Genomic DNA, 55286 nt, shown 5'->3' on the forward strand with positions numbered 1-55286 from the left:
TCCATATAGACCCGCAGCATGTCATCGTCTTCGGCCGAGGAAACGCCCGAAATACCGAAAACGGCGATCATGCCGGCAAAGAAAATGATTTTGCCGCTCGATGACATCTGGTCCTCTTTCACGATCACAGCGCAATAGGCGTATAGAATGGAAAAAAATGGTGAACGAAGCCTTAAGCCCGATAGCCTATGTTCTGGAATGAAGCGAAGCGGTTCGGTTTGAGACGGTCACAATCGGTAGCTGTCACAAGAAGGTACGGCGATCGCTCCATTCCAGGACGATGGCACGGGCGTCGGTGCGGCATGGTCTGGGATATTCGTAGACATTTAGGGAATCGGGTAAGAAAATGCTTACCTTACAAGGGCCTGTTGTCTCATTCGCATATTGTTAACTCTTTTCTTTAAGCGGATGGAAACGCCCATTCGCTAGGTTGCAGTCATCCGATCAACGGCAACAGTTGGCGGACGTGCTGAACATCAACTGGAGTTAGGAGTAACCATGACCAAGCTTTTTAGCCGTTTTCTGAAGGACGAATCCGGCGCGACCGCAATCGAATACGGCCTGATCGCTGCCCTCATTTCCGTAGCGCTCATTGCTGGCGCAACGACCCTCGGCGGCAAGATCGGTAACACGTTCAACGGCCTGAGCAACAAGATGACGACTGCTCAGACGGCAAGCGGCGGCTGAGCTAGATACCGCCAGACGGCGTCGGGATAGTGTCGGCCGGATTTGTTTCGGCCGAACATTCGAGTGGGCTCACAGGCTGAACGGCCGTGAGCCTTTTCGTGTCTTAACTATGATCGGGTATACGCATGATCGCAGCCGCAGTCTTCCTGATCCTGCCACTCTGCCTCGCCATGGCGGCGTTTTCGGATCTGTTCACCATGACGATTCCGAATCGCGTTTCCTTGATTCTCATCGCCTCCTTCTTCATTCTCGCACCGCTCTCCGGCCTTGGCCTGCAAGCGATCGGCATGCATCTTGCCGCGGGCACCATCGTCTTTACCGCCTGTTTTGCCCTTTTCGCCTTCAATGTGATGGGCGGCGGAGACGCCAAGTTGCTGAGTGCCACAGCGCTCTGGTTCGGTCTGAACGAATCTCTTCTTTTCCTCATGACCGATGTCGCCCTCATCGGCGGTCTCGTCACCTTGTTCATCCTGCTGGTGAGAGCGCAATCGGACACCATCCTCGCGATCGGCCTGCCGGTGCCGGACTCGGTCCTGCTCGCCAAGAAGATCCCCTATGGCATCGCCATCGCTATCGGTGGCTTCATGGCCTTCCCATACTCGCCACTCTTCCTCACTGCGCTGGAAAGCCTGAAATGACGGCATTTTAAATGCCCGTTAACTTAAAATGTAAGCGTTCCATTAACCATAATTATACCAATTCCTGAGCATTCTGCGGGGCGAACATATCGTGCCCTGAGGAATGATCGATGAAACCGGCCCGCGTTATAATCCTAGGTGTCGCCGTGGTGGCAGCCGGCCTCGCCGGCTTGCTGGCGATGCACATGGCGGGCAATCCCGATGTCGTCACCCAGGTCCAGTCGGTCGTCGAGAAGGAACCGACCGTCAACATCCTCGTATCGAGCGGCAACCTGCCGGTCGGCGCAAGGCTGGACGAGAAGTCGGTTCACTGGATGGCTTGGCCGCAGGACGGTGTCGTCCAGGGCTTGATCACCGAAGCCGACAAGCCGGATGCGATCAAGGATCTGCAGGGCGCCGTCGTTCGTCTTCCGATCTTCGAAGGCGAGCCGATCCGGCCAGAAAAGGTCGCCGATTCCAACAGCCGCATCCTGTCTTCGCTGTTGCCGGCCGGCAAGCGCGCGGTGGCGACCGAGATCTCGGTGGCAACGGGCGCCGGCGGTTTCATTCTGCCGAACGACCGCGTCGACGTCATCATGGTCCGCAAGGGCACGGAAGCCAACAAGCTCATTACCGAAACCGTGCTGAGCAATGTCCGTGTTCTCGCCATCGACCAGCAGATCCAGGAAAACGAGGACGGCTCGAAGGCGGTGGTCGGCACGACCGCGACGCTCGAGCTGACCCCGGACCAGACCAAGGTTCTCGCCGTCGCCCAGCAGATGGCGGACCGGTTGTCCCTGGCGCTGCGCTCCGTCGCCGATGCGCAGGAGCAGGATACCAGCGCGGCGGACTATCTCCTGAGCGGCGATAACGGCAGTGCGATCATTCAGGTCATCAAATCAGGCGCCATCGTCACGGATGCCAGCGGCGCGGCGAAGGCGGAGTAAAAGGACGTGCAAATGGGCAATTCAACGCGGCGCGCCAGGCTTCTGCTGACAGGCGGTCTCTCGCTGGCAATCGGCGCCTCCGGCATGGCGCCGGCCCCCCTCGCGCCGCTTTTCGGTGCAGGCGAGGCGCGTGCCGATTCCGACAGCTTGGTGCGTATCTCGCAGACCGGCCCCAATGCCCACCGCCGGCTGAAGCTCGGGCTCAACAAGGCCGTCGTCGTCGACCTGCCGGAGGATGCGCATGATATCCTCGTCTCCGATCCGACCATGGCCGATGCCGTGACCCGCACCTCGCGGCGCATCTACCTGTTCGGCAAGAAGGTCGGCCAGACGAATATCTTCGTCTTCGGCGGCGATGGGCAGGAGATCGTCAATCTCGATATCGAGATCGAGCGCGATGTTTCCGGTCTCGAAGTCAATCTCCGCCGCTTCATTCCCGATTCCAACATCAACGTCGAAATCGTCTCAGACAATATCGTGCTGACCGGCACCGTGCGCACCCCGCAGGATGCCACGCAGGCTGCCGATCTGGCGCAGGTCTTCCTGAAGGGCGGCGAGGCGACGACGAGAACCGAGACGGCATCCGGCACCGGCGGCGACAGCTCGGTGGCGCTGTTTGCCGAAGGCCGTCAGGCCTCGCAGGTCGTCAACCTGCTGCAGATCCAGGGCGAGGACCAGGTCACTCTCAAGGTGACCATCGCCGAGGTCCGTCGCGAGGTCCTGAAGCAGCTCGGCTTCGACAATCTCGTCTCCAATTCCTCCGGCATGACGGTCGCTCAACTCGGCACTCCCAACGCTGACGGTGCGACGGCGACGGTCGGCGGCGGCCTGGCGGCGCTCTTCAAGAGCTCGATCGGCAAATACGACATCTCCACCTATCTGAACGCGCTGGAGCAGGCAAAGGTCGTCAAGACGCTCGCCGAACCGACGCTGACGGCGATATCGGGCCAGGCCGCGACCTTTAATTCCGGTGGTCAGCAGCTATATTCGACGACCGATAGCGACGGTAACGTCACCGTCGTACCGTTCAACTACGGTATCAACCTCGCTTTCAAGCCGGTCGTGCTGTCATCGGGCCGCATCAGCCTGCAGATCAAGACGAACGTCTCCGAACCGGTATCCGGCAGCGGCAACGCCACTTATCAGCGCCGTTCGGCGGAAACCTCGGTGGAGCTGCCCTCGGGCGGTTCGATCGCGCTGGCCGGTCTCATCCGCGACAACGTTTCCCAGACGATGGGCGGCACGCCCGGCGTCTCGAAAATCCCGCTGCTCGGCACGCTCTTCCGCCAGAAGGGTTTCGAGCGTCAGGAAACCGAACTCGTCATCATCGCGACACCCTATCTGGTGCGCCCGGTGGCGCGTAACCAGCTCAACCGGCCGGACGACAATTTCAGCCCTGAGAATGACGGTGCAACCTTCTTCCTCAACCGTGTGAACAAGGTCTATGGCCGCCGCGAGGCGCCCGTCGCCGATGCGCAGTTCCACGGCTCGATCGGGTTCATCTACAAATGAGCGGGGCGCGATCGGCAGCAATGGACGAGAACAGAGATCAGGCGATGGCCCATATGAATGCGACGACACCCCGCCTCGGAATCTCCAGGGCGCTTTTTGCCACCGCCGTCATTTCGGTGGCGGTCCTTTCCGGATGCGCCGGTCCGCACGACCAGCTGACGACGGGCGGCATTCCCGACGATTACCGCGCCCGCCATCCGATCATCGTGACGGAGGCGGAGCAGACGGTGGATATACCCGTCGCCTCGACCGACCGCCGCCTGACCATCGCCCAACGCGATCTCATCCGGGGCTTTGCCGCAAACTACATCTCACGCGCGTCGGGCCCCGTTTACGTCCTGTCGCCGGAAGGCTCGCCCAATTCGGCGGCGGCTCATCAGCTGCGCAACCAGGTCCGCGCCGAACTGGCGGCGAGGGGGATCGCAAGCTCGAAGATCGTCAACACCTCCTATGCCGCCGCCGGTGCCGGCGATGCGGCGCCGATCCGGCTGAGCTTTACCGGAACGACCGCGGTCACTACGCAGTGCGGCCAATGGCCGAAGGATATCTCGAACGATTTCACCAACCAGAATTATTATAATTTCGGCTGCGCCTCTCAGAACAACCTTGCCGCCCAGATTGCCAATCCGGAGGACCTGGTTGCACCTCGCGGCATGACGCCGATCGATGCGCAGCGACGCAACAATGCCATCCAGGAGTACCGGACGACGACGTCGACGATCGAAGAGATCGGCGACAGCAGCAGCGGATTCTGAGGCGGAACGGAACGATGAGCGCGATCGAATACGAAATCAGGAACCCCAGCGAGCTTCGCCACGCCGAAGAGGCGGTGCGCATGGCGGATCTGGAAAACATGCGGCCGCTGCCGCGCATCTCCGTTCACGCCTTCTGCGAGAGCGAGGCCCTGCAGCATGTCATGGAGCGCTGCGCCAACGATCGGCGCATGGCGAAGGTCAGCATGCGCATCACCAGCGGCGGCATAGCTGCCGCGGCCAATATGTTTTCCGGCGCTCCGACGCCGAACCTCATCATCCTGGAGACCAAAGCCAATTCCGGCAGCCTGCTTGGAGAACTCGCTCCGCTCGCCGCCGTCTGCGACCCGACGACGAAGGTCGTGATCGTCGGCTACTACAATGATATCGGTCTCTATCGCGAACTCATCCGCAACGGCATTTCCGAATATATGGTCCAGCCGGTCGCCATGCCCGATATCCTGACGGCGATGGCTTCGATCTTCGTCGATCCGGAGGCCGAGCCGCTCGGCCGCAGCATCGCCTTCATCGGCTCGAAAGGCGGCACCGGCGCCTCGACCGTTGCGCATAATTGCGCCTTCGGCATTTCCAATCTCTTCTCCACAGAGACGATCCTCGCTGATCTCGACCTGCCCTACGGCACGGCGAATATCGACTTCGACCAGGATCCGGCTCAGGGGATCGCCGAGGCGGTCTTCGCGCCGGATCGTCTCGACGAAGTCTTCCTCGACCGCCTGCTGACGAAATGCTCCGAGCATCTTTCCCTGCTTGCAGCACCCTCGCTGCTCGACCGCGCTTATGATTTCGACGGCCAGGCCTTCCAGCCGGTACTCGACGTCCTGCAGCGCAGCGCGCCGGTCACGGTGCTCGATGTTCCGCATGCCTGGTCGGAATGGACGCGCTCGGTGCTGTCGAGCGTCGACGAGGTGGTTTTGTGCGCGGTTCCCGATCTCGCCAATCTGCGCAATGCGAAGAACATGCTGGACGCGCTGCGCAAGATGCGGCCGAACGACAAGCCGCCGCATCTCGTCCTCAATCAGGTCGGCATGCCGAAGCGTCCGGAGATCTCGCCCTCGGACTTCTGCGAACCGCTGGAAATCGATCCGATCGCCATCATTCCCTTTGACATCAATCTTTTCGGCAACGCCGCCAACAGCGGCCGGATGATCTCGGAAGTCGATCCGAAATCGCCGACGGCGGAAACCTTTTCGCAGATATCGCACATCGTTACCGGCCGTGTCGCGATCAAGAAGGCGAAGAAGGGCGGCCTGATGGGCCTCCTGAAGCGTAAGTAGACGATGAGCAATTCCAGCAAAACTGCGCAGCGGAATTGCGTGAAAACAAAAAGATAGAGCAGATTGGATTAAGCGGCATGTTTGGAAAACGCGGAAACGAAGGTTTCGGAAAGGCCGGAGGCGCGATTGCTCCCCCGCCGCCGGCTCCGGCCGCCGCCCCCGCGGCCTCCTCTCCTGCCGTCCTGGTCGAACCTTCGCGCGAATCCGCGCGCCAGCAGGTGACGCCCCCGCCGATGCACGCGCCGCAGCGCAAGCGTCCTGTCCGCACCGACGAATATTACGACACCAAGGCGCAGGTCTTTTCCGCGCTGATCGATACGATCGATCTCTCGCAGCTTTCCAAGCTCGACGGCGAAAGCGCGCGCGAGGAAATCCGCGACATCGTCAACGACATCATCACCATCAAGAATTTCGCGATGTCGATCTCCGAGCAGGAAGAGCTGCTTGAGGATATCTGTAACGACGTCCTGGGCTATGGCCCGCTGGAGCCGTTGCTGGCGCGCGACGATATCGCCGATATCATGGTCAACGGCGCTGGGCAGACCTTCATCGAAGTCGGCGGCAAGACGATCGAATCGGAGATCCGCTTCCGTGACAATGCGCAGCTTCTTTCCATCTGCCAGCGCATCGTCAGCCAGGTCGGCCGCCGTGTCGACGAGTCGAGCCCGATCTGCGACGCCCGCCTTCCGGACGGTTCGCGCGTCAACGTCATCGCGCCGCCGCTGTCGATCGACGGGCCGGCGCTCACCATCCGCAAATTCAAGAAGGACAAGCTGACGCTCGATCAGCTCGTCCGTTTCGGCGCGATCACGCCGGAAGGCGCCACCGTCCTGCAGGTCATCGGGCGCGTGCGCTGCAATGTCGTCATCTCCGGCGGCACGGGCTCGGGCAAGACGACGCTCCTGAACTGCCTCACCAATTACATCGACAGGGACGAACGCGTCATCACCTGCGAGGATACGGCCGAACTGCAGCTGCAGCAGCCGCATGTCGTGCGTTTGGAAACGCGCCCGCCGAATATCGAAGGCGAGGGCGAAATCACCATGCGCGACCTCGTCAAGAACTGTCTGCGTATGCGTCCCGAGCGCATCATCGTCGGCGAAGTGCGCGGACCTGAGGTCTTCGACCTCCTGCAGGCGATGAACACCGGTCACGACGGCTCGATGGGCACGATCCACGCCAACACGCCGCGCGAATGCCTGAGCCGTATCGAATCGATGATCGCCATGGGCGGCTTCACGCTGCCGGCAAAGACGGTACGCGAGATCATCTCCAGCTCCGTCGACGTCATCATCCAGGCCGCGCGCCTCCGCGACGGTTCACGCCGCATCACCCAGATCACCGAGGTGATCGGCATGGAAGGCGACGTCATCATCACCCAGGACCTGATGCGCTACGAGATCGAAGGCGAGGATGCGGGCGGCCGTCTGATCGGCCGGCACATGTCGACCGGTGTGGGCAAGCCGCATTTCTGGGATCGGGCCCGTTATTTCAACGAGGAAAAGCGTCTTGCCGCCGCCCTCGATGCGATGGAAGCGAAATCGAAGGAATAGGGTGATGTTCGGGTTCGATCCGGTAGTCCTGGCAATCGTCGTGCTCGCCGCCGTCTCGGCGGCGGCGGTCGCCTATGCCCTGATGTTTTCCCGGATCGAGGCCGATAAGAAATCGGCAAGCCGCATCAACCGCGTCAAATCGGCCGAAGTCGACAGGGCCAAGGTCAAGGCTGCCCGCGACCGGGTGCAGGAATTGTCGAAGCGCCGCAAGTCGGTGCAGGACAATCTGAAGGATCTGGAAAAGCGCCAGAACGAAAAGACCAAGAAGAACCTGTCGATGAAGTCTAGGCTGGTACAGGCCGGCCTGACGGTCACGGTGACGCAGTTCTATCTCTTCAGCGCCATCTTCGCCTCCGTGCTGCTGCTCATGGCTTTCGTCATCGGTGCGTCGTGGATGGTCATGGTCGGCATCGCCGTCGTGGCCGGGCTCGGCCTGCCGCGTTGGATCCTCGGCTTCCTCATCAAGCGCCGCCAGAACAAGTTCCTCAACGAGCTTCCGAATGCGCTCGACGTCATCACACGCTCGATCAAATCGGGCCTGCCGCTAAACGATGCGATCCGTCTCATCGCAACCGAAGGCACCGAGCCCGTTAAAAGCGAATTCCGGCGCGTGATCGAGGCGCAGCAGGTGGGGCTCAGCATTCCCGATGCCTGCGCCCGCATGACGATCCACATGCCGCTCCAGGAGGTCAACTTCTTCGCCATCGTCATCGCCATCCAGTCGCAGGCCGGCGGCAACCTGTCGGAGGCGATCGGCAACCTCTCCAAGGTTCTGCGCGACCGCAGGAAGATGAAGGCCAAAGTTTCGGCGCTTTCGATGGAAGCCAAGGCCTCCGCCGTCATCATCGGCGCTCTGCCCTTCATCGTCGCGACCCTCGTCTACCTCACGTCGCCGAATTACATGATGGTCCTTTTCACCGATCCGCGCGGCCATGTCATCATGGGTTTCTCGGCGATCTGGATGTCGATCGGTATCTTCGTCATGCGCAACATGGTCAATTTCGACATTTAGCGGGAGAAAAGCACCATGTCGCAGGATCTTGCCGCAACGCTGACCAATCCGAGCATGCTCATCGCCGTCTTCGTCGCGATCGCCGTCTTCGCCACTTTCTATACGATCGCCATCCCCTTCTTCGAGCGCGGCGATCTCAGCAAGCGCATGAAAGCCGTTTCGACCGAGCGCGAGCAGATCCGCGCCCGCGAACGTGCCCGCATGAACACGGAGCCCGGTGCCGGCAAGGCCTCGCTGAGGAGCCAGAACAACCGCCCGGTTCGCCAGATCGTCGAGCGCTTCAACCTGCGCAAGGCGCTCGTTGACGAAAATACGGTCAACAAGCTGCGGGCCGCCGGTTTTCGCTCGGAGAATGCGCTGAATACCTTCCTCGCGGCGCGTTTCCTGTTGCCATTCCTTTTCCTTGCCCTTGCCGCCTTCTGGGTCTTCGGCCTCGGCGGTCTTGCCGAACGCGGCATGCCCATGCGCATGCTCGCCGTCATCGGCATCGGATATCTCGGCTTTTACGCGCCGAACATCTACATCTCGAATCGCATGACCAAGCGTCAGCACTCGATCAAGCGCGCCTGGCCGGATGCGCTGGACCTGATGCTGATCTGCGTCGAATCAGGCATTTCGATCGAGGCCGCGATGCGTCGCGTGTCCGAAGAGCTCGGCGAGCAGTCGCCGCCGTTGGCCGAGGAAATGGTGCTGACCACCGCCGAACTCTCCTTTCTGCCGGATCGCCGTGTGGCGCTCGAAAATCTCGCCACACGCACGCAGATCGAGCTGGTGCGCTCTGTGACCCAGGCGCTGATCCAGGCGGATCGTTACGGCACGCCGGTTGCGCAGGCCCTGCGCGTCCTCGCCCAGGAAGGACGCGACGAGCGGATGAACGAAGCGGAAAAGAAGGCGGCCGCCCTGCCGCCGAAATTGACGGTGCCGATGATCCTTTTCTTCCTGCCGGTGCTGATCGCCGTCATTCTCGGTCCGGCCGGTATCCAGGTAGCCGACAAGTTCTGAGGGTTGCTCCGGCGCCGGAAAGCGGATGCCTTTCATCGCAGCCTCAACCGGTGTGACTGGCGCCGGAATAGCTGGTAAACGGAATGGAAGGCCATCGGGAAGCGCGGAAGCGGCCGCCGCTTTCCCCAGCGCTATCGATCCCGAAAGAGAGGTTCCGATGTCTTCCGTGGGCGTTTTCATCAGCATCATGGCAGCCTTGATGGTCGGCGCGATGAGCCCCGGCCCGAGCTTCGTCGTCGTCTCCAGGATCGCCATTTCGCGTTCGCGGCTGGATGGACTCGCGGCCGCACTCGGCATGGGCGCCGGCGGCATCGTTTTTGCTGCGCTGGCGCTTGCCGGTCTGACGGCGCTGCTGTCGCAGTTCGAATGGCTCTATGTGCTGCTGAAGGTCGCGGGCGGCGCCTATCTTCTCTATATCGCCGTCAATATCTGGAAAGGCGCCGGAGAGCCGCTCGAGGTTTCCGATGCCGCCAATGACCATCGCGCGCCTCGGCGCAGCTTCATGACCGCATTGCTGACGCAGCTCAGCAACCCCAAGACCATCATCGTCTATGCCAGCCTCTTTGCGGCGCTGCTGCCGAGGACGGTGCCGCTCGATCTCATCGTGGCGCTGCCGGTCGGTGTCTTCGCGGTGGAGGCGGGGTGGTATTCGATCGTGGCGCTCGCCTTTTCGGCCCGCCACCCCAGACGGCTCTATCTCCATGCCAAAGGCTGGATCGATCGGGCCGCCGGCGCCGTGATGGGCGGCCTTGGTCTGCGTCTCATTCTTTCGGGCTTGAGCGTCCGTTAAAGCGCGTCGCGATCTTTCAGATTCGCTCCTCGCGCTTTAGATCTTTGTTTTACGCATGTCGTTATCGCAAAGCCGCTGCACACTTTTGCGCGACATGCTCTAGAGGGCCCAGTCATTCGGCAAGTGATCCGCTCAGTTGGTATTGCCGCCATCCGCCGCACCCGGCGTCTTGTCCTTCGCCGCGAGCTTCTGCCAGGAATTCTGCTGCGAGAGCATGCCTCTGAGATAGGCGACGTTGGCATCGGCCTGTTGCGGCGAGAGTTCGCGTCGCGCGATCTGCTCGGCTTCCGGGAAACGTCCCTGCAGCCCGACGACGAGGGCAAGGTTCTGCCTGACGCGGCTGTCGGCGGTCGGCTGGCTGGCGGCGGAGCGCAGATAGGTTTCGGCCGTGCGCAGGTCGCCGGTCAGCACATAGGACATGCCGAGATTGGAAAGGATGGAAGGCTCGTTCGGCTGGATGTCGAGCGCGTCGCGGTAGCGCTTTCTGGCGTCTGTCGCCCTGCCCATCTGGTCGAGGATCGCGCCTTGGGCCGAGATCAGCTTCCAGTCCGGACGGTCCGGCGTCTGGGCGCGGCCGATCGTGTCGAGCGCCTGCTCGAACTGGCCGGCCGCCGCCTGCGCCTTGCCGTAGGCGGCCAGCACGTTGCGGTCGCCGGGATTGGCAATCGCCACCTGCTGCATGACGGCGAGCGCCTGGGCATCGCGTCCGTTCATGCGCAGCAGATTGGCATAATTGACGCCGTTGACGGGATCGCGCGGGTTTTTTGCATAGGCCTGGCCGAGCCGGTCGGTCGCTAAGCGCAACTCGGTCGCGTCCATCTCCTCGACAGGCTTGGTGATCTTCGGCACCGATCCCGTCGTCATCCGGTCCTTGGTCGTCGAGCAACCGGCAAGCGCCAGGACGATCAGCGATGCCGCGGCGCCCTGCAGGATACGATTGGTGAATATGGTGGTGAGCGAGGCAGGCATGACGCGTTCCTGGATTCCGAAATCGGCGCCTGACCTCGAACGCGGAACAGGAAAGGTTTGACGCAATCTTCGCTCCAGCAATAGTCTGTTAACCCTAACAGACCGTTAAGGAACGATTCCTGACGACCGCCGAAGGACGATCATGGCCCCCTATCAGTTTATCGAGAGACCGACCCCTTTCAACACGAAGGGCGGTTCGACGCTGCCGATCTTTGCCGTCACCCCTGCCCATATCGAGACCGGTACGATCGACCCGATCGCGCTCGATTGGGCGCAGAAGGCGGGCTACAAGGCTGAAAGCGGATCGCTGCTGCTGATCCCGACGGCCGATGGCCATCTCGGCGGCGCGCTTTACGGCCTCGGCACCAATCCGTCCGAACAGCCCTACATCACCGGCAGGCTCGCCCGCGCATTGCCGGCCGGCGACTGGCACATCGAGACCGCGCCGCTGACGGCGAATCGCCTGGCCCTCGGCTTCGGGCTCGGCAGCTATCGTTTCGACCGCTACAAATCCGAAAAATCGCCGGCCGCGACGCTGATGATTCCGAGGGATGCCGATGCTGCCGATATCAAGCGCCAGCTCGCCGGCGTCTTTCTCGCCCGCGACCTCATCAACACGCCGACCAACGATATGGGACCGGAACAGCTCGAAGCCGCTTTCCGCGGCCTGGCTCAGCATTACAAGGCAGAACTATCGGTTATTACGGGCGACGAGCTGCTCGAGCAAAACTTCCCTCTCGTCCATACCGTCGGCCGCGCCAGCGCCGATGCGCCGCGCCTGCTCGAATTGCGCTGGGGCAAGAAGGGCCATCGCAAGGTGACGCTCGTCGGCAAGGGCGTCTGCTTCGATACCGGCGGCCTCGACATCAAGCCCGCCGCCTCGATGCTGCTGATGAAGAAGGACATGGGTGGTGCTGCGAATGTCATGGGCCTTGCCCTGATGATCATGGACGCCAAGCTGAAGGTCGACCTGCGCGTCATCATCCCCGTCGTCGAAAACGCGATCTCGTCCAATGCTTTCCGTCCCGGCGACATCTATCGGAGCCGTAAAGGACTGACCGTCCAGATCGATAATACCGATGCCGAAGGCCGCCTGATCCTTGCCGATGCGCTCGCCTATGCCGACGAGGAGGAGCCCGACCTGCTGATCGACATGGCGACGCTGACGGGCGCTGCCCGCGTCGCGCTCGGCCCCGATCTTCCGCCCTTCTTCACCGACGACGCCAATCTGGCGCACGATCTCACCGAAGCGAGCCTCGAAACGGACGATCCGATCTGGCGCCTGCCGCTCTATGCCGGCTATGAAAAGGATGTCCGCACCAAATTCGCCGACCTCACCAATGCCCCGGCCGGCGGCATGGCCGGGGCGATCACCGCCGCGCTCTTCCTCAAGCGTTTCGTCAGCAAGACGAAGAGCTGGGCGCATTTCGACATTTACGGCTGGGCCCAGTCCGAACGGCCGCATTCGCCGGGTGGTGGTGAGGCGCAGGCGATCCGCGCGCTCTTTCACCATATTCGCGAGAGCGTTCGCTAAAGCCGATCGTTAAAATTTTATTCACCCTTCCGGGCGGCAGTTCCTGCCGCCCCTTGCGTATGTGCAGCAACTGCCGGAAAATGAAACGCTAGCGTAACGATTTTCCGGAGGAGCCGTGCCGATCGAACTGACCGCCTCGCAGGCGCTGGGGCTCTGGCATGGCGTGGCGCTCGATCAGGTTCGCCATGACGACCGCGATTTGACGTTGCGCCAGATGGCGATCCTGCTGCATATTTATCTGGTGCCGCCGCCCCATACGGTACGCGGGCTTGCCGCCACGCTTGGCGTCACCAAGCCGGTCATCACGCGCGCCCTGGATACGATGGGTGAGATGGGTCTGGTCGACCGCGTGCGCGACGATGCCGACCGCCGCAACGTGATCATCAAGCGCACCGTCGGCGGAGCGCTTTACCTGGAAAAGCTCGGCGATCTCGTACGCGATCAGGGCCGCCGGCTGCCGATCTGAAAGGATGCCAATGACGATGCTCGACCGCCGCCTGCATGCCTACCGGCCTGATCTCGCGGAAGCGGGGCTCGAAGGCAGGGTGGAGGCATCGCGCTTCGTGAAAGGCGCTCCGGCGCGTGTTGCCGTCCCCGTCGTGGCCTTGCGGCCGGAACCGGATCTTGCGCGCGGCATCGACACCGAGTTGCTGCTGGGCGAAGATCTGACGGTTTTCGATCGTGCCGACGGCTGGTGCTGGGTGAAGGCCGCCTCCGATGGCTATGTCGGCTATCTCCCGGCGGAGGCGCTCTCGGAGGGCAAGCCGGCGCCGACCCATATCGTCACCGCACAGCGCAGCTTCGTCTATCCAGAACCCGAACTGCGCAAGCCTCACCAGGCCATTCTGTCGATGGGAAGCCGCGTTCATGTCATGGGTGAAGCGGAAGCGCGCGGCAATCACTATGTCGTGCTGGAGGACGGAACGGCGCTCTTTTCCAGGCACGTCCAGCCGATCGGCGCGCTTGATGGCGCTGATTATGTCGAAATCGTCGCCCGTTTCCTCGAAACACCCTATCTCTGGGGCGGCCGCTCCGGTCTCGGCATTGATTGTTCCGGTCTCGTCCAGCTCGCGATGCTGATGACGGGCAGACATGCGCCGCGCGATACCGACATGCAGGCGGCAGGCCTCGGCCAGCCGATCGACCGCTCCGAAATCCGCCGCGGCGATCTGGTGTTCTGGAAGGGGCACGTCGCCGTCTTCGAAGATCCGGAAACGATCCTTCATGCCAACGGCTACAGCATGACCGTCGCCCGCGAGAATTTCGAAGCTGCCGTCAAGCGCATCGGCTCGCTTTATGAGCAGCCGACCGGCTACCGCCGTCCGTTTGCTGATTAGCGGCGTGTTTCGCGTGGATCGAGAAGATCGCGCAATCCGTCGCCGAGCATGTTGAAGCCGAGAACGGCGAGCGCGATAGCGACGCCCGGCAGGATCGCCAGCCAGGGAGCCAGCGCCAAATAGGTTTGCGAATCGGCAAGCATCCGGCCCCATGTCGGCGCTGGCGGCGCCATGCCGAGCCCGAGGAAGCTGAGGCCGGCTTCGGTCAGGATTGCGAGCCCGAGTTGGATCGTCGCATGTACGATGATCTGGCTCAAGATGTTCGGCAGCACGTGACGCAGCGAAATGGTCAGGCGGGTGTTGCCGATCGCGCGGGCCGCCATGACATAGTCGCGGCTCCAGGCCTGCAGCGAGGTCGCAAGCGTGATACGGGCAAAGACCGGAATCATGAAAACGCCGATCGCGGTGATGGCGGTGAACCGTCCGGGGCCGAGGAAGGCGCCGAGCACCATGGCGGAAAGGATCGGCGGCAACGCGAAGATGACGTCGCAGAGGCGCATCAGCAGCGCTTCGAAGGGGCCGCGGACCGCCGCGGCCGAAATGCCGGCGATTGAACCGAAGGTTCCGCCGATCGCAACCGCGGCAACCGCGATCGAAAGCGAGTTCCAGCACCCGGCCATCAGCATCGAAAGAACATCGCGGCCGAATTGATCCGTGCCGAGCACGCCGAAGGCAAGCGGCGGCTGCAGTTTATGGATGATCTGCATCTTCGCCGGCGGCAGCGGCGTCCAGACGAGAGACAACAATGCGATGGCGATCAGCACGCCGATGATCGTCGCTCCTGAAATGAGGTTCATTCGCCGGCTAAATTTGAAGGCCTGGCGGCGATGGATGCTGACGGGGGATGTGATCGGCGCCATGCCTCAGGCCGCCTTTCTCATCCGGGGATCGATCGCGAGATAGGAAAGATCGACGATGAAATTCATGACGATGACCAGGACCGCAAAAAACAGCACGACATCCTGCATCACGATGATATCGCGCTGGGAGAGTGCCTGAAGCGCAAGCCGCCCGAGGCCGGGCAGGTTGAAGACATTTTCCACCAGCACCGCGCCGGCGACGAGAAAGGTGAATTGCAGCCCGACCACGGTAAGGATCGGAATCAGCGCGTTCGGCAGGATATGCCGCCAGAGCACGGCGCTGCGCGAAAGGCCCTTGGCCGCCGCGGTGCGGGCGAAATCCTCATGCATCGTCTCCAGCACCGCCGCGCGTGCCACGCGCGTCAACACGCCCGCCTGCGGCATCGCCAGCGCGACGGCCGGCATGACAAGCGCCTGCAATGCCGGCAGAAGGCCGGCGCTCCAGCCCGGGAAGCCGCCGGCGGGCATTAGCCCGAGCACAGTTGAAAACAGCATGATCAGCAGCAGCGCCACCCAGAAGGCCGGCACGGCGATGCTGACCTGCGAGAAAAGCGTTGCGACGGCGTCGAGGAGACCGCCCCGGCGCGAGGCCGCCAGTGCGCCGAGGGGCAGGGCGACCGCCACCGAAAGCAGGATCGCCATCAGCGCCAGCGGCAACGTCACAGCAAGCCGCTCGAGGATCAGCCCCGCGACCGGCACGCCATAGGTGAGGGAATTGCCGAGATTGCCTGACAATACACCGGTCAGCCATTGCCCGTAACGGAGAATGAGCGGCTGGTCGAGGCCGAGCTCATGCCGCAGCGCCGCCAGCGTCTCCGGGCTTGCGGAAGTGCCGAGCATGATCGAGGCGGGATCTCCCGGCAGAAGGTCCATGACGGCGAAGATCAGCAGCGAGACGACGAGAAGCGTGATGACGAGGCCGGCGAAGCGGTGGGCGAGCAGTGCGATCATGTCGGGCCGAGCAGTGCGGCAATCGAATGGAGCACACCCTCTCCTCCCTCATTCCTGTGCTTGTCACAGGAATCCAGCCACGGCGCGTCCGCGCCGTGAGTGACTCTATGATAGGGGAGGCGGTTTCCCGCGCCCAAGGACTTGGGCGCACTGGATTCCTGTGACATCCCTTGGGCGAAGCCCTGAGGGCACAGGAATGAGGGAAGGAGAGGGCTGCGCACCTTATCGGCCATCTGTATTCGGATCTCCAAAGCCTGCGCCATACCCACCAAGAACCTGCCGCTTATTCCTCCCAGGAAACCCCAGACAACACATTGGAAGGAATCGGCTCGTTCTCCCACAGCCCCTTCAACTTCCTGTCCCAGACGCCGAGTTTCGGCATGACGAAGAGGTAGAGCGCCGGTACGTCCTCGGCGAGGATCTTTTGTGCTTGTCCATAGATCGCATTCTGCGTATCCGGATCGGTCGTCTCCTGGACCTTCTTCATCAGCGCGTCGAAGTCTGCGTTCCTGTAATTGAAGTAGTAGGGATCGCGCGCGTAGATATCGATGTCGAGCGGTTCGGCATGGGCGACGATGGTCATGTCGAAGTTGCGGTCCTTCATGATGTCCTGGACCCATTTCGCCGGAAATTCCGTCGGTTCGATATCCATCGTCACGCCGATTTCGGCAAACATCGCCTGCATCACCTGGGCACTGCGCGGCGCATAGGCCATTTGCGGCGTCTTGATGGTGAAGGTGAAGCCGTTGGGGTAGCCGGCTTCGGCAAGCAGGGCCTTCGCCTTCTCGACGTCATAGGGAAGCACGCTGGTCATATCCCGATAGCCCGGATCGTTCGGCGTGTAGTGGCTGCCGATCGGCGTGCCGAGGCCGGACCATGCGCCGTCGATCACCGTCTTCCGGTCGATCGCCATCATCAGCGCCTGGCGGACGCGTTTGTCGTCAAAAGGTTTTTTGGCATTGTTCATGCCAGCGACGACCTTGAGTTCGGTATTGCCAATCCTGGTGACGAGCCGCGCATCGCCGTCGAATGAGCTCATCAGTTCGGGAGCGGCAAATTCCGGGAAGGCATCGAGATCGCCGGACTTCAGCGCTGCGGCTTGGGCCTGGGGATCGGCGATGAAGCGGAAGGCCACCTTGTCGAGCTTGGCGGCCGCGTCCTTGTTCCAGTAATCGGCATTCCTGGCGAGCTCGACCTTGTCGCCTTTCGCCCAGCCGGCGAATTTGAAGGGGCCGGTGCCGATCGGCGTCACCTTGTCGTCAGCCGCCGTCTTCGGCCCGACCATCACCGAAGCCGGCCAGCCGAGCCAGTAGATCAGGCTGCCGGTCGGCGCCGAGAGATGCAGGACCAGCGTCTCGGCATCGGGCGTGTCGATCGAGGCGATCGAGGTGAAGAAGCGTTTTTGCGGATTGACCGAATCCGGTCCGCGGGCGCGGTCGAGCGAAAACCTGGCGGCGGCGGCATCGAAGACCTCGCCGTCATGGAATTTGACGCCCGCCTGCAGCTTGAACGTATAGGTCAGGCCGTCTGGTGAAATCTGCCAGCTTTTTGCCAATTGCGGCTGAACCTTGCCGGCCTGGTCGATCGTCACGAGGCCCTCGAACACGTTCTGCCAAGTCACCTGGCCGATCGCCACCGGTGCCGCGATCGTCGGGTCGAGGCCGGTCGGCTCGACGCTCATGCCGAGATTGAGGGTGGTCTTCGCCGCTTCGGCCGGGGTCGCCGCAATCATGAGCGCCGCCGAAAGCACGGCACTGAGGGAAAGCTGCCTGATGAAACGCGCCGAAGGCATGAAGGAAAGCTTGATCATCATGTCCCTGTCTGGCCACGCTCACGGCGAAGGCCTTCGATGAATAGACGGCGCACACATTATGGCGATTTTTTACGCTCAGTGTAGCCGAAATAGCTACACCGCAAATCCGCTGCAAATGCAAGCGCCGGCGTTAGCCTTTGGTCTTCGCCTGGCGGCTCGTGCCTTCGCGCATGAAGTTTTCGATGAAGTCGACCAGTGTCGCCGCAGCAAAAGATAATTGCCGGTCCGGCGAGACACAGAGATCGACATGGGTACGGATGCCGGTCTTGCCCGCAAGCGGGATCGCACGCAGCTGCCCAGCTTCGATCTCACGGCGAACGGCAAGCGCCGGGAGTAACGTGGCCGCGGCACCGCTGAGCACGAGCTCCTTCAGCATCTCGAGCGAGCTCGTGACGAAGACGGGATCGAGCTCCAGCCCTTCCTTCTCGATCAGCGCGTCGAAGGCCTGACGGAAGCCGAAGGAATGCTCGGGCAGCGCCAATGCGTAGTCGGCGAGCTTCCTCAAGGAGATATCGGCCTGGGCGGCGGCCGGATGCTGCGGCGTGACGATGAGATCATAGGCGATCTCCGACCGCAGCCGTATCTTCGTGCCCGAGAGCGGCGGTGAAAACAGCGTCACCGCGATATCCGCCGCGGCGCTGCTGACGGCGTCGACCGCCTGCCGTGCGCTGGTGATCGCCACGCTGAAGCGCAGCCGCGGGTACTTCAGGCTGAATTCCGCAAGCGCCGGCGCCAGCAGGCTGGTGACGGTGGCGCCATTGGCATAGATGCTGACATGGCCGCGCTGCAGCCCCTTCAAATCCTCGATCAACTGCTGCACATGATCGAGTTCGCGCAGCGTCCGCCCGGCGCGGGCGGCAAGCAGCTCACCCGCGGCCGTCAGCTTGACGCCGCGGGAGCTGCGCTCGACGAGCGGCGCGCCGAAATGCGTTTCGAGGTTTTCGATCTGCCGGCTGATCGCCGTCGGCGCGACGTTGAGGTTCTCGGCTGCCTGGCGCATGGAATTGGTCCTGACCAATTCGTCGAAATACATCAGCGCCCGGATCTGCATTCACGTCTCTCCGCCATTCGGCATATTCGGGATGCGACCTTATTCAATCAGCTTCCGTTCGGATAGCGGTCGCGCCACGCCTTCTGCGCGCCCTCGACCGGAAGGGCGCTCGCCTCATAGACGCCGCGGGCGATCGCCCGCGCCATGACGATAGTGGCAAGATGGCAAAGCTCCATCAGGCTCGCCATGTCGTCTCTCGGACGCCTCGCCGTCGAGGCGGCGAAGACGGTGTCGCCGTCAAGCGGCAGGTGCGCCGGCAAGAGCGCCCGGGCAAGGCCGTCGTGGCCGGCGAGCGAAAGCCGGTGCGCTTCCGCCTTCGTCAGCTGTGCGTCGGTCACCACCGCGCCGATCGTCGTCGCCGGTGTGCTCATCCCTTTGAGCCGCATCCGATGGTCGGCCAGCGCAGGCATGCCGAGGCCGCCGAATTCATCGTCTTTTTCGAAGGGCGCCGCCCAGAAATGCGGCCCGTCGCCGATCGTTGCCGAGCCGAGCGCATTGACGGCGACGATCGCCGCGATGCGATATCCGGTGCTGCTGACGGCGCTCGCCGAGCCGAGCCCGCCCTTGAAGGTTGCCGTCGTCGCCCCCGTGCCGGCGCCGGCGGTGCCGAGCGCGAAGACGCCCTTGGCCGCGGCCTTCAATGCGGTGTAACCCATCTCACGATAAGGGGAATGCAGGCCCCAATCCTTGTCGCCGCCGTTCAGCAGGTCCATCAGGATCGCTTGCGGCACGATCGGAATCTTGACCGGCCCGACTGCAAAGCCCCGGCCGAGTTCGCGCAGCCCGGCCTGCACGCCGCCGGCGGCATCCAGTCCGAAGGCGGAACCGCCCGAGAGCACGAAGGCATCCACGGCACTGACGGTCATGCACGGGTCGAGCAGGTCCGTGTCGCGCCCGCCCGGCGCGCCGCCGAGCACCGTGCCGGATGCGACGGCCGGTTCATCGAAAACGATGGCGGTGACGCCGGAGCCGAGCGCGAGGTCGGTCGCATGGCCGACGGAAACGCCTTCGATGTCGGTGATGAGGTTGAGAAGATCGGGCAAGGGCTGATCCTGGTGGTGCTAGAGCCTGTCGCGCAAAAGTGTTCAGCGGTTTTGCGACAACGACATGCGTCAAAACAAAGATCTAAAGCGCGCGAAGCGAATCTGAAAGATCGCGATGCGCTTTAGGTCGGCCGATAGGACTGCAATTGCCCTCAAAAGACAAGACCGGCCCCTTTGGCAGGACCGGTCACATCAGGAAAGCCGCGAAAGTCGGCGGCGGCCGCATGCCGTCAGGCATGAAGCGGCTTCGGATGACGGCGGGTCATCAGGTCGTGAATGGCCAGCCGCACCTCATCGGGTGAGCGGAACCGCTGCTCATCGAGGTCGTGAACGTGGAACTTCACGGCGATGAACTTCAACCGGTCTTCATCCGGGATGACGATCCCGACGGGGACGCCTGCATATTCGATAACTTGCTTCTTCATAGATAGAACTCCTGCCGCGCGAAATACGCAGCCATGGCGAATTGACTTGTCTGGTACCGTTGAAAGGAGGACGAACGTCACATTCGACAGTTCGGGCGGGAGAGGGCGCCCGGACGGTCATTGCCAAGCACGGAGCGCCCAAGGACATTGGCGAGAATATCGATGTCTATCATGTCTCGTTCCTTGTTGGCGTTGCGCTTGAATGGTCCCGAAAGAGCCCGGGACCGGTGAAGGCTGTCTTCAATATCTACTAACTTAGTAGAGATTACCCGATAGCCTGTCAGAAACATATTCCGAAACGTGTCAAAATATCGACGATCGGAAAAAATTAATTCCGCATCAGCCGAACTTACGGAAAGAAACGTATCAGCTCTTCGTAAAATTCGCATGACAGAATCGCAATCGATCGATCGTCGCAGCAGAAATAGGAAGCCGGCCTGTTTCTGGCAATGGCCTGCATCATTAAAAATCGAAATGCCGCGAAATGACCGATTTGATGAACGCCGAAAGCCCTGTGTCACCAGCCTTCGTCGAGCACCTTTTCCAGCATGTCGGCGAAGAAATCCGCGCTTTCCATGCTGAGGCAGAGAGGCGGTTTGATCTTCAGCACATTTTGGTGATCGCCCGTCGGCTGCATGATGACGCCGAGTTCGAGAAGCCGGTCGCAGATCGCAGCCGTCTCTTCCGTCGCGGGCTCCAGCGTCGTTCTGTCGCGCACGAATTCGAGGCCGAGATAAAGTCCGATGCCGTGTACGGCCCCGGCGATCGGATGGCGGTCGATCAGCGCGGCAAGCCGCCCCTTCAGATGATCGCCGACCGTTCGGGCGTTTTCCTGCAGCTCCTCCTCGGCCATGATGTCGAGCACCGCCATGCCGGCGGCGCAGCTGACCGGGCTGCCACCGGTCGAGGAAAAGAAACTGCCTTCCTTCTCCAGTGATTCGGCGATTTCGCGCGTGGTGATGACGGCGCCGAGCGGATGGCCGTTGCCCATGCCCTTGGCGATGGTGATGATATCGGGCGCTACCCCTTGCTGCTCGAAGCCCCAGAAATAATGGCCGAGCCTGGCATAACCGACCTGCACTTCGTCGGCGATGCAGAGGCCGCCGCGGGCGCGCACCTCAGCGTAGAGATCCCGGAGATAACCGTCCGGCAGCGGAATGCCGCCCGCATTGCCGTAGACCGATTCGCAGATGAAGCCCGCAAGGCCTTCGCCGCCGGCGTCGATCGCCTCGAGCACGGGCGCGACCGCGCCGAGATACCTTGCTGCCGTATCGGGGCCGCGGAAGGCGCCGCGATAGGTGTTCGGCGACACGACGGCGTGTACCCAGTCCGGCCGGGTGGTCAGCGCTTGCGGATTGTCGGCGATCGAGGTCGAGACGGCATCGCTCGCCGCCGACCAGCCGTGATAGGCCTCGAGCAGGCAGAGCATGTTGCGGGCGCCGCTATGGGCCTGCGCCAGCCGGATTGCCAGATCGTTCGCCTCCGAGCCGCTGTTGACGAGGAAGACCGTGTCGAGCCCGTCCGGGGCGAGCGCCACGAGACGTTCGGAAAACTCGGTGATCGCGGCATAGTGGAAGCGTGAATTGGTGTTGAGCCGCAGCCACTGGGAATTGATCGCCGCCGCGAATTTGGGGTGGCCGTGGCCAAGGATGGTGACGTTGTTGACCATGTCGAGATAGGCACGGCCCTCGATATCGAACAGATGCTCCTTCCAGCCGCGCTCGATCTGCGGCGGCGCCGCATAATAGTTCTTCTGCGGCTTTGCGAGATGAGCCTGCCGCCTGGCCAGCAGCTCCGCGTTTTCCAGACGCGGCGCATCCGCTTCCCGGCCGAGAAGCAGCGAAGGCGAAGGGCAGAGCACCGACCAGGCCGGAGCTTCGCGCGGCGCGGCAAAGAGCGGCGGTTCGAGGCCCGCGACGCTGCAAAGCTGCACGCGGAGCCCGCCGAGCGACGGCGCCTCTCCGAAAACCACGCCGAGCGGATCGCCGGCGGCTACCTCGGCTCCGTCCACGACCGCGGCGTCGAGCCCGTCGAGATGCAAGGTTACGTTTTCGCCGGCGAGCGTCAGATGCTGGTCCTTCCAGCCGATGCGGCCGGCAAAGGGTGCGGCAATCGCGCTTCCCGCGGCAAGGCATATGTCGACATGCAGGGCGCAGGTCGCCTGGCCCTTGGCGCTTCCGAGGCTCGCGCGCGACAGCCGGTATTCGCCGTAGCGTGTCGCCGCCGCGCCGTTTTCTGTCGCCGCGCGGGCGAGCAGCCGCCAGTCCATATCGGTGTTCAGCCAGTTGCCGGCGGAAAAATGCGGGCTTCGCACGCCGAGATCGACATAGGCGATGCCCTCGGGATCGATACCTGGCAGCAGCGGCAGCCATCCCGACGCTTCCGGGGCGGCGATATCCGCGCCGGCCGCCTTGAGGATCGCCGCTTCCATGAGTTCGAAGGGAACCGACATTGCCGTGTCGAAGATCGCCCATTCGCGCTTGAGATTGCCGCGCACATACTCATTCTCGGGATCGATCGAAATCTGCTGTTCGCTGCTGGCGACGAGGATGACCGCGCGTGCGACGATCAACGGCCAGAGCGCTTTCAGCTCTTCGTCAGTCAGCGGATAGATCGCCTGATAGGCGGTGACGGCGGGCAGGATATGAAAAGGATCGCCCTCCGCCTGATGCAGCAGCGAAGCGCAGGTGACGGCGAGATCGCCGACCAGCCAGCCGCGGATGATGTCGCCGAAATCGATCACCCCATCGGGGATCATGTGGCCGCGGACGTCTCGATGGCCGACGACATTGTCGCCGGTGACGTCGTGATGCACGGCCTGCAGCCGAAGCGACGGTGCCAGGGGCTGGAGGCGGCGAACAGCCATCACCATGGTCTTGGCGATCCGGTCGCGCGCGGCGCTGTCGGTGATGACGGAAAGCAGTTGCACGGCGACCGGGCCGGCACGCCTGAGATCCCATTGCAGGCTGCGGTCGAGGCCGGGATGACTGAAATCGGCAAGCGCCTCTGCCAGCCGCGCACAGAGCGCGCCGAGCGCGGCAACGGAGGCCGGCGCCAGATATGTCAGCTCCGTCAGCCCCTGGCCTTCCAGATATTCCAGCAGCCGGACCTGATAGACTTGTTCGCGCAGCGTGACGGTGACGATCTCCTGCCCGTCATTGGCGGCGATCACGTCAGGAACGCGCGGCGCGTCCTGCTTGCCTTTCAGGTGATGGATCGCCGCATTCTGCGCTTCGAGTTCGCGGGCCTCGTAGGCGGCATGGCAGATTTTCAGGACGTAGCGGCCGCCATCGGTATCGACGCGGTAGTTTCGGTCCTGCTGGCTGCCGAGTTCGGCAGCCACGCCGGAAAGGCCGTAATGGGCTAGCAGGATTTCTTCTGCGTCTGCGACGGTGACATCGGGACGCGGCAGCGCCATGCGATCAACAAGCACCTCGTCGGTCATGGCACCCCTCCCGCAGCATGATTCGATTACCTATTGAACGAGATAATCAAATACTTGCCGCTGGGAGGCAACGGGGGATCGCCTTTCGCCGGCAAAAGAGATGCAGGACTTCGCCTTTGCTCAACCCATGCGTTCGGAGGCGTAGCTTCCGGGGCTAGCCGGGAAGACGACCGTACGATTGCCGTTGATGAAGGTGCGGTGGTGGATATGGGCGTGGATGGCCCGCGCCAGCACCTGGCTTTCGACATCGCGGCCGATCGAGACATAGTCGTCGGGCGACTGCGCGTGGGTGATGCGGGCCGTGTCCTGCTCGATGATCGGGCCTTCGTCGAGGTCGGCGGTGACATAGTGGGCGGTCGCCCCGATCAGTTTCACGCCGCGCTGGTAAGCCTGCTTGTAAGGGTTGGCCCCCTTGAAGCTCGGCAGGAAGGAGTGGTGGATGTTGATGATCTTGCCCGACATCTGCTTGCAAAGCTGGTCGGAGAGGACCTGCATGTAGCGGGCGAGCACGATCAGCTCGGTGCCGGTCTGCTCGACGAGGTCGACGAGCTGGGCTTCGGCCTGCGGCTTGTTCTCCTTCGTCACCTTGATGTGGTGGAAGGGAATGTCGTGATTGACCACGACCTTCTGGTAGTCGAAATGGTTGGAGACGACGCCGACGATATCGATCGGCAGGGCGCCGATCTTCCAGCGGTAGAGCAGGTCGTTGAGACAATGGCCGAAACGCGACACCATCAGCAGCACCTTCATGCGGCTCTCGCTGTCGTGGAAATCATACTCCATCTTGAAGGGCGCGGCGACGGCAGCAAAATCGGCGCCGATCTCGGTGCCGGACAGGCCCTCTTCGGAAATGAAGCTGACGCGCATGAAGAACCTGCCGGTGTCGAGATCGTCGAACTGCGAGCTGTCGATGATGTTGCAGCCCTTCTCGGCCAGATAGCTCGAAATCGCCGCGACGATGCCGCGCGTCGACTTGCAGGATACCGTCAATACATAGCTTGTCATGTCTCTCTTCCCTCTTGGAGGCCGCAGCCCGTGCTTAGATCAAAGCCCGAACCGCGAATAGGCCGGCACGCTTTCATTCATGCGACAAATTGCAAGATAAACCATCACGTTCCTGCAAGTTCTCTCATCGCCGGCTCAGCTTAGGAGAAGTTGCTCGAAACGCTGTGCCGGCAGCGCCGCCCGGATGTGTATTCTCGCCTTCTATGACTGAAATTAGAGCATGTCGCTCAAAGCTGATGAGCAATTTGCGACATCGAGAGGCGGGAAACCAAGGATATGAAGCGCGGCAGCTGAATCCGAAGCATCTACGCTGGTGGACGGCTTACCGCCACTTTCCGGCGGGGCGTGGTGATTTCGTGGATGATTGCGCCCCCGATCGACGAGAGCACCAGCGAAAGGATCACGAAGAGCACCGGCTGCTTGAGGATGCCGATCGGCAGGCGGTCGGCGACGACCCTGAGAAAGGCGAGAGTGAAGGCGTGGGTGATGTAGATGCTGTAGGAGCAGTCGCCGAGATAGTTCAGCCAGCCGATGACGGGCAGACGGGAAAAGTCGATGGAAACAGCGCCGTAGATGATGAAGATCGCCGGGATGCCCCAGGCGTAGAACCGGCTCTCCGGCCGCATCAGGGCCTCGTTGACGAAGAGGAACGCAAAGCCGATCGCCAGCGCCGCCCAGGCCCAGCGGTTCGGCAGAAGGAGCTTCTGCCCGTAGAGCCAGCCGAGCACGACGCCGGCGAGAAACTCCAGCATGATCGGCTCGCCGTAGAACCGGGTGGCGGTTGTATCAGGCAGCATGCGGCAGGCGATCAGGATGACGGCAAAGACGGCAAACATCGCCGGGATGCGCCGGACTTCCGAGAGCGGCAGCAGCAGCGCGAAGACGAAGTAGAAGAACATTTCGTAATTCAGCGTCCAGCCCGGAATGACCACCGGCGTGATCGTGCCGGGATCGGCGGGATTGGTCCATGGCAGGAAAAACAGCGAGGCGATGAGATGCGGCAGATCGAACACCGTCGATTTCAGCAGTGAAGGGGCCAGCAGCGCCACGGCAGCCGAAAACAGCGTTGCCAGCCAATAGAGCGGAACGATCCTTTTGATGCGGCGGCGGGCGAAATCGACGGGGCTCATCGCCCGCCCGTTCGTCGTCAGCCACATCACGAAGCCGCTGAGCACGAAGAAGATGTCGACGCCGGTTTCACCGTAAAGAAAAGCCGTGGCGTCGATGGCGGGATTGACCTTGGCAAGCTGCAATATCGCATGGAAATAAACGACCATCAGCGCCGCGACGGCGCGCAGGTATTGAAGCTGGACAAGCATCTGATGTCTTGCTCCTCGGGCTCGCGCGATCGCCGGTTTCCACCGTGCCGCTGCGGTCAACTCAGTACATCTGCCGCACGACCCTGTCGGATGCGTGGGCTGTCGTGGAAGCGCATATATCCGACGACGAACCACAAGAGACCGGCGATCTTCATCGAGAAAACGGCGGTGCCCCCGATCATCATATTCAGAAAAATGAAAAGAGAAAGTGAATGGGCGCAACGCCGCTGCGCTGCGGTGCGCCCGGCGGGGAAGAGGCAGACGAACAGCCAGAGGGCGACGACGCCGAAGATCGTCGCCGCGTAGATCAGGTAGACATAGCCGCTGTCGGCGAACTCGGCGACCCTGTCGACCGAAAGCCCGAGAACTGCGAGCGGATCGAGCTCCATGATCTTCTTCATCGTCAGGTTGATGCGGCCGGTGAAATTGTCACCGGTGGCATTCGGTTTCAGCGTATAGACGACGAACCCGGCGGCGACGATCAGCGGCATCAGCGCCAGATTGAAATTCCGCGGGATCTTCGGAAAGACGAAATAGCCGGCGATGCAGGCAAAGCAGAAGATCAGCATGGTGCGCGTATCGTTCGTCACCAGGATCAGCACCGCCGTGCTGATGAAGAGCAGCCGGTCCCAGCGCCCCAATCTTTCCCACATGGAAATCAGGTAGATCGCGATCACGCCGCAGAAATTGGCAAGCGACACCTGTTCGAGGAAAATCGACGACGAGCGATGGTCGATGATGCCGAAGGAAAAGCGCTCGGGAAAGCCGAGCGCGTTCTGGAACAGGCCCGTCTTGTTGTAGCTCAGCGGCAGCAGCCCGCGCGTATTGGCGAAATAATCGGACGGATGCACGATGCTGACATAGAACGGCACGCTGATGATCTCGAAGATCAGAAAGATCAGCACCGCAAGGCTTGCCCAGCGAAAGGCGAGCTTCATCGTTCTCTCGTTGCTCCAGCCGCCGAGCCCGGTGAAGCAGAAGATGATCAGCACGTTGCGGAAATGGTCGACGAACGGCATGCGGTTGAGCACGCTGACATAGATGGTCACGATAAGCGTGAACAGCAGGAACAGGAAAGCCGGAAGGTCCGTCTCGTAGATACCCTTGTGCAGGATGTAGATGATGGCGCTTGCCAGGATCAGGCCTTCGCTGGCGGCGACATGCGTCATCGAGAGCGGCACGATGTTGTGGTTGATGAAGGCGAGAATGCCGTTGTAGAGCACGGAGAGCAGGCCGAGCCAGAGCACGACATGATCGATGCGCGACGCCTCGCCGGCCGCATCGAGCCGGTTGCCGGCAACAGTGCCGGCTAAAGGGAAACTCGCAGCCCTGTGGTCGCTGACCGCCATGCTCAGTTCCCCACCGGCTTGACAGCCGTGCAGGCGCCGGCACCGGCTTTGGCTTTCGCCGCCTCGGCGAGAAGCCGCATCTGCGGCCGCTCGGCGCCGCCCTGGCGCGGCTGGACGTTGAAAGGTTCGTCCGCCGGCCACCATTCGCCCGCGGCCCAATAGGACCAGCCGAGCCAGACGTCGCCATTCCCGGACATGGTAGCGTAAATCTCAGTCAGCCCGTCCATGCAGTCCTTGTCGGTGGAGGCGCCGAATTCTCCGAGAAAGCCGCGCTTGTGATTGCGTTTCAGCCAGGCCGTGACCCCGGCGATCGCCTCGACCGCGGCGTCCGCACCTTCGCAGGTCGGGTGAGTTCCGGAGGAATCGACGTCGAGATACTGGTGGACCTCATAGGCGTAGAAGTCGAGCGGATCGCGCACGCCGAGCATGACCGTGCCGTTGGCGCCGCCGATCACGTCCTTCTCCCAGCTGTGAGCGCCGCTCCACGCCGTACCCGGCACCAGGATGAGATTGCGGGCGCCGACGGCGCGGATGCTGCGGATCGCCGCATTGGCGGCGGTGAGCCAGTCCGTCGCCTTGATGTCGTGCGGCTCGTTCATCAGGCCGAAGAGAACGCCGTCCTGATTGGCGAATTCGACCGCGAGCCTTGCCCAGAAATCGGCGAAGGCGGCATCCGTCGCCGGCGCGGTGCCGACCTGCACCTTGTCGTAATAGCCGAAATTATGCGGGTCGAGCAGCACGGCCATGCCGTGCTTGCGGATCAGGCCGACAGTATCCTTGATCCGCTTGAACTCATCCTCGTCGAGCCGCCCGCCGAGCGCCGGTTGCAGCCGCTCCCAGCGAAAGGGCAGCCGAACGATCGTCATGCCCTTTTTGGCGAAATAACGGATCGTCTCTTCGCTGGGATAGGTGTAGTTCGTGCCGTAAGTGCCGCCGCGCTCGCCATATTCGCCGCCGGAAAGATTGACGCCGCGATAGCAGGGCGCGTCGGCCGCAAGGGCCGGCGAGGGGACGAGAGCGGCGGCAAGCAGCAGCGCTGTCAGATGTCGTCTCGCCCTCATCGCTACTCCTCGCAATCGCGTCAAATCGCAACATTGCGTCGCTGGAATTATTTTAACGGTCCGTTAGCTAAGAATTTCTAAAGTCTCGGCACCTCGGCTTCAGTCTTTCACGCTGGGCGGGACACGAGTGCGCGTATGAACCAGTATGACAGGAACAGGGTAAGCCGGCTCCCCGGCTGGCGCAGTTTTGAGCCGTCTCAGACTGCGCCTGAAGGCGTGCGCATGCGCAGCCCTGTCGTGCGCCCGGATGATTTCGTCCCTCCGCGGCCTGACCCAGCTCCTCCTGCCCCCCCTCCTGCCTTTGTGCCGCCGCCGGCAAGGGTTGCGCAAATCCGGCAATCCGAGCGTCCGGCGCCGCCATCCTCAAAACAGCCTGTCGCCGACGCGCCGTCGAACGCTGCACCTGCGCCTGACGCGCCACTTCTCGATCTCCGCTCCAGTATCGCCGCGATCTGGAGCCGACGGCTGGTCGTGCTCGGTCTGGCGCTTCTCGGCGCCGTTGCCGGCGGGGCGGTGGCGCCGTTCATCGGGCAGAAATTCACTGCCGTCAGCAGCCTCTATTTCGATCCGCGCCAGATCGGCCTCGCCGATGCGGGCGCCCAGTCTTCGGGCCCCTCGCCGGAAATGATCTCGACGCTGATCGACAGCCAGGTGCAGATCCTGACCTCGGGCAATGTGCTGCGCCGCGTCGTCGACGCCATGAAGCTTGATCAGGATCCGGAATTCACCGGCGGCCGCACCGATGGCGCCGCCGTGATCGGGACCCTGCAGAAGGCGCTTGTTATCACCCGCGAGGCCAGCACCTATGTCGTCTCGCTTGCCGCGACGACGAATGATCCGGAAAAATCCGCAAGGCTTGCCAACCAGGTCGTCACCTCGTTCACCGAGGAAGAAAACAGCGCCTCGAACGGCATCTACGAAAACACCTCCTCGACGCTCGACGGACGCCTCGACGATCTGCGCCGGAAAGTGCTGGAGGCCGAGCAGGCCGTCGAAACCTTCCGCGCCGACAACGACATGGCCGCGACCGAGGGCAATTTGATCTCCGATCAGCGGCTCGTCTCGTTGAATACGCTGCTGGTGACGGCGCAGGAAAAGACCATCCAGGCCAAGGCCCGCGCCGATGCCGTCGCCAATCTCCGCGTCGAGGACATCGTCGCCGGCAACCAGGCGGAAGGCGGCGTCACTTCGCCGCTGGTCAGCCTGCGCCAGCAATATGCCACCCAGGCGGCTGCCGTCGGCAGCCTTGAAAGCCAGATGGGCGCTCGTCATCCGCGCCTGCAGGCGGCCCGCTCCTCGCTCCAGAGCATATCGGGCGAAATCAAGGGCGAATTGCAGCGCCTCGCCACCTCGGCAAGAGGCGAATACGAGCAGGCCAAGGCCGCCGAAGACAGCGTCGCCAAGGAACTCGCCGTGCAGAAGGCGCTGCAGGCGAGTACCTCCGACAAGCAGGTGGAACTGAACGAATTGCAGCGCAAGGCGACGGCGGCACGTGATATCTACGAGACGGTTCTGAAGCGCTCCAGCCAGACGAGCGAAGAGCAGAACCTCAACCAGAGCAACATTCGCGTCATCTCGCCGGCCGAGCCGCCGGTCAAGGCCGATGGTCCGGGCAAGAAGATCCTGCTGGTCGCGGGCATCATCGGCGGTCTTCTTGCCGGTTTCGTCGTCGGTGCGGGTTTTGCGATCCTCGCCGGCCTCTTCGGCCACCCCGTCATCAGAAGTTATTTCAGGAAGCCGCCTGCCGCGGCGGCTTGATGCGGGCCGTCGGCTTTCCTACATCCGGGAGAGGCGATTTGTCGCCGGCAGGAGAGCTCCCATGCGGCTGTTGATGATGGTTCTGATATCGCTCGGCGTCCTGTCCAGCCTCGCCCCGGCGTCCGCCTTCGCCGTCGACTGGACGAAACCCCTCAAATCGGACGTTCAACCCCTCTACCCCTACAAGGGCCTTCCCGGCGTCAAGGCGCAGCCGGACAAGAAGGAAGAGGAATCCTATAATTGCCGCACCGAAACCGTCCAGATCCGCCGCCGCTATGACGAGATCTTCCGCTCGGGCGGCATGCCGACGCTGATGTATGTCTGCGACCGCGACGGTTTCGTCACCATGGGCGAAAAGGTTCCGCTGCGCGGCCATTATCAGCCGGTGCGGTGAAGGCCGGAGCTCCTCAAAAGTGTCTGCGGATGCGATCCTCGAAACGCTCGACGGGAAACTCCATCCTAAGATAGTCGAAGCCTGCATTTGCTTGCGATCGATCGACGACCGAATATTTGACCACGCCGTTTTCCTCGGTCCGCCGTAGCGGCAAGCTTTCGGTCGACGTAAAGCCCAGCCGATTGTAGAGGCCGATCGCTTTTTCATTATGGGAGAAAACATGCAGCTCGGCCGTCTTGGCCCCGAGCCCCGAAAACATCCACTCCAGCAATGCCTCGCCGCAGTGGAACATCAGGTTACGGATATCGCTCATTCGGCCGCGGATGACATTGTCAAATTCGGCCGCGCCGGGCCGGATATTGCAGACGCCGAAATTGCCGAGCCGGTTGCCGTCGGGATCGCAAATGACGAACAGGATTCGGTCGGCGGCGGGCAGCGAAATGCCTTCGAGCCAGCTGCGCGTGCGCTCCTCGGTGGCGGTAAACTGCGTGAGGAAGAACGGCATCGACTGGTTTCGCCACGCAGTCAGGTCACCGATAAGTCCGGGCTCGTCGAGCATCGACCTGTCGATGCATTGCAGATCGCCCAGGTGTATGCCGCTATCGTTCCTGATCGGGAGCCGGAGCCGTCTGGCCGGATCCGCATTGTTCTTCAGGCTGGCGATATCGGCTTGCGACATGATGCTTATTCCCGATTGTCCGCTCAAGGCTCGCGGCAGATGCAGTAGCCGTCCGGCGAGGAAGACGGCACGAGTTTGCCGCTTAGGACCGGATCGACTTCGAAGCCGTGCTGTTGTGATAGATCCGCCCGGCCGCCACATCGAGCAGCGTTGCCGCCACTCGGTCGATATCGGCTTCGCTCATATCGTGGTAGCTCGGCAGGTTGATCGCGCGATCCGGAATGCCCCAGGCGTTCACGTTCTCGGGCCGATCCTCGAACATTGAGAGGCTGGAAAGGGGATAGAAGAAGACGCGCGCGTCGATATTGGCGGCCTCAAAAGCTTGTTGCATCATCTCGCGGGTAATGCCGGTCGACTGATGAAAGACCGCCGTAGGCATCCACGCGCCGTTGATCGTGCCGCTATATTCCGGATTCATCGAGATGCCGGGCAGGGTGGAAAGCCGGACCATGTAGGCAGCTAGTATTTCCCGTTTGCGGGCCACGAGCTCTTCGATGCGCTCGAGTTGTGCGCAGCCGATGGCCGCCTGGATGTTGGACATCTTATATTTGAAGCCGATCTCGTCGGGCCAGAACTGTTTGGTCTGGCCCCGTGCACGGCCGTGATTGCTCAGCGTCAACACGCGCTCATAGAGCGCGGCGTCGTTGGTGACGAACATGCCGCCTTCACCTGTTGTCAGGGTTTTGGTGCCGTGGAAGGAGAAGGTGCCGAAGGCGCCCATCGAGCCGGCGCGGCGGCCGTGGTAAACGGAGCCGATTGCTTCTGCCGCATCCTCGATGACAGGAATGCCGGTGCGCTTGCCGATGTCGAGCAGCGCATCCATGTCGCAGAGATTGCCGTAAATGTGGGTCGCGATGATCGCCTTGGTCTTCGGGGTGATGTGCCGCTCGACCTCGCGGGGATCGATGCACCAGGAATCCGGCAGCACGTCGACGAAGACCGGCTTGGCTCCCAGGTGGAAGATCGGTGAAACGGTGGCGACCCAGTTGGTGTCGGCAAGGATCACTTCGTCGCCGGCGCCGACGCCAAGTGCGGCCAAGCCCATGTGCATCGCGCCCGTGCAACTCGATGTGGCAATGGCAAAGTCGCTACACAGGTGGGTTTTGAAGTCGCGTTCGAAGCGATTGATGTAGTCGTAACAACGTGCGCCCCATCCGGTCGCCGCCGCGTCCGTGGCGTAATCGGTTTCAAGCTGAGTGATGGAAGGCTTAGTGTAGAAGATCCTGTTTGTCATTCCGCTAATTTCTGTTCAATGGAAATCAAGAAGCGGGCGTCCGCTACGACTCTCGTTTTTGAGACTGGCGCGAGGCTCACATGAGAATATGCCGGGCAAGGTCGTGCTCGTGGAACACGAGATTGGGTAGGTAGCCGAGTGCTACGAAATATTCTCGGTCTCTTTCGACGCTGACGAAGACGGCAGTGCATTCCAGCGGGCTGTCGCTGAGTTCCTTTGTCACCTTCACCCTTTCACTGAGCCCGAGTTCCCGCATTAGATTCTCGAGCGCGGTGATCTCGGTGAAACCGGCGAGAAGCAGCGTGTTGATCCCGATTGCCGCATTCACTTCGCTGACCAGCGTCTGGATGGCGACCATCAGGGGCAGCCTTTCACGGAAGGGGCGGATTTCTGGGTGGTCGAGCATCCCGCCCCATACGATGCGGGTATAGAGTTCATAGGCCTTGATGAAGTTCTTGCGCGCCGCCCAGAAGCGGAAAGCGACCGCCATGCGGTTGAGCGTGAAAATCTTGCACATCTCGTCATACTTGAGACGCGCCTCGGGCGTGAGGTTCAGCGCCCCGCGCTTGGCGCCTGTATAGAGGAAATATTCAAGCCCGCCACGATAGCGATCCCAGCTGGTCATGACATCGTTGGTGCCTTCCTGCTGGCGGTCGCGAACGATCGCTGAATTAGCGATGGAGCGGTAGAACGGCCGCTGCAGGAAGGCGATCGCACCCTGATCGAGGAAGTGGGCAAGGAATGGAAACGGGTAAAAGCAGAATTCTCGCGGGGTCCAGGCCGACCGCAGCGGCGACGAGCGATAGATCGCGATTTCCGGAAAAATATGGCGCTCGAACATATACTGGAAGACTTCGCCAAAGCTGCCATGCGCGAACTTCCGATCCTCCTCGACATTATAGAATTTCGCGATGTCGTTTTTGGCGACTTCGTCGTAGAAGAACCAGGGCGCATGGGCGCAGGTTACTTCCGGATTGTTATCGAGATATCTGATGGTGTCAGCCACCGCATCGGCGATCAGGATGTCGTCGTCGGCGAGGTAGATGAGGTATTCGCCCCTACCGAGGCGCAGCGTGCTCGTGACGTTTGCCAGGGCGCCGGCATTACTTTCACGCTTGAAGTATCGGATCGGCAGCCCCCGGCCGATAAATTCCTCGACCACCTGCTGCGTGCCGTCCGTGGAAGCATTGTCGCAGATGACGATTTCGAAGGGGAAGTCGAACTTGTAGTCGTTCTCACAGTAGGTCAGCGAGTTTCTGAGAAAGGCTTCGCGATTATAAGTCGGGATGCAGATGCTGAGTTTGATGCCGCTCAAAGGCTTGTCTCCTGGCTATAGCTTTCAAGCGCGGCGTCGCGCTCGCTGATGACGCTCGGCATGAAGGGCCAGGCGATGGAAAAGGCGGGGTCGTCCCAGCGGACGCCGCGGGCGAGCTCCGGCACATAGACTTCCGACATCTGGTAGAAGAGCTCGCAGTCGTCCTCGAGCGTCAGGAAGCCGTGCGCGCAGCCGGCGGGAATGTAGAAGGCATTGTGTCGGGACGCATCGAGTTCGACGGAGGCCCATTTGAGATAGGTCGGGGAATCCCGCCTCAGATCGAGCGTCACGTCGAAGACCCTGCCGCGCGTGGCGCGCACCAGTTTGATTTCCGGCCTGGGATCGGCCTGATAATGCATGCCGCGCAACGTACCGCGCTTGTGGTTTTGCGAGACGTTGCACTGCGGATAGATTGGAACGAGACCGTGGTCGGCAAAGCTCCTGGCATCGAAAGTCCGCGCGAACAGCCCTCGCTCGTCCGCGCGCGCGTCGACTTCCACGACAAAGGCACCTAAAACCGCGGTCGGTGCGAATCTCATCCGATCACCGTCAGTTCCGGTACGGCGACGGCGAAGCGGCCGCCCCAGGCGCCGACCCTGCCGTTGGCCGCAACGACTTCGTTTTTGATGTTCCACGGCAGGATGAGAATGTAGTCCGGCTTCGTCTCGTCCATCTTTTCCGGAGCGTAGATCGGCAGCTTGCTGCCTGGCAGGTAATGCCCCTGCTTGTGCGGGTTTCGGTCGACCACGTAGTCGATGAGGTCAGTGCCGACGCCGCAGAAGTTCAGGAGCGTATTGCCTTTGGCGGCGGCCCCGTAGGCGGCGACCGTCTTGCCGTCACGCTTGGCTTCCTTAAGGAAGGTCAGCAGTCCATCCTTGATCGGCGCCACGCGGTTTTGGAAGGCCTCGTAAGTTTCGACCTTGTCGAAGCCGGCGGTTGCTTCGTCGGCGCGCACTTTGGCGACGCCGGGGCCGGTCGGATGAGCGGTCGATGTCGTGCGGCATGCGAGCACGCGGAGGCTCCCCCCGTGGGTCGGTAGTTCTTCCACGTCGAATACGGTAAGGCCGTGGGCCGCGAAGGCCTTCTCGACCGCCAGCAGCGACAGATAATAGAAATGCTCGTGGTAGACGGTATCGAACTGGATGTTTTCCATCAGCCGCAGCAAATGCGGGAATTCGACGCTGACGACGCCATCCGGCTTCAGAACGTCGGAGAGCCCACCGACGAAGTCGTTGATGTCAGGCACGTGCGCCAGCACGTTGTTGCCGATGACGATATCGGCGGCAAGGCCGCGGGAGACGAGATCGCCAGCCGTTTCCTTGCCGAAGAACCGCGCCTCCGTGGGAACACCGGTCTGCCGCGCCACTTCCGCGACGTTTTCGGCCGGTTCGATGCCGAGCACCGGCACGCCGGCCTCGACGAAATGCTTCAGCAGGTAGCCGTCATTGCTCGCCACCTCGATGACCTGCGATGTCTCGTCGAGGCCGAAACGCTTGCGCGCCATGATGGTGAACCGGCGGGCATGCTCCACCCAGCTGTCGCTGTAGGAAGAGAAATAAGCATAGTGGCTGAAGATGTCTTCCGGCGGCACGAAGGCGTCGGCTTGCACCAGCCAGCAATCGGAGCAGACGAAGGCGCGCAGCGGGTAGGAAGGTTCCGGCTGCTTCAGCTGTTCTTCCGTCAGATAGGCGTTGGCGAGCGGCGTCGAACCGAGATCGACGAAACGATGTTTCAAGGGAGCGCCGCAAAACCGGCAATTATGCGCTGTCATGATATTGCTTCCTCATAGGCCGCGATCTGGCTGAGCGAGAAGGCGCGCATGTCGGCTCCTTCGCGATTGGCCTTGTACCAGGCGGCTGTCCAGTCGATTGTCTGCTGCAGGCTCAGGCGCGGTCGCCAGCCGATGGCGGAAAGCGCCAAAGCCGAACTCAGTGTCAGAGCGGGCGCTTCCGGCAGATGCGTGCCCGGCGCTTGTCGCCAGACGTCGTTGACACCATGGGCGAGGCCAAGCGCGTCGGCAAGCTCCGCAACGGTCGCGAAACTTTCCGGGTCGGGTCCGAAATTGAGCGCTTCGGGCAGCTTCTTTTCGTCTGCATGTGTCAGCGCCTCGGCAAAGGCGAGATAGCCGCCGAGCGGTTCCAGCACATGCTGCCATGGGCGGATCGCCTCGGGATAACGAAGCTGAATCGGCTGGTTGTTTTCGAAAGCGCGGATGAAATCCGGTATTAGCCGGTCCTTCGACCAGTCGCCGCCACCGATGACATTGCCGGCGCGCACGGTCGCAACCCTGATGTCGCGCCCCTTGAAGAAGCTGTCGCGATAGCTCTGTACGACGAGTTCGGTACAGGCCTTGGAATTGGAGTAGGGATCCTTGCCGCCGAGCGTATCGCTTTCAACGAAGGGAACGCCGGTGCCGTTGTTGGCATAGACCTTGTCAGAGGTAACGACGAGAACCGTCTTGACGCAGGGCGCTTCTCGAACTGCTTCCAGAACGTTTGCAGTGCCCATCACATTGGTTGCGAAAGTCTCGGTCGGGTTTTCGTATGAGCGTCGTACCAGTGCTTGTGCAGCCAGGTGGATGACGATTTCTGGTTCGAAATTGATGAGACCTTGGCTGAACGCTGACGCGTCTCTGATATCGGCGATGTGATGGCTCTGCCCGCTCCAAGGCGAAAGCCGGACATAGAGGGAAGGAGTGGTTTCCGGTTCCAGCGAAACCGCCGCGACGTCCGCGCCGAGCTTTTCCAGCCACAGCGAAAGCCAGGATCCCTTGAACCCGGTATGTCCGGTCAGGAAAACGCGTCTGCCATTCCAGAAGTTCGTCAGGCCCATATTTTCCACGGTGCCTTTCCGGAGCTCCAGAGTTCTTCGAGCTGATGGCGTTCGCGAAGCGTGTCCATAGGCTGCCAGAAGCCGTCATGGCGGAAGGCTGCAAGCTGCTTGTTCGCCGCCAGCCATTCCAGCGGGCCGGCCTCCCAGATCGTGTCGTCTCCGTCGACGAGATCGAGGACGGAAGGATCGAGAACGAAGAAGCCGCCATTGATGCGCTGGCCATCGCCCTTCGGCTTCTCGACAAAGGCGGTGATCACGTCGTTCTCGATATTGGTGGCGCCGAAGCGCCCGGGCGGCGTCACCGCGCACATCGTCGCCTTGAGGCCGTGGCTGCGATGGAAGGCGACTTCGGCGGCAATGTCGATGTCGCCGACGCCGTCTCCATAGGTCATGCAGAAGGGTTCGCCCGGTGTCAGGTGGTCGCGAACGCGCCCGATACGGCCGCCGGTCATCGAGTTCACGCCGGTATCGACTACGGTCACGCGCCAGTTCGGGCGTTTGCCGCCGTGATAGTCGATGCTGTTGGCGCCGAGGTCGACGGTGATATCGCTATGATGCAGAACAAGGTTTACGAAGTATTCCTTGATCATATAGCCCTTGTAGCCGGCGCAGACGATGAAATCGTTGAGCCCGTGATGGGCGTAGATGTTCATGATGTGCCAGAGGATCGGCATGCCGCCGACTTCGACCAGAGGCTTGGGGCGAATACTGGTTTCCTCGGCAAGACGAGAGCCAAGGCCACCGGCGAGAATTACGACTTTCATCCCAAGCGAACTCCAGAGTGTCTAGTCAAGCTTCCGGCAATCCACCCGGGTGAGCCGTCCGGGCTCTCTGCAGGCGGAACGGCCGTATGCTCATCCCTGTCCTCGTATCCGATTTCGTTCTTGTGCGAGGCTTGCGGGGTTGCTGGCGAGGCGGCCTGAGCTTTTCGCCAGTCATGCGTCGAATAATGGGACCGTTTCAGCATCAGTCATCCATCCGTTGCCAGCATCTCTCAAAGAAGCGGCTCTGCCTGGCAACGAAACCGCCCCCACCGGTTGACGGCACGCTTCTTGCGTTGTTACTAATATTCTAACCCTTGGGGAGAAAGTGCCATGCAATGGAACACATCGGCGGATTTTGCGCCTCTTGTTCTCTTTCTCGGCGGCCGGCACAAGCGCAGGATCGTCAGGACGCTCCGCGATGCCGCCGAAGTTCTGATGGTGGACTGGCCATTTGAAGACGGAGAGGAGTACGTCGCGGCCGTCAAGGCCTGCGCCGATGCCGTCACCGGGCAGGGCGGCATGGACGAGTTGAGGGAATTGCTTCTCAGCGCCGCCAGGGAAGCCGGCATTGCGGTTTTGTCGGTTATATCAGACAGCAGAAAAACGACGCCTCACATGGCCGCGTGACAGGCGTTGGACCGGCGCTGACAAGCCTTCCGGCAGCGGCATCTCGGATGCTGGGCTTCCAGATAAACACGTCATCCTGGCCTCTGTTAAGAGAGCCAAATGCGTAGCTTTTGGAAAGGCTTGAATATTTGATCTTGGTAGCGATCAAAAGGAAATGGTGCCCAGAAGAGGACTGCGCATTTTCGTCCTCTCCTCATTGATTTTGTTGCGCAATTGCGGACGATGCGCAAGCGTTGTTACAGGGTTTCGTGACATGCACCTACTTTTGATGCTGAAGCTCTTTGGGTAGGACGGCTCTGTTCCAGTGAATCGGCGTCTCATCAAGATCAAACTGAAAACCTCGAAGCGCCTGCCCATCCTCGGAAATACTGAGCAGTACCCTCCGCTCCGAACCGATTAACCCGAGCAAGGCATTAGGGGTATCGCCACCCTCCCGCTTTATCACGCCCTCAAGCGCCGAGCCAAACCTGCGCAGGTCTACTGTTACCTTCACCGTCTCCTTAACCTTACTCTCACCAAGAAGGCTCTTCCGAACCACATCCTTGGTGAACTCGATAGTTCCGAAATATCCTCCTTTCCCATCATCTTTCAGGCGAAGAGGACCATCGACTGTTAGCCAATCGCCGGCAAGGTCGGGCCCATCAAACGTGGTGGCAGAGTAGCCGATAGATTTCCTCAGTTTTTGCCTAGTTTGCCCAATGGTCGCCGCGCCAGACAGGCTGGACGCCTCTTCTGCCTTTGCCGCCTGGAGCGCACTTAGAGCCGCAACGACACTTTGGTCGTGATCTTCCTTGGCTATCGCTGTCTCTGCCTGCAGCTTGGCTTCGACGAAGAAGCCAGCGGCAATCATCACATGCGCCAGATTGCCATCGGAGAGCGTCTCACCTCTTTGGGAGCCTTCTTGATAAGCTGCGACCGACATTCCCTTCATATGAAGGCGTGAATACGCTACCCCTAAGTTATTCCATGCGACTCCGCTTCGCTCAGACGCGGGAATCGCCTCATAATGCAGCATTGCGAGCTGATTTTGATTTGCCTCAGAGTACTCGTACGCCAAGCGGAACCGCGCATTCAAATCCTCCGGCTGCTTCGCGACAGCAACTTCCGAGATGGACTTTGCGATTTCGGGAAAGCCACCGTATTGCGCTATGGTTTCTAATGCTTGGATGTACGCGAGCTCGGCAACATGGCCATTTCTCGGGATAGCAGTCAATCCGCGCAGTAGGCTTTGAGCTTTCGTCTTCGAGTCTTCGCTGCTACCGTTCTTGACGGCCCGTCCGACAATCACGCTCGCTAATTTCATGTCTTTGGCGTCAGACAGAGCCTCTAAGAGAAGGTTATCAGCTTCGTCACTAGGCCCGTAGCGCAACAGTGCCCTCGCCAATATCTCCTTTAGGGCGGCATTAGTCGGGAATTTTTCGCTGTTGGCTCGGATGATCACGAGATCTCTCGACGTACCGGCCGTAACCTCTGCATACTGTTTACTCGATTCCCAGAGAGCCACCTCCTCGACCGACTCGGCGAACTTCGATTGGAAGAACCGTTCGGCGACGTGTGCAGCCAGGGTATCGTTGTTTGTTAACAAGGCGAACCAGTATTTCCATCTGAATTCTTCAGCGTCCCAATCCGTGGTCGGCGGGAAGTTTTCCAATTCATCCGCTTTTGAAGGTTCTACTTCTGTTGTTGCCTCTTCCCCAGTAGCCTCGGTGGCCTCTGGGCGGGAGAGCACACCTTTCTTGCTCATTGCCCTTTTTATCTTTCCGCATGCCGGGCCCAGTGCTGCTTCGGGATCAGTCGCCAACATGGAGGCGTTATAGGTCTCAGGTTGGATGCCGGAGAGATCGGAAGGGAGGTGAAGATCAATGTCTCGCGGAGCAATCAAAAATGTCCGGTCACGACCAAGCCGCCCAATCGCAAGTCCAAGCTCGAACACTATGTTATCGCGCACAGCGTTGAACTCGGTGCCGCGAATGATCGTTCGATCTTCAACTTCGGGAGCGCAAACGAGGATCGCAAAATCGGCTCGTTTCAGCCGCTCCTCCAAAGATTCGAGCGGGTATTGTGTTGGCTCGAAAGTGTCCTGCGTCCAAACAATTGGATTTACGTCATAGTCGAGAAGGGACTGCACCAGTTCTGCGATCTTTTTCTGCTCCACCGAGGAGCCGATAAATACGTTTGGTTTGGCCATTTTACTTGACGCGCTCCATACGACCTTCGAAAATCGAGTCTCACAGGTCCGATTGAACGGAACGTAGACGCAACTGCAAGTGATTCGGTAAGCGATCCACTGCTTAAAAGGGGCAGAGCTCTTGGAGAATGGTGCCGTGTCGGTCCGAGTGACCGACAACAAGCAGGAGGGCCTCGGGCCAGATAAAAAAGACATAGCCGTTGCTGTCTTGCGGGCTGCACTTGTAGCGTCCCGGTAGCAGGCGCGGTGCTTTCTGAGCTCATTTCGAACATCATCCCCAACCAGCGCATAGACCGTATCGAGCGGTACCTTGAAGGCCTGGGACGGAGGCTGGAGGCAGCCACCTCCGCCGATCACCTAAGGAGCCTAATTGTAGACCCCACGAATATCGCACTTGTTGAAGACGGCGCGATTCAAGCGACACGAGCACTCAGCCCGGAGAGGATCGAGCAGATTACCGCGTGTGTTGTTCAGGGTGTGCTCAGTGAAAGCACCAGTACTCTCCTGAAGCGGCGCGTGCTGGGGGCGCTGGGCGACCTTGATGACCAGCATCTAGCCATCCTCAAAGCTTATGCGACGCCCGGCTTTCACGCTGTTGCGACACTCAGACCTCAGTCAAAGGCAACATTGGGCAGGCCCCCAACACTTCTCGAACAGGAGGCGGATGGGCTTTGGCATTCGGCAATTGGCAAGCTTGAGCAAATGGCGCTGCTTGACTTTATCCCAAAGTTAAAGGCGGTGGACAACCGGTATCCGGTTCCTCAGTACGATAGCAGAGGGAAGCCAGAAGGCACCTATCGGCCAACGGTTTTCGGCCTCGCCCTGTTGGTGGCGGCAGGCTTGGCCACCGAAAGATAGTGTTGAAGCGGCCCTGCTAGGGGAGGAAAGCTGCGATGGGAGAGAGAGTTGCCAGCGCCTTCGAGGATCTAACCGAGGGCTGCGGCACGGTACCGGGCTGCCCGGCTGGTGGTTCGGCATCGGAGTCTCGCTTGGCGCTTCCCACTGCGGAAACTTGTTAAGGTTGGGGTCTGGGCTGTAGTCACCACCAGAAATTCGGGCGTTGGTTTCGAGACCCTCCAACAGCATCTTGCCGAACGCAACGGCCAGCGTGGCGCGGCTGCCGGGTGTTATCTCGGGGACGCCGAAGGCAGTAAACATGCGGTCGATATCCGGGCCGTGGGCCTTTAGGAAATACTCGTCGTCCTGCCCCGCTGCTCGCTCCCCGACACGCTGCAAGGCGGCAGACAGCATCTCCGCCTCGTCAAACTCATCGTCCTCCCGCGTGAAGAACTCTCCGGTGGATGGCGTAAGGGTGAGTGAGCCGGTTACATCGGGGCCGGGCGACCACGACTTGTAGAACTCCCCGGCAAGCGCAGTGATTTGCCGATGGGTGAGCTGGATGGGTCTCCCATTGCGAAGGGCTTCAAGGTACTGCTCGACGTACGCCAGCGCTTCAGCTTGCCGCACTTTCACTTCTGCGGGATTGGCTGTGCGGAGAGAGAACCGAATGCTTTGAGTGCTCGGTGTGATCTTGAAGTCTACCTTCCCATTGGCGAGCGGAATGATCAAGCTGCGGCCTACCAGGCGGTGGCGCAAATCGGCGGCGGGAATGCGTTTAACAAAGTAAGGATAGGGAGAGCCCTTGGGAGCCATTGGGCGGACAAGCCTTAAGCGCATTGTTACTGGCCTTTGTTACAAGGTACCAAATGCGCAACTTATTGGAAAGACTTAAGTACTTGATCTAGGTAGCGATCAAGATTGGAATGGTGCCCAGAAGAGGACTCGAACCTCCACGCCTCGCGGCACAGGTACCTGAAACCTGCGCGTCTACCAATTCCGCCATCTGGGCGACGGAGAGCGATGTAAGGGCGCTGCTCCTGACTGTCAACTGGGTTTTTGAAGTTTTCCTGACAGTTGGCAAAAAACTGGGGTCACATCGGGAAGAGTGCCGCCGGGCGGGCATAGCGCTGTGGCCGGCACGCCCTATATAAAGGCAGCATCGAAAGGAATTGCGTCATGCCCGCTCTTCGCACCCTCCTGCTCGCCGGCTTTCTCGCCGTTCTTTCGCCCGCAATCGCGTCGACTGATTCGCTCAAGGTGGGCAGACCAGGGCTGGGGCCGGTCAATACGGGATCGACGCTCTGCGATTTTCGCGGCTGCTTCGGTTTCGGGCCGCAGCAGTGGCATCGTCCCGCCTATGTCCAGCCGAACTACCGCCCGAGAGGCGCGGGGCCGACCTATTATCTGCCGGGAGCGGCCGGGCGGCCGCAACTGACCTATGATCCGCCGCCGGTGCGCCGCGTAGAGCCGAAGCAGGCAAACAAGCACATCGCCTGGTGCACCAATGAGTACCGCTCCTACAATCCGCGGACGGATCACTTTCTCACCTATGAGGGCGTCTACAGGGTCTGCCGTTCCCCTTATCGGTGAACTGCCGCCGTCAGCTTTCGTGCGAGGCGCGGTCGACATGGCCGAGATCGCGGCCGGGCTCGATGATGTCGCGTACCCGCTGCTTCAGTTCCTTCGGCCCGGGAAAGCCGCCATCGCGCTTGCGCTCCCAGATGAGGTCACCGTTGACGCGGATTTCGAAATTGCCGCCTGTGCCGGGGATCAGCGCCACTTCGCCGAGACTGTCGGAAAAAGTGTGCAGCAGCTCCTGCGCCATCCAGGCTGCGCGCAGCAGCCAGTTGCATTGGGTGCAGTAGAGGATAGAGACGCGGGCTTTTTCGGTCATGGCGGTTTCCTTTCGCTCAGCTTGGTTTAAGTCCTGCCGCGTGCCCGCGCAATCGGCTTCGCACAAGCGTCTTGCGCGCCGCCCGCCGGCATGGTCTCTTCCCTCCTATCGGCCATCTCGGGAAAAGCCCATGCGAGTCGCAGTCGTCGAAAACATGAGGAACACCGGCCTCGGCGCGCTTGCCAAGGCGCTTGATGAGGCGGGCGCGGAGATCGAGTGGTTCCGGGTGTGGCAGGATGGCATTCTGCCACGAGACGTATCCGGCCACGACGCGCTCGTCGTTCTCGGCGGCGAGCAGAGCGCTCGGGATGATGAGACGCATCCCTATCTGCCGGAACTCGTGCGGCTGACGCGCCGCTTCGGCGATGCAGGCAAGGCCGTGCTCGGCATCTGCCTCGGCAGCCAGATCCTTGCCCGCGCCTATGGCGCCGACAATCTGCTGGGGGCCGCCCGCGAATTCGGCTGGCACAGCATCGGCGTCACCGGCGAAGGCAGGGCCGATCCGCTGCTGTCTGCTGTCGGTGGGGAATTCACCATCTTTCAATGGCACGCCGATACGTTTTCCCTGCCTGCAGGCGCCGTTCGTCTCGCGACGAGCCCTATCGCCGAGAACCAAGCCTTTCGCATCGGCCGCGCCGTCTATGGCACCCAATTCCATTTCGAGGCGGATAGAATGGTGGTCGAGCAGTGGAAGGCGGAATTCCCCGACACGATCGAACGGATCGCGCCCGGCTGGCTGGAAGGCTATGCCGAGCTGGCTGCGCGGCATGCCGGTGCGGCCGATGCCGCGGGCCTTGCCATCGCACGTGCCTGGGTCAGCCTCATCGAGCGGCAAGAGGCCAAAATGCTGTCACAGGCACCCGCTTGAGAGGGGATGCGATGACGGCAAGCGAACGCGAAAAGATGGCGACGGGTCAATGGTATTGCTGCCTTGATGACGAGCTCGATCTTCTGCGCCGGCAGGCGCGTCGGGCGATCCATGCGCACAATACCTTGCCGCCGGACGAGCGCGGCGGCGCAGCGCCCGCCTTGAAGGCGCTCTTTGCCAAGGCTGCGGCCGATATCTTCATCGAAGCGCCGTTCCATTGCTCCTACGGCATCAATATCGTTCTCGGCGAGCGCGTCTATTTCAATGCCGGCTGCACCATCCTCGATTCCGGCAGCGTCGTGATCGGCGATCGCACCATGTTCGGGCCGGGCGTGCAGATCTATTGCGCCGAGCATCACAAGGATCTCACCCTTCGCCGCGCGGGCATCGAGATCGCCCGGCCGGTCGAGATCGGCAGCGACGTCTGGATCGGCGGCGGCGCCATCATCCTCGGCGGGGTGGCGATCGGCGATGGCGCGATCGTCGGCGCCGGTGCCGTCGTGACGAAGGACGTACCGGCGGGCGCGACCGTCGTCGGTAACCCGGCCCGCATCCGATAAGCCGGTGTGTCACCCGTCCGCAATAACCTTCCCATCTCGACAGTGAGAATCACTCCGCTAGATGAGAAAGCGAAACGGAGGGAACCATGAGCAAATTGAATTTACCCACGGAAGGCGGCTGCCGTTGCGGCCGGGTGCGGTTGAAGATCAGCGCGCCGCCGCTGCTTACTATGGCGTGCCATTGCACGGGCTGCCAGAAGATGACCGCGAGTGCCTATTCGTTGAGTGCTGCTATCCCCAGTGAAGGCTTCGAGGTCACCAAAGGCGAGCCCGTCATCGGCGGCCTGCATGGCGTCACCAAACATTATTTCTGCCCGCATTGCATGAGCTGGATGTTCACCCGGCCGGAAGGCATGGACTGGTTCGTCAACCTGCGTGTCACCATGCTCGACGACCCCAGCTGGTTCACGCCCTTCATCGAGACATGGACGAGCGAGAAGCTGTCATTTGCCGAGACAGGGGCGGTGTACAGCTACGAGGCGCTGCCAGAGATGGACGCCTACGAGGGGCTGGTGAAAGAGTATATGGGCAGGGGATAGGGCTCAGAAGCCCTGGAAGAGGAAGTCCATGGCACCGATGATGGCATCGCTTTTGCCGGATAAATCTGCGATAGCTTTTCCAATTTCCGAGGTCGGGACAGACGCCATGCGCTGGGTGGCCATGACATAGATTTCACCCTCGATGGAAAAGCGTGGATTCAGCCGTGAGATCGACCAGCTCAGTTCCCGCACTGGATACAGCGGCACCATGACCCGCGATGGCAGATCGTCAAGCAGATTGGCTTGAAGATCGATGGCAAGGATATTTTCGTTTTTCAGCTGATAGGCGTGAAAGCGTGCCATCAAAACTGGCGGTACTTGGCGAGCGGCAGACCGTGTTTTTCGACATATTCGTTTTCAAGCCGGATAGCCTCGGCGTTCTCGATACGCCAAAGCCGCTCGCGTTCCGCCTTTATCGCCTTGGCGATACCATCCTCCGCGGCCCGCGATAGGTTGATCTTGAGTTCGCGCGCCTGGGAAACGAGGCCTTCGTCAAGTGAAAGATTCACTGCTTTTCTGGCCTGATGACCCATAACGATCTCCTCGATCTTATGCGCAAATCATATGCGCATAAGATACCATTGAGAAGCGTTATTCGTCGCCCATTTTCAGCGCTGCGATGAACGCTTCCTGCGGGATCTCCACCTTGCCGAACTGGCGCATGCGCTTCTTGCCGGCCTTCTGCTTGTCGAGCAGCTTGCGCTTGCGGGTGGCGTCGCCGCCGTAGCATTTCGCCGTCACGTCCTTGCGCAGGGCCGAGATCGTTTCGCGGGCAATCACGTTGCCGCCGATCGCCGCCTGGATCGGGATCTTGAACATGTGCTTCGGGATCAGCTCCTTGAGCTTCTCGCACATGTCGCGGCCGCGCTTTTCGGCGGCGGTGCGGTGCACCATCATCGAGAGAGCATCGACCGGCTCGCCGTTGACGAGGATCGACATCTTCACGAGGTTGCCCTCGCGGTGGTCGGTGAGCGTGTAATCGAAGGAGGCATAACCCTTCGAGATCGACTTCAGCCGGTCGTAGAAATCGAAGACGACTTCGTTGAGCGGCAGGTCGTAGGTCAGCATCGCGCGCGTGCCGACATAGGTGAGCTCGATCTGGATGCCGCGACGGTCCTGGCAGAGCTTCAGGATGCCGCCGAGGTAGTCGTCGGGTGTGAGGATCGTCGCGCGGATCCACGGCTCATGGATTTCGGAAATCTTGACGACATCGGGCATGTCGGCCGGATTGTGCAGCTCGCGCTCCGTGCCATCGGTCATGAACATCTTGTAGACGACGGAGGGTGCGGTGGCGATGAGGTCGAGATCGAACTCGCGTTCCAGCCGTTCCTGAATGATTTCGAGATGTAAGAGGCCGAGGAAGCCGCAGCGGAAACCGAAGCCGAGGGCGGCCGACGATTCCATTTCGAAGGAAAAGGAGGCGTCGTTGAGGCGAAGCTTGCCCATGGCGGCGCGCAGATCCTCGAAATCGGCGGCATCGACCGGGAAGAGGCCGCAGAAGACCACCGGCTGCGCCGGCTTGAAGCCCGGCAGCGCCTGCGCCGTCGGCCGCTTGTCCTCGGTGATCGTATCGCCGACGCGGGTATCGGCCACTTCCTTGATCGAGGCTGTGATGAAGCCGATCTCGCCGGGGCCGAGGCTTTCGACATTGACCATCTTCGGCGTCAGCACGCCGACGCGCTCCACCTGGTATTTCGCATCCGTGCCCATCATGCGGATCGTCTGGCCCTTGGTCAGCACGCCGTCGATGATGCGCACGAGAACCATGACGCCGAGATAGGTATCGTACCAGCTGTCGACGAGCAGCGCCTTCAGCGGCGCTTTGTCGCCGCCCGGGCTCTTCGGCGCCGGCAGCTTGTGGACGATCGCTTCCAGCACGTCGGGAATGCCGAGGCCTGTTTTGGCCGAGATCAGCACGGCCTCCGAGGCATCGATGCCGATCACTTCCTCGATCTGTTCCTTGATCCGGTCGGGTTCGGCGGCCGGCAGATCGATCTTGTTGAGGACGGTGACGATCTCGTGGTTGTTGTCGATCGCCTGGTAGACGTTCGCGAGCGTCTGCGCTTCCACGCCCTGAGAGGCGTCGACGACGAGCAGCGAGCCTTCGCAGGCCGACAACGACCGCGAGACTTCATAGGCGAAGTCGACGTGGCCGGGCGTGTCGATCAGGTTGAGGATGTATTTCTCACCATTGTTCGCCTGGTAATGCAGGCGCACGGTCTGGGCCTTGATGGTGATGCCACGCTCACGCTCGATATCCATATTGTCGAGCACCTGCTCGGACATTTCGCGCTCGGCAAGGCCGCCTGTCGTCTGGATCAGGCGGTCGGCCAGCGTCGATTTGCCGTGGTCGATATGGGCCACGATCGAGAAGTTGCGGATATGGGACAGCGGAGTGGTCGAATTGGTGCTCATGCGCGCCATATAGCAGCGCCGCCCCCTGCCGCAAAGCGGTAATTATCCCGCTGTTTACGCTATTTTGCGGGCCGGTCGAAGGCGTGTCAGACCGGCCACGCCTCCAGCCGCCAGGCTGAATCCCAGAACATCCATTCATATTGGGAGGCGCGCACGAAAACATCCATCATCTGAGTGCGTTCCGTCTCCGATGCGGCCCGGGCGGCGATATCGGTCAGCGCGATCACCTCGCGGGCGCCGGCGGCGAATTGCGGATCGCCATAGGTGTTGATCCAGGCCTGGAAAACATTGTCCTCGATAACAGGCCTGCTCTTGATGCCTTCGCCGACATGCCAGTAGATCCAGAAGCAGGGCAGAATGGCGGAAAGCGCAACGGCATAGGAGCTGTGATAGGCGGTCGCCAGAAGGAAATTCGTATAAGCGAAGCAGGCAGGCGAGGGCTCTGCGGCCGTCACATCCGTGCTCGAAATGCCGAACTGCGAGAGAAAACCGGCATGCAGGCCCTGCTCGACGGTGATCGCCTTCTGCGCCGAGCCGAGGAAGCGCAGCACCTGTGTATTGTCGGGCGCCTTTGCCGCGACGATGGCCAGGCACCGGGCATAGTGCTTCAGATAGATCGCATCCTGCAGGATGTAGTGGCGGAAAACTTCCGGCGGCAGCGTGCCGTCCGAAAGCCGTTCCAGGAGCGGCAATCGCTCGATCTCGGCCATAACAGGCTTGATCCGGTCCCAGGCGGCGGCCGTGAAGCTTCCCGTGATTTCGCCGTTCTGCATGCTGCCGTCCATGATGTCCTCCGCTCTCCAGGCGCCGCTGCCATATATCGGCGGCGCGGCAGCGAAGGCAAGCGAGATGACGCGTGGAGGTGACTTGATTCCATCATGAGATAATGTATTTCTCATATAGTAGAATCGAGAATCGGCGATGGAACAGGAACTCGAACAGGCGATCGGCAGCCGCATTCGTACATTGCGGGTGGAAAAGGGTCTGACCTTGGATGAGCTTGCCGAGGCGTCGGGCGTCAGCCGGGCGATGATCTCCCGCATCGAGCGCGCGGAGGCGAGCCCCACCGCTTCGCTGCTGGCAAGGGTCTGCGCAGCACTCGGCCTGTCGCTGTCGGCCTTCTTCGCGGAGGAGGGGCAGCAGGCCTCGCCGCTCGCCCGCCGGCAGGAACAGCAGGTCTGGCGCGATCCGGAGACAGGTTATCTCAGGCGCGCGGTATCGGCGCCCGGCACCGCTTCCGCCGTCGATATCGTCGAAGTCGAATTTCCGCCCGGCGCCCGCGTCAGCTTCCCGCCGCATGCGGCATCCCATGACATGACGCAGCATGTCTGGCTGTTTGACGGCGAGCTGGAGATGACGGCGGGCGAGACTGTTTACCGGCTGCGCCCCGGCGATTGCCTCTTCATGCCCGTCGGCGAGGGCCATTCCTTCCATAATCCCGGCAATGCGCCGGCGCGCTATTGCGTCGTGCTCGATCGCGGCGGCCGATAACGACGTTCATTTCAGGAGAAGAACATGCCCGATATTCGAATCCTTTCCGCCGAGGCGGCCCGCGCCGCCATTCCCGATCTTTCCGAGGTGCTGGCCGATTGCGTCACGGGCGGCGCCTCGGTCGGCTTCATGCAGCCTTATGGAGCTGAAGATGCCGAGCTTTACTGGCGAGAGGTTGCCGATGCGGTCGCCGGCGGCAGCAGCTTGCTGCTGGTCGCCGAACTCGATGGCCGGATCGTCGGCACGGTGCAGGTGGGTGCTGCGCAGATGCCGAACCAGCCGCATCGCGGCGATCTGAAGAAGCTCCTGGTGCATCGCTCCGCCCGTGGACGCGGCCTTGCCCGCCTATTGATGGAAGCAGCCGAACGCGAGGCGGCCAAACGCGGCAAGACCCTGCTCGTGCTCGACACGGCAACCGGCAGCGATGCCGAGGCGATCTATCCGCGCCTGGGCTGGCAGCGCGTCGGCGTCATCCCCGATTATGCTCTGTGGCCTGAAGGCGGCTTCTGCGACACCACCTTGTTCTACAAGCGGCTCGCCTGATTGCCCCCGCGCAGCCTGTGCTCACTTTGCGAATATGGGAAGCGCGCCAGCCAGCGTCGCGCCCGCCGTCCATTGCGCCGCGTTCCAGCCGAACTGCCGCGCCGCTTCGACATTTTCCGCAATATCGTCGATGAAGGCGATGTCACCGGGCAGCACGCCCGCGCGCTCGGTTGCAAGCCTGAAGAAGTCCAGCGAAGGTTTCCTGTGCCCGAGGGCTGCGGAATAGAGGATGTCGTCGAAATGGTCGCCAAGGCCCAGCTTTTCCATCAGGTAACGTGCCCGCCTATGCTCCTGGTTGGTCGCCAAGAAGAGCGTGACACCGCTGTGTCGAAGCGCGACGAGTTCTTCCAAGAGACCGCTGTCGACGCGGGAATCGTTTTCGAACCAGTAATCGATCATCGTCGCGGCGCTGAGATGAGGCGCGATTCTTGCCAACACCTGGGCAAGCCTCGGTTCCAGCGCCTCGCGGCCAACGATGATCTCACCCCAGTGAGTCTGGAAGAATTCCCGCTGCAGCAGTTCGAGACTAAGTCCCAGATCGCGTTCCAGAAATGTGAAGAGAGGAAGGCCGTCGGCCGGACGCCCATGAATGAGCACGCCATCGACATCGACCATCAACACTTTCATGCGGAAAAATTCCTCGTTCTCAAAACACCGGCGAAAGTGGCGTCATTCGTTTGGCCGATCAAGGGCGCAGCACCGCTTTTTCATCGGGGCTGACCCGTGTACATCTCGACTTCCAACCAAGGACGAATCCGAAATGCGCGTCATCTATTCCGAAGATCATAAGCTGCGCGATGCCAGGACCGAGCTCCATGCCGGTCAGCTGGTGACGCCCTTCGAGGCGCCGTTTCGCGCCGAGTGGATTCTGGCGGCGGTCGAGGAAGCGGGTTTCCGGGAAGTCGTGGCGCCGGATGCCCATGGGCTCGAAACGGCCCGAAAGGTGCATGATCCCGCCTATCTCGATTTTCTCGCGACCGTCTGGGATCGCTGGGTCGCGGCCGGCTTCGAGGGTGAGGCGATCGCCAATTCCTTTCCGGTCCGCCGCACCAGCCAGCGCGTGCCCGACAATATCGTCGGCGCGATCGGCCATTATGCCAATGCGGCCGACACCTCCATCACCAAGGGTTCTTATGAAGCGGCGATCGCCTCGATGCGCTGCGCGGTGTCAGGCGCCGATTGGCTGAATGCCGGCAACCGCTTCGCTTTCGCGCTCTGCCGCCCGCCCGGCCATCATGCCGGCATCGATCTCTTCGGCGGCTATTGCTTCATCAATAATTCCGGCGTCGCGGCCCAGCGTCTGCTCGATCACGGCGCGAAGAAGGTTGCCGTGCTCGATGTCGATTTCCACCATGGCAACGGCACGCAGGATCTCTTCTATCGCAGAGGCGATGTCTTCACCGCCTCGTTGCATGGCGATCCGATGTTTGCCTTTCCTTATTTCCTCGGCCATGCCGATGAAGAAGGCGAAGGGGAGGGCGCCGGCGCCAACCGCAACTATCCGATGCCGCCCCATACGCCCTGGCAGGTCTGGTCTTCGGCGCTTGCCGATGCGCTTGCCCGCATCAAGGCCTTCGGCGCTGAAGCGATCGTCGTGGCCCTCGGCGTCGATACTTTCGAGCGCGATCCGATTTCCTTCTTCCAGCTGAAATCGGAAGACTTCATTCGCATGGGAGAGATGATCTCCGCCGCCGGCCTGCCCGTCGTCACCTGCATGGAGGGCGGCTATGGCGTGCCGGAAATCGGCCTTAACGTCGCCAATGTTCTCAAGGGTCTGGAAGCCTGATCTCTTGATATGACCGACGAGACCGTTTCCTCCGATATCCCGACACCCCGTATGCTGAGTTGGGCGCGCAACTCCGCCATCTATCGGCTCGAGCGGCGAATGATGACGGAAAAACAGCTCTTTGACGCCATCACCCGCAAGGCGAAGGAGAAGTTCGAGGATATCAGCGCGGCGCAACTCAAGGCCGTGGCCGATTTCGCCGTCAAATTCGCCTATGACAACAAGGTGCTCGACGATAGCGCCTATGCAGAGATCAGCACGCGCTCTGCCGTGCGCGGCGGTAAATCGAAGCGCGCCATCGCCCAGAAGCTTGCCGCCAAGGGTGTCGCGAGCGACAAGGTCGAGGCCGCGCTCGGAGAGACCGATGATCTCTATGCCGCGGCGATATTCGCCCGCAAGCGCGCCTTCGGTCCCTTCCGCCGGGTCGAGCTTGACGAAAAGCGAAAGGCCAAAGAGCTTTCGGCCTTCGCCCGCAACGGCTTCAGCTTCGACATCGGCAGGAAGGTTTTCGAGATGAGCTTCGAGGATGCCGAAGAGGTCATCTTTGCCGGCCGTCTCTGATATGCATCAAAGCTCTTTCTGCCTGGATCAGAAGTTTGAATTTGCCGCCCGCAAACCGTCTTCGTAAGAAGAGCGCACAATCGGGGGCGAGCATGGAAGAAAAAGCAAATGGCGGAGCGGGCACGCTGACCGCGGAGACGTCAACGGCATTCGGCGGCGTGGCGGCCGGCGGGCTGATGTGCCTCATGTCCATGTCGTCGATCCAATTCGGCGCGGCACTTTCCTCCTCGGCCATCGCCGCCTATGGACCGGCCGGCGCCTCCTGGCTGCGCCTCGCCTTCGCCGCCATCATTCTTGCCGTCTTCGTGCGGCCGCGTTTCGCCAGCTACACCAGGGCGCAATGGACGAGCGCTCTGGTTCTCGGCGCAACGACGGCGCTGATGACCATGAGTTTCTTCGCGGCGATCGAGCGTATTCCACTCGGCCTTGCCGTGGCGATCGATTTCCTCGGTCCGCTTTCGGTTGCGACCATCGGCTATGGCCTCAGCCGGCGTCTTATCTGGCCGCTCATTGCAGCACTTGGCGTTCTGGCGCTTGCTCATGACGGTGAAGGCTGGGTCGGCAATGTCGAGGGTATTCTCTTTGCGCTCGGCGCTGGAACCGGTTGGGCGATCTATATCGTCCTGACGAAAAAGATCGGCGCGAGCTTCAAGGGGCTGGAAGGACTTTCCATGTCGCTGATGGTTGCCGCCTTGGTCGCGACACCCTTCGGCTTCGCCGGTGCCGTGCCGGCGCTCGATGGCTACGGCCTGATTGAAATGGCGGGGCTTGCCATTCTGGTGCCGCTGCTGCCCTACACGCTGGAACTCATCGCCTTGCGGCGCATGCCGACGGCCTCCTTCGGCATTCTCATGAGCCTCGAGCCCGCCATCGCGGCGCTTGCCGGTTTCGTCATCCTGGCCCAGCCGATGACGCTGCTGCAGATGGCCGGAACTGCCTTGGTCGTCGCGGCAAGCGCCGGTGCGACCTTTTCCGCAAGGCAGTGATCAGCCTGCCTTTTTCGCAGGATCGTCGAGAGCGGGATTGTAAAAGAGCGATAGCGTCAGGCTTTTGGCGATCCGCTCGGCGGTCGCCATGAACCATGCCCTGGCTTCCGGCGATGGGGCGATATCGTCGAGCGTTGCGGCAAACAGCGACAGCCACTTCGGAAAGAGATCGGGCGTCAGGTTCTGAACGCCCGTATGCGCCTGCACCGGCTTGCCGCCATAGGCGCCGCTGCGGAAGGCAACGGCCGACCAGAAGCTCTTCATCTTCTGCATATGCTCGGGCCAGCGGCCGGACAGCCGCGTATCGAACACGGGACCGAGATCGGGATGCTCCAGCACGCGCCCGTAAAAAGTCTCGACCAGCCTGTCGATGAAGGCTTCGTCGATACCCATCGCCCGCATTTCGGCCTCCGCCCTTTCGCGGATCGCCGCGACATGGGCAGGCCGGCCCTGAATCTCATTGTCCATCATAAACCCCGGCGCCGCATGATGCGGCAGCCCTCATATAGGTCTTTATGACTGGAAGCCAAAGTCGTCGGTGCCGATTGCGGCAATCTGACAGCCAGCATGCCCCACGCACTTGACCGTCATTGCCTGCTTCTCTAGATTTAGAATTATTCTAAATTATGGAGAAAGTGATGTTGGCGCGGTTTTTCAGATCCTCGAAACGATCGTTCGACTCGTTGTCCGAGCAGGAGATCCTCGCCCTGGCAATCGCCTCCGAGGAAGACGACGCCCGCATCTATCTCGCTTATGCCGACAGACTGCGAAAGGAATTTCCGGCCTCGGCCAAGGTCTTCGAGGATATGGCCGAGGTCGAGGATACGCATCGCAAGTCGCTGATCGAAATCCACCGGCAGCGTTTCGGCGAGCGCATCCCGCTGATCCGGCGCGAGCACGTGCAGGGCTTTTACGAGCGCAAGCCCGATTGGCTCCGGGCAAACCTCTCGCTGGATGCGATGCGGCAGGAAACCGAGGCGATGGAGGAACAGGCCCATCGTTTCTACGTCGAGGCGGCAAAGCGCACCTCGGACGCCTCGACGCGTCAGCTTCTGGGTGACTTGGCGCTCGCCGAACAGGGGCACGAAGACATCGCCCGCATGCTTGGCGACAAACATACGCCCGAGGAAATCAAGCGCGACGAGGACGAGACGGCGCACCGGCAATTCGTGCTGACCTATGTGCAGCCGGGCCTCGCCGGCCTGATGGATGGCTCAGTCTCGACGCTGGCGCCGATCTTCGCCGCGGCCTTTGCGACGCAGGATACCTGGCAGACCTTCCTCGTCGGCCTTTCGGCCTCCGTCGGCGCGGGCATCTCGATGGGCTTTACGGAAGCTGCCCATGACGACGGCAAGATCTCCGGCCGCGGCTCGCCGGTCAAGCGCGGCCTTGCCTGCGGCATCATGACGGCGCTCGGCGGTCTCGGCCACGCGCTGCCTTACCTGATCCCGCATTTCTGGACCGCGACGATCACCGCCGCCGTCATCGTCTTCTTCGAACTCTGGGCGATCGCCTTCATCCAGAACCGCTACATGGAAACACCCTTCCTGCGCGCCGCCTTCCAGGTGGTGCTCGGCGGCAGCCTCGTCCTCGCCGCCGGTATTCTGATTGGGAATGGGTGAGTTGCGGTCGGGCGAAGCCCGAGCAATCGATCCAGTGAATCGATTGCAGCAACGAACGCCCTGAGCCCAAGCGAAGGGCCGGGAGATGGTGCGGCAAATCAATACCTTATCTCACGCGAGGGTGCGGCACGGCGATCAGCCCTCATCAGGGTTGGAAAGAGCGCAGCTGCATCCCCCAAAAGCAAAAGGCCGGCTTTCGCCGGCCTTTCCCCACGTCCCCTCGAAATTCTTATCGCAGAGCGCCGACCAGAACGTCGCGGCCGTTCTCGATGGTGACCCAGCGGCCGGCATTGTAGCTCGACTGGCGCTTGACGAAGGAATAAGGCGTCCCGAACCACGGCTTCACTTCGGAAGCGAGGTTGTCGAGCACGAAATCGCCCTGGGCGGTGCGCAGCGTCAGCACGGCATGGCCTTCGCCGTCAGGCTTGCGCACGACGGTCATCAGCAGGTCGGCTGCCGAAAAGCCGCGCTGGATCAGCATGCGGCGCTTCAGCAGCGCGAAGTCCTCGCAGTCGCCGGCGGTGGTCGGATAGGCCCAGACTTCGTCCTTGCCGTAGATTTCCTTGTCGGTCATCGGCGTGATCGTCCGGTTGACCGTGGCGTTGACCGAGCGCACCAGCTCCCACTTCGCCGCGGTCATTTCGACCGGACCGGAATTGCGGTTCGGCCCGCATTCATTGCGGTGAATCTGGCAGAAATCGTAATGGCCGATCGGCTGGGAGGTGGCGTTGCCCGTAACCATGGAGGCATTTCTGGTTGGAGCCGGGATGGCAGCTGTCGCCATCGCAAACACGGCCATCATGGCCACGAAGATACCCTTGATCCGCACGCCCGCTCTTCCTCGCATCGCCCCTTAATTATTAACAAAGTGTTAATGGAGAGGGCCGAGAAGAGTCAATCGTTACTTCTTAGGAGGACCTGCCAACTCGCCGACATGGTTAAAATGCAACGGGACCGGGAACTTGCTTCGGGATGATCGGCGGCGCCACTCAAGCGGGCTTTTCCATATTTGCCGATGAACGGAGGATGTCTTTGACGGCGCTGACGAGAAGCGCGATATC

The 55286-nt window shown here is 61.4% G+C and carries 58 protein-coding genes and 1 tRNA gene (2 of these 59 cut by a window edge); 26 read left to right on the forward strand and 33 right to left on the reverse strand.

The genetic code is table 11. The features are described from left to right. Positions 1-107, reverse strand: the 5' end (the start) of a protein-coding gene (locus ATY78_RS21575; RefSeq protein WP_088684345.1) for a pilus assembly protein N-terminal domain-containing protein. 301 nt of this gene lie to the left of the window's left edge; the window shows 107 of its 408 coding nt (coding positions 1-107); the start codon lies at positions 105-107; the stop codon falls past the left edge of the window. A gap of 391 nt (positions 108-498) precedes the next feature. Here ATY78_RS21575 and ATY78_RS21580 point away from each other — a divergent pair, with 391 nt between their 5' ends. The 10 genes from ATY78_RS21580 to ATY78_RS21625 all read left to right on the forward strand — a co-directional run bounded on the left by ATY78_RS21580 (position 499) and on the right by ATY78_RS21625 (position 10167). Next, on the forward strand, positions 499-687 hold the full coding sequence (locus ATY78_RS21580; protein ID WP_088684346.1) for a Flp family type IVb pilin: 189 nt from the start codon (positions 499-501) through the stop codon (positions 685-687). Positions 688-812: 125 nt separating this feature from the next. Then, positions 813-1325 (forward strand): prepilin peptidase, encoded by a 513-nt coding sequence (locus ATY78_RS21585; RefSeq protein WP_088684347.1) that lies wholly within the window; start codon positions 813-815, stop codon positions 1323-1325. Between the two features lie 110 nt (positions 1326-1435). Continuing rightward, positions 1436-2251: a Flp pilus assembly protein CpaB gene (gene cpaB, locus ATY78_RS21590; protein ID WP_088684348.1), complete on the forward strand. Its 816-nt coding sequence runs from the start codon at positions 1436-1438 to the stop codon at positions 2249-2251. A gap of 12 nt (positions 2252-2263) precedes the next feature. Beyond that, on the forward strand, positions 2264-3763 hold the full coding sequence (locus ATY78_RS21595) for a type II and III secretion system protein family protein (protein WP_088684349.1): 1500 nt from the start codon (positions 2264-2266) through the stop codon (positions 3761-3763). Next, on the forward strand, positions 3760-4518 hold the full coding sequence (locus ATY78_RS21600; protein WP_088684350.1) for a CpaD family pilus assembly protein: 759 nt from the start codon (positions 3760-3762) through the stop codon (positions 4516-4518). The genes ATY78_RS21595 and ATY78_RS21600 overlap by 4 nt, the downstream gene beginning before the upstream one ends. A gap of 14 nt (positions 4519-4532) precedes the next feature. After that, entirely contained in the window at positions 4533-5810 is a 1278-nt protein-coding gene (locus ATY78_RS21605) for a CpaE family protein (RefSeq protein ID WP_088684351.1), read from the forward strand. 77 nt (positions 5811-5887) lie between these two features. Then, positions 5888-7363 (forward strand): CpaF family protein, encoded by a 1476-nt coding sequence (locus ATY78_RS21610; protein ID WP_088684352.1) that lies wholly within the window; start codon positions 5888-5890, stop codon positions 7361-7363. A 4-nt stretch (positions 7364-7367) separates the two neighbouring features. After that, a complete protein-coding gene (locus tag ATY78_RS21615; RefSeq protein ID WP_088684353.1) occupies positions 7368-8375 on the forward strand; it encodes a type II secretion system F family protein in 1008 nt (335 codons plus the stop codon). A 15-nt stretch (positions 8376-8390) separates the two neighbouring features. After that, positions 8391-9377 (forward strand): type II secretion system F family protein, encoded by a 987-nt coding sequence (locus ATY78_RS21620; protein ID WP_088684354.1) that lies wholly within the window; start codon positions 8391-8393, stop codon positions 9375-9377. A 157-nt stretch (positions 9378-9534) separates the two neighbouring features. Further along, positions 9535-10167, forward strand: a complete 633-nt coding sequence (locus ATY78_RS21625) for a LysE family translocator (protein WP_088684355.1) — start codon at positions 9535-9537, stop codon at positions 10165-10167. 132 nt (positions 10168-10299) lie between these two features. Here the strand turns inward: ATY78_RS21625 and ATY78_RS21630 are convergent, their stop codons facing one another. Next, the gene (locus ATY78_RS21630) at positions 10300-11136 is read right to left on the reverse strand and encodes a tetratricopeptide repeat protein (protein WP_088684600.1); all 837 of its coding nucleotides are present in this window, start codon (positions 11134-11136) and stop codon (positions 10300-10302) included. Between the two features lie 142 nt (positions 11137-11278). Between ATY78_RS21630 and ATY78_RS21635 the strand changes: the two genes are divergently transcribed. The 3 genes from ATY78_RS21635 to ATY78_RS21645 all read left to right on the forward strand — a co-directional run bounded on the left by ATY78_RS21635 (position 11279) and on the right by ATY78_RS21645 (position 14007). Continuing rightward, positions 11279-12670 (forward strand): M17 family metallopeptidase, encoded by a 1392-nt coding sequence (locus tag ATY78_RS21635; protein WP_088684356.1) that lies wholly within the window; start codon positions 11279-11281, stop codon positions 12668-12670. Positions 12671-12785: 115 nt separating this feature from the next. After that, on the forward strand, positions 12786-13136 hold the full coding sequence (locus tag ATY78_RS21640) for a MarR family winged helix-turn-helix transcriptional regulator (protein ID WP_088676486.1): 351 nt from the start codon (positions 12786-12788) through the stop codon (positions 13134-13136). Between the two features lie 10 nt (positions 13137-13146). Further along, complete coding sequence (locus ATY78_RS21645) at positions 13147-14007, forward strand: NlpC/P60 family protein (RefSeq protein WP_088684357.1); 861 nt, start codon at positions 13147-13149, stop codon at positions 14005-14007. Here ATY78_RS21645 and ATY78_RS21650 read toward each other — a convergent pair. From ATY78_RS21650 to ATY78_RS21705, 12 genes are all read right to left on the reverse strand, one after another. Continuing rightward, entirely contained in the window at positions 14004-14867 is an 864-nt protein-coding gene (locus tag ATY78_RS21650) for an ABC transporter permease (protein WP_088684358.1), read from the reverse strand. The two genes, ATY78_RS21645 and ATY78_RS21650, sit on opposite strands and share 4 nt — an antisense overlap. Before the next feature lie 3 nt (positions 14868-14870). After that, positions 14871-15818 carry an ABC transporter permease gene (locus ATY78_RS21655; protein ID WP_088684359.1) on the reverse strand — a complete coding sequence of 316 codons (948 nt, stop codon included), beginning with the start codon at positions 15816-15818 and terminating at the stop codon, positions 14871-14873. Between the two features lie 283 nt (positions 15819-16101). After that, positions 16102-17628: an ABC transporter substrate-binding protein gene (locus ATY78_RS21665; protein ID WP_190237508.1), complete on the reverse strand. Its 1527-nt coding sequence runs from the start codon at positions 17626-17628 to the stop codon at positions 16102-16104. Between the two features lie 133 nt (positions 17629-17761). Further along, positions 17762-18682, reverse strand: a complete 921-nt coding sequence (locus ATY78_RS21670) for a LysR family transcriptional regulator (RefSeq protein ID WP_088684361.1) — start codon at positions 18680-18682, stop codon at positions 17762-17764. A gap of 47 nt (positions 18683-18729) precedes the next feature. Then, on the reverse strand, positions 18730-19725 hold the full coding sequence (locus tag ATY78_RS21675) for a P1 family peptidase (RefSeq protein ID WP_088684362.1): 996 nt from the start codon (positions 19723-19725) through the stop codon (positions 18730-18732). A gap of 230 nt (positions 19726-19955) precedes the next feature. After that, entirely contained in the window at positions 19956-20150 is a 195-nt protein-coding gene (locus ATY78_RS21680) for a hypothetical protein (protein ID WP_008525170.1), read from the reverse strand. 77 nt (positions 20151-20227) lie between these two features. Beyond that, positions 20228-20671: a hypothetical protein gene (locus ATY78_RS28280; RefSeq protein WP_141105660.1), complete on the reverse strand. Its 444-nt coding sequence runs from the start codon at positions 20669-20671 to the stop codon at positions 20228-20230. Then, entirely contained in the window at positions 20668-23595 is a 2928-nt protein-coding gene (locus ATY78_RS21685; protein ID WP_088684363.1) for an aminotransferase, read from the reverse strand. The genes ATY78_RS28280 and ATY78_RS21685 overlap by 4 nt, the downstream gene beginning before the upstream one ends. A 120-nt stretch (positions 23596-23715) precedes the next feature. Then, positions 23716-24600 carry a formyltetrahydrofolate deformylase gene (gene purU, locus ATY78_RS21690; protein ID WP_088684364.1) on the reverse strand — a complete coding sequence of 295 codons (885 nt, stop codon included), beginning with the start codon at positions 24598-24600 and terminating at the stop codon, positions 23716-23718. 305 nt (positions 24601-24905) lie between these two features. Continuing rightward, positions 24906-25919: an acyltransferase gene (locus ATY78_RS21695; RefSeq protein WP_088684365.1), complete on the reverse strand. Its 1014-nt coding sequence runs from the start codon at positions 25917-25919 to the stop codon at positions 24906-24908. A gap of 56 nt (positions 25920-25975) precedes the next feature. Further along, complete coding sequence (locus ATY78_RS21700; RefSeq protein ID WP_088684366.1) at positions 25976-27268, reverse strand: hypothetical protein; 1293 nt, start codon at positions 27266-27268, stop codon at positions 25976-25978. Between the two features lie 2 nt (positions 27269-27270). Continuing rightward, positions 27271-28329: a glycoside hydrolase family 5 protein gene (locus ATY78_RS21705; RefSeq protein WP_088684367.1), complete on the reverse strand. Its 1059-nt coding sequence runs from the start codon at positions 28327-28329 to the stop codon at positions 27271-27273. Between the two features lie 135 nt (positions 28330-28464). Between ATY78_RS21705 and ATY78_RS21710 the strand changes: the two genes are divergently transcribed. Further along, a complete protein-coding gene (locus ATY78_RS21710; protein ID WP_088684368.1) occupies positions 28465-30087 on the forward strand; it encodes a GumC family protein in 1623 nt (540 codons plus the stop codon). 61 nt (positions 30088-30148) lie between these two features. Beyond that, entirely contained in the window at positions 30149-30481 is a 333-nt protein-coding gene (locus ATY78_RS21715; protein WP_088684369.1) for a hypothetical protein, read from the forward strand. A gap of 13 nt (positions 30482-30494) precedes the next feature. Here ATY78_RS21715 and ATY78_RS21720 read toward each other — a convergent pair whose 3' ends face one another. From ATY78_RS21720 to rfbF, 7 genes are all read right to left on the reverse strand, one after another. Beyond that, on the reverse strand, positions 30495-31160 hold the full coding sequence (locus ATY78_RS21720) for a GNAT family N-acetyltransferase (protein WP_088684370.1): 666 nt from the start codon (positions 31158-31160) through the stop codon (positions 30495-30497). A gap of 82 nt (positions 31161-31242) precedes the next feature. Further along, positions 31243-32394, reverse strand: a complete 1152-nt coding sequence (locus tag ATY78_RS21725; RefSeq protein ID WP_088684371.1) for a DegT/DnrJ/EryC1/StrS family aminotransferase — start codon at positions 32392-32394, stop codon at positions 31243-31245. Positions 32395-32470: 76 nt separating this feature from the next. After that, the gene (locus ATY78_RS21730; protein ID WP_088684372.1) at positions 32471-33709 is read right to left on the reverse strand and encodes a glycosyltransferase family A protein; all 1239 of its coding nucleotides are present in this window, start codon (positions 33707-33709) and stop codon (positions 32471-32473) included. Continuing rightward, positions 33706-34248 carry a dTDP-4-dehydrorhamnose 3,5-epimerase gene (gene rfbC, locus ATY78_RS21735; protein WP_088684373.1) on the reverse strand — a complete coding sequence of 181 codons (543 nt, stop codon included), beginning with the start codon at positions 34246-34248 and terminating at the stop codon, positions 33706-33708. Before rfbC ends, ATY78_RS21730 begins: the two co-directional genes overlap by 4 nt. Further along, a complete protein-coding gene (locus tag ATY78_RS21740; protein WP_088684374.1) occupies positions 34245-35480 on the reverse strand; it encodes a class I SAM-dependent methyltransferase in 1236 nt (411 codons plus the stop codon). Before ATY78_RS21740 ends, rfbC begins: the two co-directional genes overlap by 4 nt. Then, a complete protein-coding gene (gene rfbG / locus ATY78_RS21745) occupies positions 35477-36541 on the reverse strand; it encodes a CDP-glucose 4,6-dehydratase (protein WP_088684375.1) in 1065 nt (354 codons plus the stop codon). Before rfbG ends, ATY78_RS21740 begins: the two co-directional genes overlap by 4 nt. Next, the gene (gene rfbF, locus ATY78_RS21750; RefSeq protein ID WP_088684376.1) at positions 36532-37305 is read right to left on the reverse strand and encodes a glucose-1-phosphate cytidylyltransferase; all 774 of its coding nucleotides are present in this window, start codon (positions 37303-37305) and stop codon (positions 36532-36534) included. Before rfbF ends, rfbG begins: the two co-directional genes overlap by 10 nt. 330 nt (positions 37306-37635) lie before the next feature. Between rfbF and ATY78_RS21755 the strand changes: the two genes are divergently transcribed. After that, the gene (locus ATY78_RS21755) at positions 37636-37932 is read left to right on the forward strand and encodes a DUF982 domain-containing protein (RefSeq protein ID WP_088684377.1); all 297 of its coding nucleotides are present in this window, start codon (positions 37636-37638) and stop codon (positions 37930-37932) included. Positions 37933-38191: 259 nt separating this feature from the next. On the opposite strand, the gene ATY78_RS21760 is transcribed toward ATY78_RS21755, so the two are convergent. From ATY78_RS21760 to ATY78_RS21775, 3 genes are all read right to left on the reverse strand, one after another. Beyond that, a complete protein-coding gene (locus tag ATY78_RS21760; protein ID WP_190237506.1) occupies positions 38192-40120 on the reverse strand; it encodes a TIR domain-containing protein in 1929 nt (642 codons plus the stop codon). Between the two features lie 729 nt (positions 40121-40849). Further along, positions 40850-41773: a hypothetical protein gene (locus ATY78_RS28290; RefSeq protein ID WP_141105663.1), complete on the reverse strand. Its 924-nt coding sequence runs from the start codon at positions 41771-41773 to the stop codon at positions 40850-40852. Positions 41774-41884: 111 nt separating this feature from the next. Then, positions 41885-41969, reverse strand: a tRNA-Leu gene (locus ATY78_RS21775). Positions 41970-42136: 167 nt separating this feature from the next. Between ATY78_RS21775 and ATY78_RS21780 the strand changes: the two genes are divergently transcribed. After that, positions 42137-42550, forward strand: coding sequence for a BA14K family protein (locus ATY78_RS21780; RefSeq protein WP_088684381.1), 414 nt, complete (start codon positions 42137-42139; stop codon positions 42548-42550). A gap of 10 nt (positions 42551-42560) precedes the next feature. On the opposite strand, the gene ATY78_RS21785 is transcribed toward ATY78_RS21780, so the two are convergent. Further along, positions 42561-42854, reverse strand: coding sequence for a SelT/SelW/SelH family protein (locus ATY78_RS21785; RefSeq protein WP_088684382.1), 294 nt, complete (start codon positions 42852-42854; stop codon positions 42561-42563). A gap of 130 nt (positions 42855-42984) precedes the next feature. On the opposite strand from ATY78_RS21785, the gene ATY78_RS21790 reads away from it, so the two are divergent. From ATY78_RS21790 to ATY78_RS21800, 3 genes are all read left to right on the forward strand, one after another. Next, positions 42985-43722, forward strand: coding sequence for a type 1 glutamine amidotransferase (locus ATY78_RS21790; protein WP_088684383.1), 738 nt, complete (start codon positions 42985-42987; stop codon positions 43720-43722). Between the two features lie 11 nt (positions 43723-43733). After that, complete coding sequence (locus tag ATY78_RS21795; RefSeq protein ID WP_088684384.1) at positions 43734-44282, forward strand: sugar O-acetyltransferase; 549 nt, start codon at positions 43734-43736, stop codon at positions 44280-44282. Between the two features lie 86 nt (positions 44283-44368). Next, the gene (locus ATY78_RS21800) at positions 44369-44821 is read left to right on the forward strand and encodes a GFA family protein (protein WP_088684385.1); all 453 of its coding nucleotides are present in this window, start codon (positions 44369-44371) and stop codon (positions 44819-44821) included. A 3-nt stretch (positions 44822-44824) separates the two neighbouring features. Here ATY78_RS21800 and ATY78_RS21805 read toward each other — a convergent pair whose 3' ends face one another. From ATY78_RS21805 to tenA, 4 genes are all read right to left on the reverse strand, one after another. Further along, on the reverse strand, positions 44825-45124 hold the full coding sequence (locus ATY78_RS21805) for a CcdB family protein (RefSeq protein ID WP_088684601.1): 300 nt from the start codon (positions 45122-45124) through the stop codon (positions 44825-44827). Further along, complete coding sequence (locus tag ATY78_RS21810) at positions 45124-45354, reverse strand: type II toxin-antitoxin system CcdA family antitoxin (RefSeq protein WP_088684386.1); 231 nt, start codon at positions 45352-45354, stop codon at positions 45124-45126. Before ATY78_RS21810 ends, ATY78_RS21805 begins: the two co-directional genes overlap by 1 nt. A 58-nt stretch (positions 45355-45412) precedes the next feature. Next, positions 45413-47245 carry a translation elongation factor 4 gene (lepA, locus tag ATY78_RS21815; RefSeq protein WP_088684387.1) on the reverse strand — a complete coding sequence of 611 codons (1833 nt, stop codon included), beginning with the start codon at positions 47243-47245 and terminating at the stop codon, positions 45413-45415. Between the two features lie 77 nt (positions 47246-47322). Beyond that, on the reverse strand, positions 47323-48021 hold the full coding sequence (gene tenA / locus ATY78_RS21820) for a thiaminase II (RefSeq protein WP_088684388.1): 699 nt from the start codon (positions 48019-48021) through the stop codon (positions 47323-47325). Between the two features lie 136 nt (positions 48022-48157). On the opposite strand from tenA, the gene ATY78_RS21825 reads away from it, so the two are divergent. Together ATY78_RS21825 and ATY78_RS21830 are read left to right on the forward strand one after the other, a co-directional pair. Continuing rightward, positions 48158-48727 (forward strand): XRE family transcriptional regulator, encoded by a 570-nt coding sequence (locus tag ATY78_RS21825; RefSeq protein ID WP_088684389.1) that lies wholly within the window; start codon positions 48158-48160, stop codon positions 48725-48727. A gap of 24 nt (positions 48728-48751) precedes the next feature. Then, positions 48752-49270 (forward strand): GNAT family N-acetyltransferase, encoded by a 519-nt coding sequence (locus tag ATY78_RS21830; RefSeq protein WP_088684390.1) that lies wholly within the window; start codon positions 48752-48754, stop codon positions 49268-49270. A 21-nt stretch (positions 49271-49291) separates the two neighbouring features. Here ATY78_RS21830 and ATY78_RS21835 read toward each other — a convergent pair whose 3' ends face one another. Continuing rightward, positions 49292-49897, reverse strand: coding sequence for an HAD-IA family hydrolase (locus tag ATY78_RS21835; RefSeq protein ID WP_088684391.1), 606 nt, complete (start codon positions 49895-49897; stop codon positions 49292-49294). 133 nt (positions 49898-50030) lie between these two features. Here ATY78_RS21835 and ATY78_RS21840 point away from each other — a divergent pair, with 133 nt between their 5' ends. The 3 genes from ATY78_RS21840 (at position 50031) to ATY78_RS21850 (ending at position 52603) form a co-directional block, all read left to right on the forward strand. Continuing rightward, on the forward strand, positions 50031-51056 hold the full coding sequence (locus ATY78_RS21840; RefSeq protein WP_088684392.1) for a histone deacetylase family protein: 1026 nt from the start codon (positions 50031-50033) through the stop codon (positions 51054-51056). Between the two features lie 9 nt (positions 51057-51065). Continuing rightward, positions 51066-51617: a recombination regulator RecX gene (gene recX, locus ATY78_RS21845; RefSeq protein ID WP_088684393.1), complete on the forward strand. Its 552-nt coding sequence runs from the start codon at positions 51066-51068 to the stop codon at positions 51615-51617. A 92-nt stretch (positions 51618-51709) separates the two neighbouring features. Continuing rightward, a complete protein-coding gene (locus ATY78_RS21850) occupies positions 51710-52603 on the forward strand; it encodes an EamA family transporter (RefSeq protein ID WP_088684394.1) in 894 nt (297 codons plus the stop codon). On the opposite strand, the gene ATY78_RS21855 is transcribed toward ATY78_RS21850, so the two are convergent. Beyond that, positions 52604-53071, reverse strand: coding sequence for a truncated hemoglobin (locus tag ATY78_RS21855; protein ID WP_088684602.1), 468 nt, complete (start codon positions 53069-53071; stop codon positions 52604-52606). Positions 53072-53241: 170 nt separating this feature from the next. Between ATY78_RS21855 and mbfA the strand changes: the two genes are divergently transcribed. Continuing rightward, on the forward strand, positions 53242-54225 hold the full coding sequence (gene mbfA / locus ATY78_RS21860) for an iron exporter MbfA (RefSeq protein WP_088684395.1): 984 nt from the start codon (positions 53242-53244) through the stop codon (positions 54223-54225). A 229-nt stretch (positions 54226-54454) separates the two neighbouring features. Here the strand turns inward: mbfA and ATY78_RS21865 are convergent, their stop codons facing one another. Both ATY78_RS21865 and ATY78_RS21870 read right to left on the reverse strand, forming a co-directional pair. Next, positions 54455-55054, reverse strand: a complete 600-nt coding sequence (locus ATY78_RS21865) for a transglutaminase-like cysteine peptidase (protein WP_088684396.1) — start codon at positions 55052-55054, stop codon at positions 54455-54457. Positions 55055-55214: 160 nt separating this feature from the next. Beyond that, a protein-coding gene (locus tag ATY78_RS21870; protein WP_088684397.1) for an alpha/beta hydrolase crosses the window boundary here: on the reverse strand, positions 55215-55286 show its 3' end. Its footprint extends 753 nt past the window's final position; 72 of the gene's 825 nt are visible here — the last part of the coding sequence; the start codon falls outside the window, past its right edge — the gene reads right to left on this strand; it ends in the stop codon at positions 55215-55217.

It is taken from the genome of Rhizobium sp. R635 (assembly GCF_002211285.1).
Taxonomy (GTDB): Bacteria; Pseudomonadota; Alphaproteobacteria; order Rhizobiales; family Rhizobiaceae; genus Rhizobium.

Coding starts and splice junctions, on each gene's coding strand:
- ATY78_RS21635 (WP_088684356.1), top strand. CDS start 11,279: ATGGCCCCCTATCAGTTTATCGAGAGACCGACCCCTTTCAACACGAAG.
- ATY78_RS21700 (WP_088684366.1), bottom strand. CDS start 27,268: ATGGCGGTCAGCGACCACAGGGCTGCGAGTTTCCCTTTAGCCGGCACT.
- ATY78_RS21610 (WP_088684352.1), top strand. CDS start 5,888: ATGTTTGGAAAACGCGGAAACGAAGGTTTCGGAAAGGCCGGAGGCGCG.
- ATY78_RS21665 (WP_190237508.1), bottom strand. CDS start 17,628: ATGATCAAGCTTTCCTTCATGCCTTCGGCGCGTTTCATCAGGCAGCTT.
- ATY78_RS21710 (WP_088684368.1), top strand. CDS start 28,465: ATGAACCAGTATGACAGGAACAGGGTAAGCCGGCTCCCCGGCTGGCGC.
- ATY78_RS21850 (WP_088684394.1), top strand. CDS start 51,710: ATGGAAGAAAAAGCAAATGGCGGAGCGGGCACGCTGACCGCGGAGACG.
- ATY78_RS21720 (WP_088684370.1), bottom strand. CDS start 31,160: ATGTCGCAAGCCGATATCGCCAGCCTGAAGAACAATGCGGATCCGGCC.
- recX (WP_088684393.1), top strand. CDS start 51,066: ATGACCGACGAGACCGTTTCCTCCGATATCCCGACACCCCGTATGCTG.
- ATY78_RS21830 (WP_088684390.1), top strand. CDS start 48,752: ATGCCCGATATTCGAATCCTTTCCGCCGAGGCGGCCCGCGCCGCCATT.
- ATY78_RS21755 (WP_088684377.1), top strand. CDS start 37,636: ATGCAATGGAACACATCGGCGGATTTTGCGCCTCTTGTTCTCTTTCTC.
- lepA (WP_088684387.1), bottom strand. CDS start 47,245: ATGGCGCGCATGAGCACCAATTCGACCACTCCGCTGTCCCATATCCGC.
- ATY78_RS21855 (WP_088684602.1), bottom strand. CDS start 53,071: ATGGACAATGAGATTCAGGGCCGGCCTGCCCATGTCGCGGCGATCCGC.
- ATY78_RS21650 (WP_088684358.1), bottom strand. CDS start 14,867: ATGGCGCCGATCACATCCCCCGTCAGCATCCATCGCCGCCAGGCCTTC.
- rfbG (WP_088684375.1), bottom strand. CDS start 36,541: ATGGGCCTGACGAACTTCTGGAATGGCAGACGCGTTTTCCTGACCGGA.
- ATY78_RS21840 (WP_088684392.1), top strand. CDS start 50,031: ATGCGCGTCATCTATTCCGAAGATCATAAGCTGCGCGATGCCAGGACC.
- ATY78_RS21825 (WP_088684389.1), top strand. CDS start 48,158: ATGGAACAGGAACTCGAACAGGCGATCGGCAGCCGCATTCGTACATTG.
- ATY78_RS21605 (WP_088684351.1), top strand. CDS start 4,533: ATGAGCGCGATCGAATACGAAATCAGGAACCCCAGCGAGCTTCGCCAC.
- ATY78_RS21645 (WP_088684357.1), top strand. CDS start 13,147: ATGACGATGCTCGACCGCCGCCTGCATGCCTACCGGCCTGATCTCGCG.
- ATY78_RS21785 (WP_088684382.1), bottom strand. CDS start 42,854: ATGACCGAAAAAGCCCGCGTCTCTATCCTCTACTGCACCCAATGCAAC.
- ATY78_RS21695 (WP_088684365.1), bottom strand. CDS start 25,919: ATGCTTGTCCAGCTTCAATACCTGCGCGCCGTCGCGGCGCTGATGGTC.
- ATY78_RS21790 (WP_088684383.1), top strand. CDS start 42,985: ATGCGAGTCGCAGTCGTCGAAAACATGAGGAACACCGGCCTCGGCGCG.
- ATY78_RS21800 (WP_088684385.1), top strand. CDS start 44,369: ATGAGCAAATTGAATTTACCCACGGAAGGCGGCTGCCGTTGCGGCCGG.
- ATY78_RS21740 (WP_088684374.1), bottom strand. CDS start 35,480: ATGACAGCGCATAATTGCCGGTTTTGCGGCGCTCCCTTGAAACATCGT.
- rfbF (WP_088684376.1), bottom strand. CDS start 37,305: ATGAAAGTCGTAATTCTCGCCGGTGGCCTTGGCTCTCGTCTTGCCGAG.
- ATY78_RS21595 (WP_088684349.1), top strand. CDS start 2,264: ATGGGCAATTCAACGCGGCGCGCCAGGCTTCTGCTGACAGGCGGTCTC.
- ATY78_RS21625 (WP_088684355.1), top strand. CDS start 9,535: ATGTCTTCCGTGGGCGTTTTCATCAGCATCATGGCAGCCTTGATGGTC.
- ATY78_RS21585 (WP_088684347.1), top strand. CDS start 813: ATGATCGCAGCCGCAGTCTTCCTGATCCTGCCACTCTGCCTCGCCATG.
- ATY78_RS21655 (WP_088684359.1), bottom strand. CDS start 15,818: ATGATCGCACTGCTCGCCCACCGCTTCGCCGGCCTCGTCATCACGCTT.
- ATY78_RS21805 (WP_088684601.1), bottom strand. CDS start 45,124: ATGGCACGCTTTCACGCCTATCAGCTGAAAAACGAAAATATCCTTGCC.
- ATY78_RS21780 (WP_088684381.1), top strand. CDS start 42,137: ATGCCCGCTCTTCGCACCCTCCTGCTCGCCGGCTTTCTCGCCGTTCTT.
- ATY78_RS21680 (WP_008525170.1), bottom strand. CDS start 20,150: ATGAAGAAGCAAGTTATCGAATATGCAGGCGTCCCCGTCGGGATCGTC.
- ATY78_RS21795 (WP_088684384.1), top strand. CDS start 43,734: ATGACGGCAAGCGAACGCGAAAAGATGGCGACGGGTCAATGGTATTGC.
- ATY78_RS21810 (WP_088684386.1), bottom strand. CDS start 45,354: ATGGGTCATCAGGCCAGAAAAGCAGTGAATCTTTCACTTGACGAAGGC.
- ATY78_RS21620 (WP_088684354.1), top strand. CDS start 8,391: ATGTCGCAGGATCTTGCCGCAACGCTGACCAATCCGAGCATGCTCATC.
- ATY78_RS21725 (WP_088684371.1), bottom strand. CDS start 32,394: ATGACAAACAGGATCTTCTACACTAAGCCTTCCATCACTCAGCTTGAA.
- cpaB (WP_088684348.1), top strand. CDS start 1,436: ATGAAACCGGCCCGCGTTATAATCCTAGGTGTCGCCGTGGTGGCAGCC.
- rfbC (WP_088684373.1), bottom strand. CDS start 34,248: ATGAGATTCGCACCGACCGCGGTTTTAGGTGCCTTTGTCGTGGAAGTC.
- ATY78_RS21835 (WP_088684391.1), bottom strand. CDS start 49,897: ATGAAAGTGTTGATGGTCGATGTCGATGGCGTGCTCATTCATGGGCGT.
- ATY78_RS28290 (WP_141105663.1), bottom strand. CDS start 41,773: ATGGCTCCCAAGGGCTCTCCCTATCCTTACTTTGTTAAACGCATTCCC.
- ATY78_RS21615 (WP_088684353.1), top strand. CDS start 7,368: ATGTTCGGGTTCGATCCGGTAGTCCTGGCAATCGTCGTGCTCGCCGCC.
- ATY78_RS21630 (WP_088684600.1), bottom strand. CDS start 11,136: ATGCCTGCCTCGCTCACCACCATATTCACCAATCGTATCCTGCAGGGC.
- purU (WP_088684364.1), bottom strand. CDS start 24,600: ATGACAAGCTATGTATTGACGGTATCCTGCAAGTCGACGCGCGGCATC.
- tenA (WP_088684388.1), bottom strand. CDS start 48,021: ATGGACGGCAGCATGCAGAACGGCGAAATCACGGGAAGCTTCACGGCC.
- ATY78_RS21705 (WP_088684367.1), bottom strand. CDS start 28,329: ATGAGGGCGAGACGACATCTGACAGCGCTGCTGCTTGCCGCCGCTCTC.
- mbfA (WP_088684395.1), top strand. CDS start 53,242: ATGTTGGCGCGGTTTTTCAGATCCTCGAAACGATCGTTCGACTCGTTG.
- ATY78_RS21715 (WP_088684369.1), top strand. CDS start 30,149: ATGCGGCTGTTGATGATGGTTCTGATATCGCTCGGCGTCCTGTCCAGC.
- ATY78_RS21685 (WP_088684363.1), bottom strand. CDS start 23,595: ATGACCGACGAGGTGCTTGTTGATCGCATGGCGCTGCCGCGTCCCGAT.
- ATY78_RS21600 (WP_088684350.1), top strand. CDS start 3,760: ATGAGCGGGGCGCGATCGGCAGCAATGGACGAGAACAGAGATCAGGCG.
- ATY78_RS21760 (WP_190237506.1), bottom strand. CDS start 40,120: ATGGCCAAACCAAACGTATTTATCGGCTCCTCGGTGGAGCAGAAAAAG.
- ATY78_RS21580 (WP_088684346.1), top strand. CDS start 499: ATGACCAAGCTTTTTAGCCGTTTTCTGAAGGACGAATCCGGCGCGACC.
- ATY78_RS21670 (WP_088684361.1), bottom strand. CDS start 18,682: ATGCAGATCCGGGCGCTGATGTATTTCGACGAATTGGTCAGGACCAAT.